This is a genomic window from Modestobacter sp. Leaf380, assembly GCF_001424485.1.
Lineage (GTDB): Bacteria > Actinomycetota > Actinomycetes > Mycobacteriales > Geodermatophilaceae > Klenkia.
Map to the genome: position 1 here is coordinate 57672 of NZ_LMQC01000025.1, position 57671 is coordinate 115342.

The 57671-nt window shown below is 74.3% G+C and carries 50 protein-coding genes (2 of these 50 cut by a window edge); 15 read left to right on the plus strand and 35 right to left on the minus strand.

Annotated features, from left to right (window positions below; all coding sequences use genetic code 11):
- On the plus strand, positions 1 to 416 hold the 3' portion of the coding sequence (locus ASG41_RS22180) for a glucose-6-phosphate dehydrogenase assembly protein OpcA (RefSeq protein ID WP_082557240.1). Its footprint begins 724 nt before the window's first position; 416 of the gene's 1140 nt are visible here — the last part of the coding sequence; its start codon lies off the left edge, out of view; the stop codon is at positions 414 to 416.
- Positions 413 to 1219 carry a 6-phosphogluconolactonase gene (pgl, locus tag ASG41_RS22185; RefSeq protein WP_082557241.1) on the plus strand — a complete coding sequence of 269 codons (807 nt, stop codon included), beginning with the start codon at positions 413 to 415 and terminating at the stop codon, positions 1217 to 1219. The genes ASG41_RS22180 and pgl overlap by 4 nt, the downstream gene beginning before the upstream one ends.
- A 53-nt stretch (positions 1220 to 1272) precedes the next feature.
- Here pgl and ASG41_RS22190 read toward each other — a convergent pair whose 3' ends face one another.
- The 13 genes from ASG41_RS22190 to ASG41_RS22250 form a co-directional block, all read right to left on the minus strand.
- Positions 1273 to 1614, minus strand: a complete 342-nt coding sequence (locus ASG41_RS22190) for an RNA polymerase-binding protein RbpA (protein WP_082557242.1) — start codon at positions 1612 to 1614, stop codon at positions 1273 to 1275.
- 196 nt (positions 1615 to 1810) lie between these two features.
- On the minus strand, positions 1811 to 2050 hold the full coding sequence (gene secG / locus ASG41_RS22195; RefSeq protein ID WP_235565013.1) for a preprotein translocase subunit SecG: 240 nt from the start codon (positions 2048 to 2050) through the stop codon (positions 1811 to 1813).
- 138 nt (positions 2051 to 2188) lie between these two features.
- Complete coding sequence (locus ASG41_RS22200; RefSeq protein WP_235565014.1) at positions 2189 to 4036, minus strand: ABC transporter substrate-binding protein; 1848 nt, start codon at positions 4034 to 4036, stop codon at positions 2189 to 2191.
- Positions 4037 to 4082: 46 nt separating this feature from the next.
- Positions 4083 to 4892: a triose-phosphate isomerase gene (gene tpiA, locus ASG41_RS22205; protein WP_056300938.1), complete on the minus strand. Its 810-nt coding sequence runs from the start codon at positions 4890 to 4892 to the stop codon at positions 4083 to 4085.
- Complete coding sequence (gene pgk / locus ASG41_RS22210; protein WP_056301235.1) at positions 4892 to 6103, minus strand: phosphoglycerate kinase; 1212 nt, start codon at positions 6101 to 6103, stop codon at positions 4892 to 4894. The genes tpiA and pgk overlap by 1 nt, the downstream gene beginning before the upstream one ends.
- 11 nt (positions 6104 to 6114) lie before the next feature.
- A complete protein-coding gene (gene gap, locus ASG41_RS22215; protein WP_056300941.1) occupies positions 6115 to 7116 on the minus strand; it encodes a type I glyceraldehyde-3-phosphate dehydrogenase in 1002 nt (333 codons plus the stop codon).
- 237 nt (positions 7117 to 7353) lie between these two features.
- Complete coding sequence (gene whiA, locus ASG41_RS22220) at positions 7354 to 8334, minus strand: DNA-binding protein WhiA (protein ID WP_056300945.1); 981 nt, start codon at positions 8332 to 8334, stop codon at positions 7354 to 7356.
- Between the two features lie 157 nt (positions 8335 to 8491).
- Positions 8492 to 9496, minus strand: a complete 1005-nt coding sequence (gene yvcK / locus ASG41_RS22225) for a uridine diphosphate-N-acetylglucosamine-binding protein YvcK (protein WP_056301238.1) — start codon at positions 9494 to 9496, stop codon at positions 8492 to 8494.
- A 165-nt stretch (positions 9497 to 9661) separates the two neighbouring features.
- Positions 9662 to 10612, minus strand: coding sequence for an RNase adapter RapZ (gene rapZ / locus ASG41_RS22230; protein WP_056300948.1), 951 nt, complete (start codon positions 10610 to 10612; stop codon positions 9662 to 9664).
- A complete protein-coding gene (uvrC, locus tag ASG41_RS22235) occupies positions 10609 to 12729 on the minus strand; it encodes an excinuclease ABC subunit UvrC (protein ID WP_082557243.1) in 2121 nt (706 codons plus the stop codon). The genes rapZ and uvrC overlap by 4 nt, the downstream gene beginning before the upstream one ends.
- Positions 12730 to 12779: 50 nt before the next feature.
- Complete coding sequence (locus ASG41_RS22240; protein WP_082557244.1) at positions 12780 to 13727, minus strand: alpha/beta fold hydrolase; 948 nt, start codon at positions 13725 to 13727, stop codon at positions 12780 to 12782.
- Positions 13728 to 13783: 56 nt separating this feature from the next.
- Positions 13784 to 16726, minus strand: a complete 2943-nt coding sequence (gene uvrA / locus ASG41_RS22245; protein ID WP_056300952.1) for an excinuclease ABC subunit UvrA — start codon at positions 16724 to 16726, stop codon at positions 13784 to 13786.
- A 98-nt stretch (positions 16727 to 16824) separates the two neighbouring features.
- Positions 16825 to 18291, minus strand: a complete 1467-nt coding sequence (locus ASG41_RS22250) for an amidase (protein ID WP_056300955.1) — start codon at positions 18289 to 18291, stop codon at positions 16825 to 16827.
- Between the two features lie 49 nt (positions 18292 to 18340).
- Here ASG41_RS22250 and ASG41_RS22255 point away from each other — a divergent pair, with 49 nt between their 5' ends.
- Positions 18341 to 19015, plus strand: a complete 675-nt coding sequence (locus tag ASG41_RS22255; RefSeq protein ID WP_056300956.1) for an MBL fold metallo-hydrolase — start codon at positions 18341 to 18343, stop codon at positions 19013 to 19015.
- 4 nt (positions 19016 to 19019) lie between these two features.
- Here the strand turns inward: ASG41_RS22255 and ASG41_RS22260 are convergent, their stop codons facing one another.
- The 9 genes from ASG41_RS22260 to ASG41_RS22300 all read right to left on the minus strand — a co-directional run bounded on the left by ASG41_RS22260 (position 19020) and on the right by ASG41_RS22300 (position 27860).
- Positions 19020 to 19919, minus strand: a complete 900-nt coding sequence (locus ASG41_RS22260; RefSeq protein ID WP_082557245.1) for a DUF4349 domain-containing protein — start codon at positions 19917 to 19919, stop codon at positions 19020 to 19022.
- Between the two features lie 100 nt (positions 19920 to 20019).
- Positions 20020 to 21696 (minus strand): glucose-6-phosphate isomerase, encoded by a 1677-nt coding sequence (pgi, locus tag ASG41_RS22265; protein ID WP_056300963.1) that lies wholly within the window; start codon positions 21694 to 21696, stop codon positions 20020 to 20022.
- A gap of 54 nt (positions 21697 to 21750) precedes the next feature.
- Positions 21751 to 22158 (minus strand): potassium channel family protein, encoded by a 408-nt coding sequence (locus ASG41_RS22270; RefSeq protein ID WP_056300966.1) that lies wholly within the window; start codon positions 22156 to 22158, stop codon positions 21751 to 21753.
- A 10-nt stretch (positions 22159 to 22168) separates the two neighbouring features.
- Positions 22169 to 23731, minus strand: coding sequence for a polyamine aminopropyltransferase (locus ASG41_RS22275; protein WP_056300969.1), 1563 nt, complete (start codon positions 23729 to 23731; stop codon positions 22169 to 22171).
- 4 nt (positions 23732 to 23735) lie between these two features.
- The gene (locus ASG41_RS22280; RefSeq protein ID WP_082557246.1) at positions 23736 to 24179 is read right to left on the minus strand and encodes a DUF350 domain-containing protein; all 444 of its coding nucleotides are present in this window, start codon (positions 24177 to 24179) and stop codon (positions 23736 to 23738) included.
- A 34-nt stretch (positions 24180 to 24213) separates the two neighbouring features.
- Entirely contained in the window at positions 24214 to 24615 is a 402-nt protein-coding gene (locus ASG41_RS22285) for a DUF4247 domain-containing protein (protein WP_056300972.1), read from the minus strand.
- The gene (locus ASG41_RS22290; RefSeq protein WP_056300975.1) at positions 24612 to 25121 is read right to left on the minus strand and encodes a DUF2617 family protein; all 510 of its coding nucleotides are present in this window, start codon (positions 25119 to 25121) and stop codon (positions 24612 to 24614) included. Before ASG41_RS22290 ends, ASG41_RS22285 begins: the two co-directional genes overlap by 4 nt.
- Positions 25118 to 25714, minus strand: coding sequence for a DUF4178 domain-containing protein (locus ASG41_RS22295; protein ID WP_056300978.1), 597 nt, complete (start codon positions 25712 to 25714; stop codon positions 25118 to 25120). Before ASG41_RS22295 ends, ASG41_RS22290 begins: the two co-directional genes overlap by 4 nt.
- Before the next feature lie 91 nt (positions 25715 to 25805).
- Positions 25806 to 27860 (minus strand): S9 family peptidase, encoded by a 2055-nt coding sequence (locus ASG41_RS22300; protein WP_056300981.1) that lies wholly within the window; start codon positions 27858 to 27860, stop codon positions 25806 to 25808.
- A gap of 62 nt (positions 27861 to 27922) precedes the next feature.
- On the opposite strand from ASG41_RS22300, the gene ASG41_RS22305 reads away from it, so the two are divergent.
- Positions 27923 to 29155, plus strand: coding sequence for an amidohydrolase family protein (locus tag ASG41_RS22305; RefSeq protein ID WP_056300984.1), 1233 nt, complete (start codon positions 27923 to 27925; stop codon positions 29153 to 29155).
- Between the two features lie 3 nt (positions 29156 to 29158).
- On the opposite strand, the gene ASG41_RS22310 is transcribed toward ASG41_RS22305, so the two are convergent.
- The 4 genes from ASG41_RS22310 to ASG41_RS22325 all read right to left on the minus strand — a co-directional run bounded on the left by ASG41_RS22310 (position 29159) and on the right by ASG41_RS22325 (position 33778).
- A complete protein-coding gene (locus ASG41_RS22310) occupies positions 29159 to 30241 on the minus strand; it encodes a TerC family protein (RefSeq protein WP_056301246.1) in 1083 nt (360 codons plus the stop codon).
- Positions 30242 to 30371: 130 nt separating this feature from the next.
- Positions 30372 to 31508 (minus strand): TerC family protein, encoded by a 1137-nt coding sequence (locus ASG41_RS22315; RefSeq protein WP_056300987.1) that lies wholly within the window; start codon positions 31506 to 31508, stop codon positions 30372 to 30374.
- A 234-nt stretch (positions 31509 to 31742) separates the two neighbouring features.
- Positions 31743 to 33104 carry a HAMP domain-containing sensor histidine kinase gene (locus ASG41_RS22320; RefSeq protein WP_200939186.1) on the minus strand — a complete coding sequence of 454 codons (1362 nt, stop codon included), beginning with the start codon at positions 33102 to 33104 and terminating at the stop codon, positions 31743 to 31745.
- A complete protein-coding gene (locus tag ASG41_RS22325; RefSeq protein WP_056300990.1) occupies positions 33101 to 33778 on the minus strand; it encodes a response regulator transcription factor in 678 nt (225 codons plus the stop codon). The genes ASG41_RS22320 and ASG41_RS22325 overlap by 4 nt, the downstream gene beginning before the upstream one ends.
- 147 nt (positions 33779 to 33925) lie before the next feature.
- Between ASG41_RS22325 and ASG41_RS22330 the strand changes: the two genes are divergently transcribed.
- Genes ASG41_RS22330 through ASG41_RS22340 form a run of 3 tightly spaced genes read left to right on the plus strand, consistent with a single transcriptional unit; the run spans position 33926 to position 35903 of the window.
- Complete coding sequence (locus ASG41_RS22330; RefSeq protein WP_056300998.1) at positions 33926 to 34816, plus strand: hypothetical protein; 891 nt, start codon at positions 33926 to 33928, stop codon at positions 34814 to 34816.
- Positions 34813 to 35379: a CvpA family protein gene (locus ASG41_RS22335; RefSeq protein ID WP_056301001.1), complete on the plus strand. Its 567-nt coding sequence runs from the start codon at positions 34813 to 34815 to the stop codon at positions 35377 to 35379. Before ASG41_RS22330 ends, ASG41_RS22335 begins: the two co-directional genes overlap by 4 nt.
- Positions 35376 to 35903, plus strand: a complete 528-nt coding sequence (locus tag ASG41_RS22340; protein WP_056301004.1) for a hypothetical protein — start codon at positions 35376 to 35378, stop codon at positions 35901 to 35903. Before ASG41_RS22335 ends, ASG41_RS22340 begins: the two co-directional genes overlap by 4 nt.
- Positions 35904 to 35924: 21 nt before the next feature.
- Here ASG41_RS22340 and uvrB read toward each other — a convergent pair whose 3' ends face one another.
- Positions 35925 to 38048, minus strand: coding sequence for an excinuclease ABC subunit UvrB (gene uvrB, locus ASG41_RS22345; RefSeq protein WP_056301008.1), 2124 nt, complete (start codon positions 38046 to 38048; stop codon positions 35925 to 35927).
- Positions 38049 to 38613: 565 nt separating this feature from the next.
- On the opposite strand from uvrB, the gene glgX reads away from it, so the two are divergent.
- Positions 38614 to 40725: a glycogen debranching protein GlgX gene (gene glgX / locus ASG41_RS22350; protein WP_056301010.1), complete on the plus strand. Its 2112-nt coding sequence runs from the start codon at positions 38614 to 38616 to the stop codon at positions 40723 to 40725.
- Entirely contained in the window at positions 40722 to 43022 is a 2301-nt protein-coding gene (gene treY, locus ASG41_RS22355) for a malto-oligosyltrehalose synthase (RefSeq protein ID WP_056301014.1), read from the plus strand. Before glgX ends, treY begins: the two co-directional genes overlap by 4 nt.
- Before the next feature lie 40 nt (positions 43023 to 43062).
- Here the strand turns inward: treY and ASG41_RS22360 are convergent, their stop codons facing one another.
- The 5 genes from ASG41_RS22360 to ASG41_RS22380 form a co-directional block, all read right to left on the minus strand.
- Positions 43063 to 44031: an ABC transporter substrate-binding protein gene (locus ASG41_RS22360; protein ID WP_056301018.1), complete on the minus strand. Its 969-nt coding sequence runs from the start codon at positions 44029 to 44031 to the stop codon at positions 43063 to 43065.
- Positions 44032 to 44077: 46 nt separating this feature from the next.
- On the minus strand, positions 44078 to 45292 hold the full coding sequence (locus ASG41_RS22365; protein WP_056301020.1) for an ABC transporter permease: 1215 nt from the start codon (positions 45290 to 45292) through the stop codon (positions 44078 to 44080).
- Positions 45289 to 46005, minus strand: a complete 717-nt coding sequence (locus ASG41_RS22370; RefSeq protein WP_056301023.1) for an ABC transporter ATP-binding protein — start codon at positions 46003 to 46005, stop codon at positions 45289 to 45291. Before ASG41_RS22370 ends, ASG41_RS22365 begins: the two co-directional genes overlap by 4 nt.
- The gene (locus ASG41_RS22375; protein ID WP_082557247.1) at positions 46002 to 47048 is read right to left on the minus strand and encodes a hypothetical protein; all 1047 of its coding nucleotides are present in this window, start codon (positions 47046 to 47048) and stop codon (positions 46002 to 46004) included. The genes ASG41_RS22370 and ASG41_RS22375 overlap by 4 nt, the downstream gene beginning before the upstream one ends.
- A gap of 98 nt (positions 47049 to 47146) precedes the next feature.
- Positions 47147 to 49291: a hypothetical protein gene (locus ASG41_RS22380; RefSeq protein ID WP_056301028.1), complete on the minus strand. Its 2145-nt coding sequence runs from the start codon at positions 49289 to 49291 to the stop codon at positions 47147 to 47149.
- Between the two features lie 107 nt (positions 49292 to 49398).
- Here ASG41_RS22380 and treZ point away from each other — a divergent pair, with 107 nt between their 5' ends.
- Positions 49399 to 51168 carry a malto-oligosyltrehalose trehalohydrolase gene (gene treZ / locus ASG41_RS22385; protein ID WP_056301031.1) on the plus strand — a complete coding sequence of 590 codons (1770 nt, stop codon included), beginning with the start codon at positions 49399 to 49401 and terminating at the stop codon, positions 51166 to 51168.
- A complete protein-coding gene (locus tag ASG41_RS22390) occupies positions 51168 to 51905 on the plus strand; it encodes a dihydrofolate reductase family protein (protein ID WP_056301034.1) in 738 nt (245 codons plus the stop codon). Before treZ ends, ASG41_RS22390 begins: the two co-directional genes overlap by 1 nt.
- 33 nt (positions 51906 to 51938) lie before the next feature.
- Here ASG41_RS22390 and ASG41_RS22395 read toward each other — a convergent pair whose 3' ends face one another.
- Entirely contained in the window at positions 51939 to 52586 is a 648-nt protein-coding gene (locus tag ASG41_RS22395) for a TasA family protein (RefSeq protein WP_157519669.1), read from the minus strand.
- Between the two features lie 369 nt (positions 52587 to 52955).
- On the opposite strand from ASG41_RS22395, the gene ASG41_RS22400 reads away from it, so the two are divergent.
- Together ASG41_RS22400 and ASG41_RS22405 are read left to right on the plus strand one after the other, a co-directional pair.
- Positions 52956 to 54341, plus strand: coding sequence for a HAMP domain-containing sensor histidine kinase (locus ASG41_RS22400; protein ID WP_162245594.1), 1386 nt, complete (start codon positions 52956 to 52958; stop codon positions 54339 to 54341).
- Entirely contained in the window at positions 54338 to 55009 is a 672-nt protein-coding gene (locus ASG41_RS22405) for a LuxR C-terminal-related transcriptional regulator (protein ID WP_056301044.1), read from the plus strand. The genes ASG41_RS22400 and ASG41_RS22405 overlap by 4 nt, the downstream gene beginning before the upstream one ends.
- A 17-nt stretch (positions 55010 to 55026) precedes the next feature.
- Here ASG41_RS22405 and ASG41_RS22410 read toward each other — a convergent pair whose 3' ends face one another.
- On the minus strand, positions 55027 to 55911 hold the full coding sequence (locus ASG41_RS22410; protein ID WP_056301046.1) for a hypothetical protein: 885 nt from the start codon (positions 55909 to 55911) through the stop codon (positions 55027 to 55029).
- Complete coding sequence (locus ASG41_RS22415; protein WP_056301049.1) at positions 55908 to 56870, minus strand: hypothetical protein; 963 nt, start codon at positions 56868 to 56870, stop codon at positions 55908 to 55910. Before ASG41_RS22415 ends, ASG41_RS22410 begins: the two co-directional genes overlap by 4 nt.
- A gap of 86 nt (positions 56871 to 56956) precedes the next feature.
- Between ASG41_RS22415 and ASG41_RS22420 the strand changes: the two genes are divergently transcribed.
- Both ASG41_RS22420 and ASG41_RS22425 read left to right on the plus strand, forming a co-directional pair.
- Positions 56957 to 57556 carry a signal peptidase I gene (locus ASG41_RS22420; RefSeq protein WP_056301053.1) on the plus strand — a complete coding sequence of 200 codons (600 nt, stop codon included), beginning with the start codon at positions 56957 to 56959 and terminating at the stop codon, positions 57554 to 57556.
- Between the two features lie 29 nt (positions 57557 to 57585).
- Positions 57586 to 57671, plus strand: the 5' portion of a protein-coding gene (locus tag ASG41_RS22425) for an ATP-dependent DNA ligase (protein ID WP_056301058.1). The gene runs 1000 nt beyond the window's last position; only the first 86 of its 1086 coding nucleotides appear in the window; it begins with the start codon at positions 57586 to 57588; the stop codon falls past the right edge of the window.

A 57671-nucleotide genomic window follows, 5' to 3' on the forward strand; every position in this document is an offset into this window, starting at 1 on the left:
TCGACACCATCGTGCTGCGGCTGGACCGCGACGAGGAGGTGCGGCTGCAGGACGACCGCAAGGGCGGCGTCGTCATCAGCCAGCCCTTCCGGCCGGACTCCACGGTGGCCCTGCCCAAGCGCAGTCTCGGCGAGCTCCTGGGTGAGGAGATGCGCCGGCTGGACACCGACGAGCCCTACCGCGAGGCACTCGAGGCGGCCACCGGCGTCACCGGCCTGGCCGACCGCCCGGCCACCCGGGAGCACCGGTGGTTCGACCCGATGCGGCCGGCCGGTCCGCCCGCCCCGCAGGTGCCCGACGACTCCACCGAGGACGACGAGGTCGCCCAGACCGGCACCACCGGCGACGACGACGGCGGCGACGACTCCCCGTCGGACGTCCCGGCCCCGGACGACACGGCGCAGGCGCAGTCGTGAGCCAGGAGTCCCCCGGCGAGCAGGTCGACGACGCCCTGGAGGCAGCCGGCCTGCCCACGCCCGACGTGGTCGTCGAGCCCGACGCCGACCGGCTGGCGCGTGCGGTCGCCTCGGCCCTGGTGGCCCGCTTGGCCGCCGCCCAGGCCGTGCACGGCAGCGCCTCGGTGGTGCTGACCGGTGGCGGCATCGGCACCGCGGTGCTCCGCGAGGTGGCCGCCCTGGCCGTCGAGCCCGAGGCCTCGGTCGTCGACTGGACGGCGGTCGACGTCTGGTGGGGCGACGAGCGCTGGGTGCCCGCCGACGACGACGAGCGCAACGAGAAGGGCGCCCGGGCGGCGCTGCTGGACGTCGTCGGGGTGCCTGCCGGGCGGGTGCACGCCATCCCGGCCTCCGACGCGGGCTTCGCCGAGCCGGAGGAGGCCGCTGCGGCCTACGCCGACGAGCTGGCCGCGTCCGGTGACGGCGGGCCGCCCCGTATCGACGTGCTGATGCTGGGCATGGGGCCTGAGGGCCACGTGGCCTCGATCTTCCCCGACTCCCCCGCGGCCACCGACAGCCGGACCGTCGTCGCCGTGCGGGACTGCCCGAAGCCGCCGCCGACCCGGGTCAGCCTGGGCTTCGCGGCGATCAACGCGGCCGAGGAGGTCTGGCTGCTGGTCTCCGGTGAGGGCAAGGCCGAGGCCGTCGGGCGTGCGCTCACCGGTGGTCTGAGCGGCGTGGAGCTCCCCGCGGCCGGGGTGCACGGCACCCGGGCCACCCGCTGGCTGCTGGACGCCGACGCCGCCTCCCAGCTGCCCCGCTGACACAGCACCGGCCCGGCACCCCCGAGGGGTGCCGGGCCGGTGGCGTCCGCGGCTCAGGCGCCGCGGCGGGCCCGGAGCCGGGTGAGCGCCTCCTCGAGGAGGGCGTCGCCGTCGGCGTCCGAGCGGCGTTCCCGCACGTAGGCCAGGTGCGTCTTGTAGGGCTCGTTGCGGGGGGCCGGCGGCGGGTTCGCCTCGTCCTGTCCGGCGGGGAGCCCACAGCGCGGGCAGTCCCAGGTCTCGGGGACCTCGACGTCGCACGCGAACGCGATGCGGGTGTCGTGCTTGTTCGCGCACCAGAAGACGACCCGGGTGCGTGGCGCGGACTCACCCCGCTCCGACTCGCCCATCGGACCCGCCCCGACCCGGCTGCCCCGGATCGCGTTTCCACCAGCCACGAACGCCCCCTGCCATCGAACCCGACACCGGACGGCGACCCCCGAGACCACCGTTGGGCCGCAGTCTAGGGCTCTCAGGCGACGCTCAGGTCACCGTCCGGTCACTGTTCCCGCTGGTCAGACGCGTGGTGTGCGACCGGATGGCAGGCGATGGGACGGATCCGTGCCGTTTCTGCAGGTGGGGCGGGTGGTGCACTCAGACCTTGAGCAGGATGCCCAGCGCGACGATGCAGACGGTCCACACGGCGCCGGTGAAGACGGTCAGCCGGTTGAGGTTCTTCTCCACCACGGAGGACCCCGACAGCGACGACGACGCGGCGCCACCGAACATCGAGGAGAGGCCGCCGCCCTTGCCGCGGTGCAGCAGGATCAGCACGATCAGCAGCAGGCTGGTGAGGGTGAGCAGCACGTTGAGCACGATCTCGATCACGGTCATCTCCTGTCCCGTTGCGCACGGGGTCCGTCTGTCACCCCGGGGTCGGGCGGGGAGTCGGGCTCGGGTCCGTCGGACGCCGGGCCACTCGACTCGTCAGCCTAACGGACGTCCGGCCCGCTCCCCTGCCGGCCGACGCGGTCAGTCGTCGCCGACGCCCACCGTCGCCACGTCGTATCCGCCGAAGGGCTGCATGACGACCCCGTTGCGCAGCCGCTGACCGGCCAGCAGCTGCACCCGGTTCTCCGCCAGCGGCACGTAGGCGGCGGTGGCCTGCGCGAGCTGCGCGACCTGACGCCAGGCATCGAGGGCGGCAGCCGGGTCCGGCGCCGCGACCGCGGCGTCGATGGCGGCGTTGACCCCGGGGTCGTCGAGCAGCGCGTAGTTGGCGTTGCCGGCGGTGGTCTGGATCGCCCGGCCGTCGACCAGCGGGCGCAGGAACGACGCCGGGGTCGGGAAGTCCGCACCGTAGATGGCCAGCACCAGGCCGTAGCCGGCGCCGCTGACCGCCGCGGGCAGCCCGATGCCGGTGGAGTAGTAGGTCGTCGGGTCCAGCGGGGCCAGGGTGACCACGATGCCGACCTCGGCGAGCGCGGTGACCAGGGAGTCGGCGACCGCCAGGCTCATCGGCACGTCGGCCACGGCCATCGTCACCGGGAAGCCGTCGGGCTGTCCGCACGCTGCCAGCGCGGTCCGGGCGGCGTCGGGGTCGGCGGCCGGGTCGGGGTCCTCCGGAGCGCCGGCGAGCACCCGGGGCCACAGCTGGGAGGTGCGGACGGCGCCACCGGACCCACCCAGCGCCTCCTGCACCGCGACCCGGTCGACGGCGGCGGCCACCGCTGCCCGGCAGGACGGGTCGGTCATCGGCGCCACCGTCGTCGGCATCGACAGGACCCGGATGGAGCCCGTGGTCAGGTCGTCGACCCGGTCGGTGAGCCCGTCGTCCCCCGTGCCGTCGCCGAACCGGGTGGTGGTCGCCTCCTGCACCCCGCTGCCGGACAGGTCTGCGTCCGCGGACCCGGCCAGCAGGGCCTGGTCCCGCTCGAGGCCGGTCATCCCGGTGCGCACCACGACCTGGTCGGGCAGGGCCGTGCGCACCGGGTCGCTGGCCTGGTCCCAGGCCGCGTTGCGGTCCAGCACGATGCCGGTCTGGGCGTCCACCGAGGTGAGGGCGTAGGGACCCGACGACACCGGGTCGTTGCCGTAGTCGGCCCCGGTGTCGGCCTCGATCGGCACCGGGCTGGAGGACGGCAGCGCCAGCACGAACGGGAAGTCCGGGTAGGGCCGGGACAGCGTGAAGACGATCGTGGCGTCGTCGGGGGTGGCGATGGAGGCCAGTCCCAGCTTGTCCGGCGTCTCGTCCTGGTAGGGGCCGGCGTACTGGCTGGTCGGGTCCAGCAGGTCCAGCACGTCGTTGGGTCCCCCGCTGACCACGTCCACGGCGAAGGACCGCTCGATGCCGTACTTGAGGTCGCGGCTGGTGATCGGCCGGCCGGTCTCGAAGGTGCTGCCCGGACGCAGGGTGAACGTCCAGGTCACCCCGCCGTCGGGGCTGCTGCCCAGGTCGGTGGCCAGGTCCGGGACCAGCTCGTCGGTGCGGCCGGGTTCGGAGGAGTACGTGACCAGGGTGCGGACGTAGAGCCGCATCAGGTTCCACACGCCCGGCACGTAGGAACGCTGGGGGTCCAGGCTGTCGACCTGGCTGGTCACCAGACGCAGCGTGCCGCCGCGCTCGTCGGAGGGTGCCCGGACCCCGTCGAGCCCGCCGTCGGCGGCCCCGCTCTGGGTGGGCACCGCCGCGTCCGGCTCACCGTCGGCGCTGCACCCGGCGACCAGGGCCAGCAGCAGCAGGACCGCGACCACCAGCCGGCCCGGCGCCGCACGACGACGGGGCGCCGCACCGGGGGTCCCGGTGCGACGCCCCGTCGGGGTGCCGTCCGACAGCCCCGTCCCGGGGCTGCGGTGCGTGCTGGTGGTGCGGGCTCTCACGGGTGACTCGGTCCTCCGGGTGGCTGGCCGGCCACCCGGCGACGGGTCAGCGGCTCTCGGCTGCGGTGCGGCAGATCGAGGAGAACTCGTCGGCGTCCAGGCTCGCGCCACCGACCAGTGCCCCGTCGACGTCCGGTCCGGCGAGGATGCCGGCGGTGTTGCCCGCCTTCACCGAACCCCCGTAGAGGATACGGACGACGTCCGCCGTCTCCCGGCCATGACGCTCGGCGAGCCGGGCCCGGATGGCCCCGCACACCTCCTGCGCGTCGTCGGGGGTCGCGACCTCGCCGGTGCCGATGGCCCACACGGGCTCGTAGGCGATGACGATGCCGGCGACCGTGGCCGCGTCCAGGCCCTCGAGCGCGGCGTCGACCTGGGCGGTGGTGTGCGGGACGTGCTCGCCGGCCTTGCGGACGTCGAGCCCCTCCCCCACGCACAGGATCGGCACCAGGCCGTGGTCCAGCGCCTTGCGGACCTTGCTCGCCACGACCTCGTCGGTCTCGGCGTGCAGGGCCCGGCGCTCGGAGTGCCCGACCACGACGTAGGTGCAGCCCAGCGCGGCCAGCTGGGAACCGCTGACCTCGCCGGTGTAGGCACCCGAGTCCTGGGTGGACAGGTCCTGGGCGCCGAAGCCGATCTCCAGCTTGTCGCCCTGCACGAGCGTCTGCACGCTGCGCAGCGCCGTGAACGGCGGGACGACGACGACCTCGGCGGCCTCGAGCTCGGGCTCCTTCAACGTGAAGGCGACCTTCTGCACCAGGCCGATGGCCTCCAGGTGGGTCAGGTGCATCTTCCAGTTGCCGGCGATGAGCGGGCGGCGCCCCTCGTAGACCTTCCCGGCTTTGGTGCGGGCCATCAGGCGCCCGCCCCGTCGGCCAGGACGGCCAGGCCCGGGAGCTCCCGGCCCTCCAGGAACTCCAGCGAGGCCCCGCCACCGGTGCTGATGTGGCCGTAGGACTCCTCGTCCAGACCCAGCTGCCGGACCGCGGCGGCGGAGTCGCCACCACCGACCACCGACAGCCCGTCGACGCCGGCGACCGCGGTCGCCACGCCCCGGGTGCCCGCGGTGAAGGGCGCCAGCTCGAACACGCCCATCGGGCCGTTCCAGAACACGGTGTGCGCGTCGGCCAGGTGGCCGGCGAACAGCTCGACGGTGCGGGGGCCCACGTCCAGGCCCTTGAGCCCGTCCGGGATGCCCTCCACGAGCGCCACCTTCACCTGGGCGTCGGCGACGAGCGCCTCGGCACAGACGACGTCGACCGGGAGCACGATCTTGTCCCCGGCGGACTCCAGCAGGCGCTTGCAGGTGTCGACCTGGTCGGCCTCCAGCAGCGAGTCGCCCACCCCGTGGCCCTGGGCGGCCAGGAAGGTGAAGCACATGCCGCCACCGACCAGGAGCTTGTCCACCTTGGGCAGCATGGCCTCGATGACGGCCAGCTTGTCGCTGACCTTGGACCCACCGAGCACCACGACGTAGGGGCGCTGCGGCTCCTCGGTCAGGCGGGTCAGCACCTCCAGCTCGCGGGCGACCAGCCGACCGGCCGCGTGCGGGAGCCGGGTCGCCACGTCGTACACCGACGCGTGCTTGCGGTGCACGGCGCCGAAGGCGTCGTCCACGTACAGCTCGGCCAGCGCGGCGAACCGGTCGGCCAGGGCACCCCGGGCGTCGTCGTCCTTGCTGGTCTCGCCCGCCTCGAAGCGGACGTTCTCCAGCAGGCAGACGTCACCGTCGGTCAGGGCCGCCGCAGCGGCCTCGGCGCCGGGACCGGCGGTGTCGGCCGCCAGCGGGACCGGGACGCCGAGCAGCTCGGAGAGCCGGGCCGCGACCGGCGCCAGGGAGTACCGGGGGTCCGGTGCGCCCTTCGGCCGGCCCAGGTGCGCCGCGACGACGACGCGGGCGCCGGCGTCGCGGAGCGCCTGCAGCGTGGGCAGGCTGGCCTGGATCCGACCGTCGTCGGTGATGACCGGGTCGCCCGTGGAGTCGTCGAGGGGGACGTTGAGGTCGGCGCGCAGGAAGACGCGCTTGCCCCGGACGCCCTCGGCGATCAACTCGTCGACGGTGCGCATGGGTGCGCCCATCAGAGCTTCGAGCCCACCAGCGCGGTCAGGTCCACGAGGCGGTTGGAGTAGCCCCACTCGTTGTCGTACCAGCCGACGACCTTGACCTGGTTGCCGAAGACCTTGGTCAGGCCCGAGTCGTAGATGCACGAGGCCGGGTCGGTGACGATGTCCGAGGACACGATCGGGGCGTCGGTGTAGACCAGGTACGGGGCCAGCGGGCCGTCGGCCGCGGCCTTGTAGGCGGCGTTGACCTCCTCGACGGTGACCTCGCGGGACAGCGTGACGGTGAGGTCGGTGGCCGAGCCGGTCGGGACCGGGACGCGCAGCGCGTAGCCGTCGAGCTTGCCCTTGAGCTCCGGGAGGACCAGGCCGATGGCCTTGGCCGCACCGGTGGAGGTCGGGACGATGTTCAGCGCGGCGGCGCGGGCGCGACGCAGGTCCTTGTGCGGGCCGTCCTGCAGGTTCTGGTCGGCGGTGTAGGCGTGGATCGTGGTCATCAGGCCACGCTCGATGCCGAAGGAGTCGTTGAGCACCTTGGCCAGCGGGGCCAGGCAGTTCGTGGTGCACGAGGCGTTGCTGATGATCGTCTGCGAGCCGTCGTACAGCTCGTGGTTCGCGCCCATGACGATGGTGATGTCGTCGTCGGTGGCGGGCGCGGAGATGATGACCTTCTTGGCGCCGGCCTCGACGTGCTTGCGCGCGTCGGCGGCCTTGGTGAAGAAGCCGGTGGACTCGATGACGACGTCCACGCCCAGGTCGCCCCAGGGCAGGTTGGCCGGGTCGCGCTCGGCCAGGGCCGTGATGGTCTTGCCACCGACGACGATGCCGTCGGCGGTCGAGGAGACCTCCTCGGGGAACTTGCCCAGGACCGAGTCGTACTTGAGCAGGTGCGCCAGCACGTCGTTGCTGGTCAGGTCGTTGACCGCCACGATCTCGACGTCCTGACCACTGGCTGCGACCGCCCGGTAGAAGTTGCGGCCGATCCGGCCGAAACCGTTGATGCCCACACGTACCGTCACTGCGACCTCCGAGGTGTCGATGACGAGTCCTCTGCGGACTCGACGGGGTGCTCTCGCGGGAGGCCGCGCGGGAGTGCGGCCTCGCTCACCGACGACCCTAGCGGGACCTGCCGACACCGCAGTGCGGCACCGCCCCACCGCAGGTCAGCGGGCCGGTGGACGTCCGAGACGTCTCCTGGGCCGGGGCCGCCGGGAGGTCACCCGCCGGCCACCGGCCGTCCATCGTGGGACGCGCGCTCAGGGACCGATCATGTCGTCGGTGACGACGGACTCGGTGTCCGGGATGCCGAGGTCCTTGGCCCGCTTGTCCGCCATCGCCAGCAGGCGGCGGATGCGGCCCGCGACGGCGTCCTTGGTCATCGGGGGGTCGGCCCGCTGGCCCAGCTCCTCCAGCGAGGCCTGGCCGTGCTCCAGCCGCAGCCGCCCGGCGACCAGCAGGTGCTCGGGGGCGTCGTCGGCCAGGATCTCCAGCGCGCGCTCCACCCGGGCGCTCGCGGCGACCGCGGCCCGCGCCGAGCGGCGCAGGTTGGCGTCGTCGAAGTTCGCCAGCCGGTTGGCCGTCGCCCGGACCTCGCGGCGCATCCGCCGCTCCTCCCAGGCCAGCACGGTCTCGTGCGCGCCCATCCGGGTCAGCAGCGCGCTGATCGCGTCGCCGTCCCGCACGACGACGCGGTCGGCCCCGCGGACCTCACGGGCCTTGGCGGCGATCCCCAGCCGGCGGGCGGCCCCCACCAGGGCCATGGCCGCCTCGGGACCGGGGCAGGTGACCTCCAGGGAGGACGAGCGGCCGGGCTCGGTGAGCGAGCCGTGCGCCAGGAAGGCCCCACGCCACGCTGCCTCGGCGTCGTTCAGACCACCGGAGACGACCGCCGGCGGCAGTCCGCGGACCGGACGCCCCCGCTGGTCCACCAGGCCGGTCTGCCGCGCCAGGCCCTCGCCGTGCTTGGCGATCCGCACCAGGTAGCGCACCCCGCGACGGATGTTGCCGCCGGCGAGCACGCTCACGCCGCTGGTGTAGCCGTAGACCTCGCTGATGTCGCGCCGCAGGCGGCGGGCCACCGACCCGGTGTCGAGCTCGGCCTCGATGACCACCCGTCCGCCCACGATGTGCAGGCCGCCGGAGAACCGCAGCAGCGCGGTGACCTCGGCCTTGCGCTCGGAGGTCTTCGTGCACTCCACCCGTGAGAGCTCGTCCTTGACCATCGCCGTCATCGCCATGTGCGACCCCTCTCCCCCTCGACCGCGGTCCCGTGCGTCCGGTGCACCCGGTGCGGTCGCACCCGGTCCCCGTCCAGCGAGCTCGTGCACACCGGTCCCCGGTGCCGCGCCGTCCCCCGATCCTGCCGCACGGGCCCGGAGGCCGCGTCGTCCGCCGTCACCGCGCCCCGGTACCGGCCGCGACGACCGAGGCGAACGCCTCGGACAACCGTGCCGGGTCGTGACGCGGCGCACCGTCCGGTGCGGCCACGGGTGTCAGGACCAGGTCGGCCCCGCACTCCCGTACTGCCGACAGCAGACCACGGCGGTCAACAACCGCGTCCGCATCGGCGATGACCGTGTGCAACGGCACGCCGTCCAGATGGGCCTGCAGGACCCGCAGGTGCTGCTCCGGGGAGAACCCGTCGGTCTCGCCGGCCTGGGGTTCCAGGTTCAGCACGACCACCACCCGGGCCCGGCTGGCCGCCAGCGCGGCCTTCAGGCGTGGCACCAGCAGGTGTGGCAGGACCGAGGTGTACCAGGACCCGGGTCCCAGGCTGACCACGTCGGCCCGGCCGATGGCCGCCACCACGTCCGGGTGCACCGGCGGGTCTGCGGGGGTGACCCGGATGGACCGCACCCGGTCCGGGCTCGAGGCGATGGCGACCTGGCCGCGGATGTGCCGGGAGCGCTGCGGGTCGTCGGGGTCGACGCTGTCGACGATCGCCACCAGGTCCAGCGGGACGTCGGCCATCGGCAGCACGCGGCCCCGGGCGCCCAGCAGCTGGCACAGGGTGTCCAGCGCCCGGACCGTGTCGCCGCCGTGCAGCTCCACCAGGCCGGTGAGCACCAGGTTGCCCACCGGGTGCCCGGCCAGCACGCCGGATCCACCCAGCCGGTGCTGGAGCAGCGAGGTCAGCTCCCGGGTGTGCGGGTCCTCGCCGGCCAGCGCCGCCAGCGCCATCCGCAGGTCCCCGGGCGGCAGCACCGGCATCTCCCGCCGGATCCGGCCAGAGGAGCCGCCGTCGTCGGCCACGGTCACCACGGCCGTCAGCTCACCGGCGACCGGCAGCCAGCCGGCCAGCGTGCTGGCCAGGCCGTGCCCGCCACCCAGGGCGACCACGGAGGGGCCGGCCGGGGCGGTGGCCGCGTGCCGGGAGCCGGTGCCGGGCGTCGCCGCCACCGGGGCGGGGGCACCCGCGTGCGCTGTGCCGGAGGGACGGGCGCGGCGGGCCTCGGCCCGGGTCAGCGCACGCGGCCGCTCAGGCCACCCCGGCGCTGTCGCGTCACCCTCGGCACCCGACCGGTCGACCGGCTCGGCGTCGTCCCCGGACCCGTGCCGGGGCACCTACTCCCGCCCCAGGTCGCGGTGCCGTGCGGCGGCGGTGACGCCCTCGCCGGACAGCCGGCGGGCGAACTCCTCGGCCATCGCCACGGAGCGGTGCTTGCCGCCGGTGCAGCCCACCGCCAGCGTCAGGTAGCGCTTGCCCTCGCGCTGGTAGCCGGGCACCAGCAGCCGGAGCACCTGCATGTAGCGCTCCAGGAAGTCCCCGGCGTCGGCCGAGCCCAGCACGTGGTCCCGGACCGGGGCGTCCCGGCCGGTGAGCGGGCGCAGCTCGGGGATCCAGTGCGGGTTGGGCAGGAAGCGGGCGTCGACGACCAGGTCCGCGTCCAGCGGCAGGCCGTACTTGAAGCCGAAGCTCAGCACGGTGGCGGTCAGCTCGGGAGCGGCGCCGTCCCGGACGAAGGCGGCCTCCAGGGTGGCCCGGAGCTGGTGCACGTTGAGGTCGGAGGTGTCCACCCAGAGGTCGGCGTCCCCGGCGATCCCGGTCAGCAGCGCGCGCTCGGCGGCGATCCCGTCGGACAGCCGCCCGGAGCCCTGGAGCGGGTGCTCGCGGCGGTTGGACTCGTAGCGCCGGACCAGCACCTCGTCGCGGGCGTGCACGTAGACCACCCGCGGGCGGTGCCCGGCATCGGTGAGCGCGCGGATGGACTCGGTGAGGTCGCTGGAGAACGCCCGGCTGCGGACGTCGACCACGGCGGCGAACCGGCGGACGTCCCCCCGCGAGCCCAGCTCCACCATGGGCGCCAGCAGGGCCGGTGGCAGGTTGTCCACGACGAAGAAGCCGAGGTCCTCGAGCACCCGGCCGGCCGAGTTCTTGCCCGCCCCGGACAGCCCGGTGACGACGACGACCTCGAGCGGGGCCGGCTCGGCGTCCGCCGGGACGGCCGGCTCCTGCGCGGCGGGGTCGAGCGGGTCGGCGGGCGTTGCGTCGGCGGGCGGTGCAGGGTGCGTCACGGGGCGGCTCCGGCGGTCTGCGGCGTGCTCTGCGGGGTGTCCGGCGGGCTGGTGGTCCCGGCGGTGGCCGGGTCATCATCCCGGTCGGGGAAGACGTCGGGGTCACCGCCGTCGGCGGCGAGCCCGGCCGCGGTGTCCTCGAGGGCGCCAGCGTCCACCGGGACGTCGGCCGCGGGACCCGGTGCCGGGGCGTCCGGCGCCGGGGCGTCCGGGTCCGCGACGGCGGCCAGCACGGCCTCCGCCGTCCGGCGGCCGATGCCCGGCACCGCGGTGAGCTGCTCGACGCTGGCCGCGCGCAGCCGCTTGAGCGAGCCGAACTCCTTCATCAGCGCCTTGCGCCGGGTGTCCCCCAGCCCGGGGACGTCGTCCAGCAGCGAGGTGAGCATGCCGACCGACCGCTTCTGCCGGTGGTAGGTGATCGCGAAGCGGTGCGCCTCGTCGCGGACCCGCTGCAGCAGGTACAGCGCCTCCGAGGTGCGCGGCAGGATGACCGGGTCGGGGTCGTCGGGCAACCAGACCTCCTCCATCCGCTTGGCCAGGCCGCAGACGGCGACGTCGGTGACGCCGAGCTCGGACATGGCGCGCGCGGCGGCGGCGACCTGCGGCTGGCCACCGTCGACGACCAGCAGGTTCGGCGGGTAGGCGAACCGGCGGGCCCGGCCCTCCTCGGCGGCGACGCCCTGCTCGTCCTTGCGGTCGGCCTCGTCCTTGAGGTGCCGGGCGAAGCGGCGGCGGACGACCTCGGCCATGGCGGCGGTGTCGTCGGTGCCCTGGGCGACCTGGAAGCGCCGGTAGTCCGACTTCTTGGCCAGCCCGTCCTCGAAGACGACCATGCTGGCCACGACGTTGGTGCCCTGCACGTGGCTGACGTCCATGCACTCGATGCGCAGCGGCGCCTCGGGCAGGTCCAGGGCCTCCTGGATCTCCGACAGCGCCATGGACCGGGCCGTGAGGTCCCCGGCGCGCTTCACCCGGTGCCGGGCGAAGGCCTCCTTGGCGTTGCGCTCGACGGTCTCCATGAGCGCCCGCTTGTCCCCGCGCTGGGGCACCCGCAACGACACCCGGGAGCCGCGCAGCTCGCTGAGCAGCTCGGCGTAGACGTCGGCCTCGGCGGGCAGCTCGGGGACCAGCACCTCGCGCGGCACGGCCTCCCCCGCCTCGCCGACACCGGTCTGCTCGTCGACGCCGCCGTAGACCTGGAGCAGGAACTGCTCGACCAGCTGGCCGGTGCCGACGTCCTCGACCTTGTCGATGATCCAGCCGCGCTGGCCGCGGACCCGCCCGCCGCGGACGTGAAAGACCTGCACTGCTGCCTCCAGCTCGTCCTGGGCGAAGGCGACGACGTCGGCGTCGGTCCCGTCGCCCAGCACGACGGCCTGCTTCTCCAGGGCGCGGCGCAGCGCACCGAGGTCGTCGCGCAGGCGCGCGGCGCGCTCGTACTCCATCTCCTCGGCGGCCGAGGCCATCTGCTTCTCCAGGCGGCGGGTGATCTGCTCGGTCCGCCCGCCCATGAAGTCGCAGAAGTCGTCGACGATGTCGCGGTGCTCCTCGGCGGAGACCTTGCCGACGCAGGGGGCGGCGCACTTGCCGATGTAGCCCAGCAGGCAGGGCCGGCCGATCTGGCCGTGCCGCTTGAAGACGCCGTTGGAGCAGGTCCGCGCCGGGAAGACCCGGGTCAGCGTGTCGAGGGTCTCCCGGATGGCCCAGGCGTGCGCGTAGGGGCCGAAGTAGCGGACGCCCTTGCGCTTGGGGCCGCGCATCACCTGCAGCCGCGGGAACTCCTCGTTGAGGGTCACGGCCAGCGAGGGGTAGCTCTTGTCGTCCCGGTAGCGGACGTTGAACCGGGGGTCGTACTCCTTGATCCAGTTGTACTCGAGCTGCAGCGCCTCGACCTCGGTGCCGACGACGGTCCACTCGACGCTGGCGGCGGTGGTCACCATCTGACGGGTGCGCGGGTGGAGCCCGGCGATGTCGGCGAAGTAGCTGTTCAGCCGCTGGCGGAGGCTCTTGGCCTTGCCGACGTAGATGACGCGGCTGTTCGGGTCCCGGAACTTGTAGACCCCCGGGGACTCCGGGATGCTGCCGACCGCGGGGCGGTACGTGGAGGGGTCGGGCATGCCTCCACAGTAGGTCGCGGGTCCGACACTCCTCCCGCCCCGCGGACCCCTCAGCCGGCGGTGCGGGCGTCCAGCCAGGTCAGCAGGTCGGCGACGACGTCGTCCCGGTTGGTCTCGTTGAAGACCTCGTGCCGGGCGTCGGGGTAGACGTGCTGCTCGACCGGCAGGCCGCGCCCGGTGAGGCGGTCGGCCAGGGCGGTGACCTGGCCGCTGTCCTCGCCCCCGACGGGGTCCCGGGACCCGGACAGCAGCAGCACGGGCAGCCCGTCGGGCAGCTGCGCCAGGCCCTCGGTGCCCGGGCCGGTGACCGCGGCGCCGAAGACCCCGGCGGCGTAGGCGTACGTCAGCGGCACCTCGTCGCCGGCCAGCGGGTCGGCGATGTAGGCGTCGACCTCGGCCTCGTCGCGGGACAGCCAGTCGAAGGGGGTGCGGGCCGGCTCGAAGGGCACGTTGAACGCCCCGAGCGCGTCCAGGGCCTGGTCCCCCATGCCGGCGGCGACGGCGGCCTCCAGCCCGGTGACCTGGTCGGCCAGCTGGGGTGCGACGCCGACCGGCCCGGACAGCGCGAGGCCGGCCAGGCCGGCGCCGTCCCGCTCGGCGGAGACCAGCGCGATGATCGAGCCCATCGAGTGGCCCAGAAGCAGCCGCGGCACCCCGGGCTGCTCGTCGTGGGCGAGGAGCTGCAGGGCGAGGACGTCGTCCAGGACGGACTGGACCCCTGCGCCGCCGCCGAACCGGCCCACCCCGGTGGACTCCGCGGTGTGGCCGTGCCCGCGCAGGTCCATCGCGTAGACGGCGTAGCCCCGCCCTGCCAGGGCGGTGCCCAGCCGCTCGTAGCGCCCGCTGTGCTCGGAGGCGCCGTGCACGACCTGCAGGGTGGCCCGGACGTCACCGGTGGGCAGCCACCGGCGGTAGCGGACCCGGGTGCCGTCGCCGCCCTGCAGGGCGGGCAGCTCGCTGGGCGTCGGCGGTGCGGCGGGGTCGGGCGAGGAGGTCATGGTCGAGGGGTACCGGCGCGGGGACCGGTGCGCAACCGGTCCCCGCGCCGCACCGGTCAGCCGACGACGGTGCCGGTGACCACCGCGGTGTCGACGGTCGCCGCGGGCAGGGCCGCGGCGACCTTCTTGCGGGGCTTCTTCTTGGCCGCGGCCTCGACCCGGGCGGGGTCCAGGATGTCGGCGAGGAAGCGCCCGGTGTGGCTCTCCGGGATGCCGGCGATCAGCTCCGGGGTGCCCTCCCCCACGACCGTGCCGCCCCGGAACCCGCCCTCGGGACCCATGTCGATCAGCCAGTCGGCGCTCTTGATGACGTCCAGGTTGTGCTCGATGACGATCACCGAGTTGCCCTTGTCGACCAGGCCCTGGATGACCAGCAGCAGCTTGCGGATGTCCTCGAAGTGCAGCCCGGTGGTGGGCTCGTCCAGGACGTAGATCGTGCGGCCGTTGGACCGCTTCTGCAGCTCGCTGGCGAGCTTGACCCGCTGTGCCTCACCACCGGACAGCGTGGTGGCGGGCTGGCCGAGACGCACGTAGCCCAGACCGACCTCGGTGAGCGTGGTCAGGTAGCGGGCGATGCTGTTGATCGGGGCGAAGAACTCGGCGGCCTCCTCGATCGGCATGTCCAGGACCTCGGCGACCGTCTTGCCCTTGTAGCGGACCTCGAGGGTCTCCCGGTTGAACCGGGCGCCCTTGCAGACCTCGCAGGGCACGTAGACGTCGGGGAGGAAGTTCATCTCGATCTTCAGCGTCCCGTCGCCGGAGCACGCCTCGCAGCGCCCGCCCTTGACGTTGAAGCTGAACCGGCCGGGCTGGTAGCCGCGGACCTTGGCCTCCTCGGTGGAGGCGAACAGCTTGCGGATCGCGTCCCAGACGCCGGTGTAGGTGGCCGGGTTGGACCGCGGGGTGCGGCCGATCGGCGACTGGTCGACGCCGACGACCTTGTCCAGCTGGTCCAGGCCCGTGATGGTGCGGTGACGACCCGGCACCATCCGGGCACGGTTGAGCTGGTTGGCCAGCACCGTGTAGAGGATGTCGTTGACCAGGCTGGACTTGCCCGACCCGGACACCCCGGTGACGGCGACGAGCATGCCCAGCGGGAAGGTCACGTCGACGCCGCGCAGGTTGTGCTCGCGGGCGCCCTTGACCACGAGCTCACGGCCCGGGGTCCGCGACCGCCGTTCCGCGGGGATGGTGATCTCCTTGCGGCCGGACAGGTACTGGCCGGTCAGCGAGCGCTCGCTGGCCAGCAGGTCCTCGTAGGTGCCCGACACGACGACCTCGCCGCCGTGCTCACCGGCGCCCGGGCCGATGTCGACGATCCAGTCGGCCTGCTTGATGGTGTCCTCGTCGTGCTCGACGACGATGAGGGTGTTCCCCATGTCGCGGAGCCGGACGAGGGTCTCGATCAGCCGGACGTTGTCCCGCTGGTGCAGCCCGATGGAGGGCTCGTCGAGGACGTAGAGGACGCCGACCAGGCCGGAGCCGATCTGGGTGGCCAGCCGGATGCGCTGGGCCTCGCCGCCGGCCAGTGTCGCCGCCGGCCGGTCCAGGGACAGGTAGTCCAGCCCGACGGAGACCAGGAACGACAGGCGGGCCTGGATCTCCTTGAGCACCCGGTCGGCGATGGCCCGCTCGCGCTCGCCCAGGGTGAGCGCGTCCAGCCACTCCGAGGCGTCCCCGATGGACAGACCGGTGACCTCGGCGATGGACCGGCCGTCGAGCTTGACGGCGAGGATCTCGGGCTTGAGCCGGGTGCCGTGGCAGACCGGGCAGGGCACGTCGCGCATGTAGCCCTCGTACTTGTCCCGCATGAACTCCGAGTCGGTGTCCTCGTGCCGGCGCTCCAGGAACGGCAGCACGCCCTCGAAGGCGGCGTAGTAGCTGCGCTCGCGGCCGTAGCGGTTCTTGTAGCGGACGTGCACCTGGTCCGGGGAGCCGTGCAGCACGGCCTTCTGGATCTTGGCCGGGAGCTCCTCCCAAGGCGTCTTCATCGAGAAGCCGAGCATGTCCGAGAGGCCGGTGAGCAGGCGGGTGAAGTACTCGTTGCTCATCGAGCCGGCCCAGGGGGCGATCGCGCCGTCGCCCAGGCTCTTCTCCGGGTCGGGGACGACGAGCTCGGGGTCGACCTCCTTGCGGGTGCCGATGCCGGTGCACTCGGCGCAGGCGCCGAACGGGGAGTTGAAGGAGAACGAGCGGGGCTCGAGCGCCTCGAAGCTCAGCCCGTCGTCGATGCAGGCCAGGTGCTCGGAGAAGGTGCGCTCGCGCTCGGGGTCGTCCTCGGCCAGGTCGACGAAGTCCAGCAGGACCAGCCCGCCGGCCAGCCCCAGCGCGGTCTCGACCGAGTCGGTGAGCCGGCGCTTGGCGCTCTCCTTGACGGTGAGCCGGTCGACGATCACCTCGATCGTGTGCTTCTCCTGCTTCTTGAGCTTGGGCGGCTCGGTCAGCGAGTGGATGGTGCCGTCGACCCGGACCCGGGAGAAGCCCTGGGTCTGCAGCGAGCTGAACAGGTCGACGTACTCGCCCTTGCGGGCCCGGACGACGGGGGCGAGCACCTGGAAGCGGGTGCCCTCGGTCATCTCCAGCACCTGGTCGACGATCTGCTGCGGGGTCTGCCGGGCGATCGGCTTGCCGCAGTTGGGGCAGTGCGGCTGGCCGGCGCGGGCGTACAGCAGGCGGAGGTAGTCGTAGACCTCGGTGATGGTGCCGACGGTCGACCGGGGGTTCCGGTTGGTCGACTTCTGGTCGATGGACACCGCGGGCGACAGGCCCTCGATGAAGTCGACGTCGGGCTTGTCCATCTGGCCGAGGAACTGCCGGGCGTAGGCCGACAGGGACTCGACGTAGCGGCGCTGTCCCTCGGCGAAGATCGTGTCGAAGGCCAGGCTCGACTTGCCCGAGCCGGAGAGCCCGGTGAACACGATCATCGCGTCCCGGGGGAGGTCGAGGTGGACGTCCTTGAGGTTGTGCTCGCGGGCGCCGCGGACGACGAGCCGGTCCATGTGGGTCCCTGTCGTTCGGTGGTGCGTGGGGTGGCGTCGGTGCTGGTGCGGGAGTCGGGCGGGGCGGCGTGCCGGCCGCGCTGCCCGGCCCCGCGGACTCAGCCGGGAGCTGTCGGGCGGGCGGGGGCGTCGGCGGGGCCGGCGGGGTCGAACACGGGGGCGTGCCTGCGCCAGGGCTGCTGGCGCTCCAGCTCCGCAGCGAGCCAGAGTAGTCGCGTCTCGGCTCCCGGGGGGCCGACGAACTGGACCGCGGTGGGCAGCCCACCGGCCCGTCGGCCGGCAGGGAGGACCAACGCGGGGAGGCCCGCGCTGTTCCACGCCGACGTCCACGGCGCCCACCGCGCGTTGGCCGACACGTTGGCCAGGAAGCTCCGCTCGTGCCACGGCCGGGCGGCCAGCGGCGGGCCGGTGACGACGGGGGTGAGCAACAGGTCGACCGGCCGGTCCCGGGCGTCCGCGGAGCCGGTGAACCACGAGGTCATCCGCTCGCGGAACCCGTCCGAGGCGGCCGGGCGGACCAGCCCGGCCCGGCGGGCGAGCCGGCCCAGCCGGGCGTGCGTGCGGCTGCGCGGCTCCATCGCGTGCCGGTCCAGCCCGAGCAGCTCGGCGTCGGCGTCGGCCCCGCCCAGCCAGCGGGCGATCGTGCCCAACGCCACACCGAGGGGCACCGGCGGGTCCTTCCGCACGACGGTGTGCCCGAGCTCGCGCAGCCCCGCGACGACCGCCTCCAGGGCGGCCCGGCCCTCGGCGTCGAGCCGGACGCCGGGGACCGGTGAGCGGGTGGAGACCGCGACGGTGAGCGGTGTGGAGTCGCCGTCCAGCGGCTCGGCCGGGACGCCGTCGGCGAGCACCGCGTGGGCGACCGCGAGGTCGGCGACCGTGGTCGCCAGGGCACCGTTCTCGGCCATGCCCGACCAGTCGTCGGCGCCCAGGCCCGCGGGGACGACCCCGCGCCCGGGCTTGAGGGTCACGAGGCCGCAGGCGGCCGCGGGGAGCCGCAGCGAGCCCATGCCGTCGTTGCCGTGCGCGAGCGGGACACCGCCGGAGGCGACCGCCGCGGCGCTGCCGCCGGAGGACCCGGCGGGCGACCTGGCGGTGTCCCAGGGGTTGCGGCTGACCGTCCCGGGGCCGTCGGTGGCGGCGTAGAGGGACAGCTCGGGCACCCGGGTGATGCCGACGACGACCGCACCGGCGGCCCGCAGCCGGGCCACCACCGGGTGGTCCGTCGGCTGCGGGGCGGGTGTGTGGGCGCGGGAGCCGTCGGTGAGGGTCTCCCCCGCGACGGCGACGTTGTCCTTGACCGCCACCGGCACGCCGGCCAGGGGCAGCCGCGCCCGGTCGGGGTGGGCGTCGACGGCGGCCGCCTCGGCCAGCGCGGCCTCGGTGCGGACCACCCGGAACGCGCCCACCCGGGCCTCGACGGAGGCGATGTGCGCGAGGTGCGCGCGCACCACGTCGACCGCGCTCAGCTCCCCGCTGCGGACCCGGGCCGCCAGCTCCGTGGCGGGTAGCCCGACCAGCTGCGCCGGGCCGCCGGCGGGCTCCGTGGCTAGGTTGGCGTCCATGCGGTCGAACCTATCCGGGGGGACCGACAGTCTCAGATCGGAGCGGTCCATGAGCACGGACACCAGCGACTACACCGGTGACGTCGAGGTCGGCGGGCCGCCCGCGACCCGGGTGCTGCCCGGTCTGACGATCAGCAAGCTGGCGGTCAGCGAGATGGCCAACAACGCCTACCTGCTCACCGACGCGGCCACCGGGGACGCCCTGCTCGTCGACGCCGCGGCCGACCCGGAGGCGCTGCAGGCGTTCATCGGGGACACCCGGGTCACCACCGTCGTCACCACGCACGGGCACTGGGACCACCACCGGGCACTGCCCGAGGTGGTGGCCGCCAGCGGCGCCGTCACCGTCGCGCACCCCGCGGACGCCGCCGACCTGCCGGTCCCGGTGTCGCACCCGGTCGAGCACGGCGACACCGTGGCCGTCGGCGACCAGGTGCTGGAGGTCGTCCACCTGCGCGGGCACACCCCGGGCTCGGTCGCGCTGGTCTGGCGCGGCGGCGAGGGCGCCGGCACGCACGTGTTCACCGGCGACAGCCTGTTCCCCGGCGGGGTCGGCAACACCCAGCAGGACCCCGAGCGGTTCGCCCAGCTGGTCGACGACGTCGAGCAGCGGCTGTTCGGCACCCTGCCCGACGACACCTGGGTCTACCCGGGGCACGGCGCGGACACCACGATCGGCGCCGAGCGCCCGCACCTGGCGGAGTGGCGCGAGCGCGGCTGGTGAGGTCCTAAGGGGCGCGCTCGACGTCGGCGCCCTCTGCGGCCTCTCCGGCCTCTGCGGCCTCTGCGGCCCCAGGGTGCGGCCTGCGCTCGCGGACCTGCCGTGCCACCGCCCAGGCCGCCCCGGCGACGACGGCGCCCAGCAGGAGCCAGGGCAGCAGCACGCCCAGGACCAGGACGCCGATGCCGAGCGCGGACACCAGCGCCGACCAGCCGGTGGCGAGCCCGTCGAGGAACCCACCGCGTTCCTCGACGGGCTCGACGACGGGCGCCGAGCCCAGGTGGACGCTGAGCGTGGACAGCTGCACCTCGTCGGCCAGCAGCGCGCGCCGGGACTGCAGCGACTCGACCTCGGCCTGTCGCTCGGACAGCGCCCGCTCGGCGTCCAGCAGCGCTTCGGTGGTGGCGGCTCCCGCGAGGAGGGCCTGCAGCCGCTCCACCGACGTCTGCAACGCGGAGATCCGCGCGTCCAGGTCGACGGCGTCGCTGGTCCGGTCGGTCCGGGTGACCGCGCGTTCGGTCACCTCACCGAGGTCGTCGAGGCCCGCGAGCACCCCGGTCAGCTCGTCGGCCGGCACCCGGACGACCAGGTCGGCGACCGCGTCCCGGCCTTCGTCCGTCGCGCTCTGCTCGGTGCGCTCCTCGACCCGTCCGCCGACGTCCTCGACGGACTGGCTGAGCTGCTGGGCGGCCTCGGCCGGCTCGCCGACGACGACGGATGCCGAAGCGGTGGTGACCACCTGGCGGTCGGGTTCGGTCTCCGCAGCCGGGTCGCCGGCGTCGGCCGGAGCGGCCGGCAGCGCCACGTCGGACTCCATGCTCATGGCCCCGCTGGAGTCCGCGCCGGAACAACCGGCCAGCAGGACGGCGGCGAGCACCGCAGTGACCAAGCCCGGAGGACGCCGCATGGGCAGGACCCTAGGACCGCCCCCACGTCTCTGAGCAGCACCGATGCCCGATCGTGACGTCGACCGCGGCGGGGGGCACCCCCCGCCGCGGCCCGAACGGTCAGCTGCGGTGCTGCTGGTACCAGCCGATGAGCGCCTTCGTCGACGGGTCCTGGGCCTGCAGCGCCTCGTCGTCCCCGGTCAGGGCGGGGGCGATCTGCAGGGCCAGCTGCTTGCCCAGCTCCACGCCCCACTGGTCGAAGCTGTCGATGCCCCAGACGGCGCCCTGCGTGAAGGTGACGTGCTCGTAGAGGGCGATCAGCTGCCCCAGCACCGAGGGGGTCAACGCCGCCGCCATGATCGACGTGGTCGGCCGGTTGCCGGAGAAGACCCGGGCCGCGACGACGTCCTCGGCGGTGCCCTCGGCCCGCACCTCCTCGGCGGTCTTGCCGAACGCCAGCGCCTTGGTCTGGGCGAAGAAGTTCGCCATGAGGAGCGCGTGCACGTCGACGTCGCCGTCGACGAGGGCGTGCTGCGGGGTCGCGAAGGCCAGGAAGTCGGCCGGGATGAGCCGGGTGCCCTGGTGGATCAGCTGGTAGAACGCGTGCTGGCCGTTGGTGCCGGGCTCGCCCCAGAACACCTCGCCGGTGTCGGTGGTGACCGCCTCGCCGTCCCAGCGCACGGACTTGCCGTTGGACTCCATGGTGAGCTGCTGCAGGTAGGCCGGGAACCGGTGCAGGTACTGGCTGTAGGGCAGCACGGCGTGGGTCTGTGCGCCCAGGAAGTTCACGTACCAGACGTTGAGCAGGCCCATCAGCAGCGGGACGTTGCGCTCCAACGGCGTCGTCCGCACGTGCTCGTCGACGGCGTGGAAGCCGGCCAGGAACTCGGCGAACCGCTCCGGGCCGACGGCGACCGCGAGCGACGTGCCGATGGCGGAGTCGACCGAGTAGCGCCCGCCGACCCAGTCCCAGAAGCCGAAGGCGTTGGCCGGGTCGATGCCGAAGTCGGCGACCTTGCCCAGCGCGGTGGAGACGGCCACGAAGTGCTTCGCCACGGCACCGCGGCGGGCCTCGTCGGTGTCCGTGAGCGCCTGGCCGAGACCGTCCCAGAGCCACTGGCGGGCCAGTCGGGCGTTGGTCAGCGTCTCCAGGGTGCCGAAGGTCTTCGACGCCACGATGAACAGCGTCGTCTCCGGGTCGAGGTCCTCGGTGGTCTCGGCCAGGTCGGTGGGGTCGATGTTGGACACGAACCGGCAGCTCAGGCCGTCCTGCACGTACGCCCGCAGCGCCTCGTAGGCCATCACCGGGCCCAGGTCCGAGCCGCCGATCCCGATGTTGACGACGGTGGCGATCCGCTTGCCGGTGACCCCGGTCCACTCCCCCGAGCGCACCTGCTCGGCGAACGCGTAGACCTTGGCCAGCTCGGCGTGCACGTCGGCGTCCACGTCCTGGCCGTCGACCACGAGCGGGGGCTGCATGCCCTCGGGGCGGCGGAGCGCGGTGTGCAGCACCGCCCGGTCCTCGGTGACGTTCACGTGCTCGCCGGCGAACATGGCCTGCAACCTGTTGGTGACCCCGGTCTGCTCGGCGAGCTGGCGGAGCAGGTCCAGCGTCTCGTCGGTGACCAGGTTCTTGGACAGGTCGACGTGCAGGTCCGCGACGTCCAGGGTGAGCCGCTCGGCGCGGCCCGGGTCGGCGTCGAACCAGCCGCGGAGGTCGGCCTGCTGGGCCTCGGCGTGGGCCTGCAGCGCGGACCAGGCAGCGGTCGTGGTGGGGTCGTGCGAGGCGGCAGCCACGTCAGCTCTCCAAGGTGTCGGGATCGTCGCCGACGACGCTAGGGCAGCCCCGGGTCAGGCGCGCGGGCGGCCGGTGGCCTTGCCCAGGTCGCGCTGGATCTGGCGCAGCAGCCGCAGCTGCTCGTCCGAGTCCTGGGACAGGTCGACCTGTTCCTCGTGCGTGAAGTCGTCGTGGGTGCGGATCACCACGGCGGCGATCCGGCCGACGATCACCCCGATCCCGATGATGCCGGCGAACATCGTCAGCACGCCGATCACCCGCCCGGGGACCGTGAGCGGCGACAGGTCCCCGTACCCGGTGGTCGTGGTGGTGACGAAGGCCCACCACACCGACTCCCCGAAGCCCCAGCCCTCCAGCACGCTCACGCCGACGGCGGCCGCCAGCACGGCCCCCAGGTACAGCCCGATGGCCAGCGGGGTCCGGTTGGCGCAGGCGATCAGCCCGGCGACGATCCTGCTCACGACGTCTCCCTCATCCCTGGTAGCCCTGGCGCATGTCCTCGACGATCAGCGGCCGGTCCAGCGTGCTGGGGGTGAGCTGCTGCGGGGCCCGGTCGTGCGGGAACACCCCGGCCGCGGTGAGCACGTCGGCGTCCAGGAAGCGGGTGACCGGTCGCTGCGGTGACAGCACCAGCGGCGGCGGGGTGTCCCCGGCCTGGGCGAGCACGAAGCCCCAGTCACCGAAGCTGGGCACGTCGACGTGGAACGGCGTCCCGGCGAGGCCTGCGCTGTCCACGGTGCTCACCGTGCGCCAGAAGGCGTCCGGAGTCGAGTACGGGCTGCCGGCCTGCACCGTCACCAGGGCGCCGGGAGCCAGCACGCTGCCCACCAGGCCGTAGAACTCGGTCGAGTACAGCCGCCCGAGCGCCGGGGTGTCCGGGTCGGGCATGTCCACCACGACGGCGTCGAACGGGTCACCGGGCGGGTCGCGCAGCCAGGTGAACGCGTCCTGGACCACGACCTGCACCCGCGGGTCGTCCAGAGCGCCGTCGTTGAGCGGGGCGAGCCGGGTGCGGGCCAGCTCGAGCACCGCGGGGTCCAGCTCCACCTGCACCACCTGCTCGACGGAGGGGTGCCGGAGCACCTCGCGGGCGGCCAGCCCGTCACCGCCGCCGAGCACCAGCACCCGACGGGGGTCCCGGGCCAGCACCGGGTGCACCAGCGACTCGGTGTAGCGGTGCTCGTCGACGCTGGAGAACTGCAGGTCACCGTCCAGGTACAGCCGGACGTCGTCCCCGCGCTGGGTGACGACGACGTCCTGGTAGTCCGAGCGCTCCGCGGACACGACCGGGTCGTCGTAGAGCCGCTGGCGCGCGCCGACCTCGATGTCCTCGGCCCGGACCAGGAGCACCCCCAGCAGGGCGGCCGCGGCGAGCAGTGCCCCGGTCGCCGTCCGGCGGGCCCGCGGGGTGAGCTGGCTGCGCAGCAGCACCCCGGCGACGACGGCGGCCGCGACCAGGTTGACCAGCCCGGTCAGCGCGGCGCCACGGACCTGGCCGGCCAGCGGCAGCAGCAGGAACGGCCAGGCCAGCCCGCCGAGCAGGGCGCCGGCGTAGTCAGCGGCGTTGAGGTCGGCGAGCAACCGGCCGCTGCCCTCGGCGTCCACCCCGGCGGCACCGCCCTGCAGCAGGGTCATCAGCAGCGGCACCTCGGCGCCGACCAGGATGCCGATCAGCGCCGTCCCCAGGACGAGGACCGCACCGCTGGCGCCGTAGAAGCTGAACGTCACGTAGAGGGTGACGGCTGACAGGCCGCCGACCACGCCCAGCAGGATCTCCACCGCCACGAAGGTGGCGGCGGCGTGGCCCAGGAACGGCTTGACCAGCAGCGCACCGACCCCGAGGGCGGCGACGAAGCCGGCCACGATGAGCGAGGTCTGGGTGATCCCACCGCCGGCCAGGCTGGCCGACAGGGTCAGCAGCACCAGCTCGTAGACCAGTCCGCACGCGGCGCAGACGGCGACGGCGGCCAGCAGCAGCGGCCGGTACCAGCGGACCCGCCGGACCGGCCGCTCCTGCGCGACCGTCGCCGTCACGGGGTCAGCTCAGCGCCGCGGCGTTGACCACGCCGATCGCGAACAGGCTCGCCGCCACCGCCCAGGCGGCGCCGCTCATCCGCTCCTCGTCCACGATGGCGCGCAGGTGACCGGGCACCACGGCGTCGAGCACCCGCAGTGCGACCGCCTGCAGCACGACGCCGAGCACGCCGTAGACGGCGGAGTCCACCAGGCCCTGCAGCAGCGAATCGGCGCTGGTCATGATCGAGGTGACGACGATGACGGCCAGGGCCAGGTGGTTGGCGCCCAGCAGGATCGCCGCGTTGGGCTTGCGGTCGGTGTAGACCTGCTTGCGCAGGTTGCCGGGCGTGAGCAGGTCCAGGGCCAGGAAGCCCAGGCCGAGCACGCCGACACCGACGACGAAGAACAGCAGCGTGGCGACGACGCCCTCGCCGAGGTCGCTGCCGTCCAGGGTTCCGAAGGTCACGGGGTGCTCCAGCGCTCGAGGGTGGGGTGGGTGGTCACTTGCCGTCTCCCGGGCCGCCGTCGCCGCCGCCGGAGGCGGGGGAACCGGGCCGGAAGCCGCTGCCGAGGAACGCGTAGTAGCCGCTGCTGTAGCGGCCGTCGACGTCCTCGACACGGACGGTGCTGCCCGAGGAGGCGGCCGTGACGATGACGATGTCGTCGTCGTAGCGCAGGTACTCGGCACCGCCGTCGCTCTGCCGGGCGGCCGGCTCGGCCGCGGCGGCGATGTCGCCGGTGGTGGTGCCGACCGGGTCCGGGGAGCTGAAGGACTCGCCGTCGCCGTCGGAGCCGGTGGAGGTGTAGGTGTCCCGGATGAAGTCCGTGGGGCTGCCCTGGCCGCAGCCGGTCAGCAGCAGCAGGGCGGCGAGGACGGCGGGGACGAGGCGTCGGGCGGTCATGCCGGGCTCCAGTCGCTGTGGGTGGTGACGACGTCCCCGACGCCGGCCCCGGGGTACAGGTGCCAGGTGCGCCAGGTCCACCCGGTGGGGGTCTCGGCGCCGGTGACCGCGGTGAGCGCGGCGTCGTGGCCGGGGAAGGCGGCGCAGAGCCGGTCGGCGTGGCCGGTGGCCCAGGCGCGCAGCTCGTCGGCCCGCCGGTCCAGCTCGGCGGCGGGCACCTGCTCCACGGTGGCGGTGAACCGGTAGCCGGGGCGGTCGGCCCGGGCCGGCAGCGGGTCCCCGCCGGCACCGACGGCGTCGCAGGACACCTGCTCGGTCCGGGTCTGCCCCGCCGCGGTGGCCGTCACGACGTGCGAGGCGCCCAGGACCCCGAGCACCAGGACGCCGCCGTGCTCGCCGTGCAGCGTGGCCGAGGCCAGCGCCGGCGGGGCGGGGGCGTCGAGCACCAGCCCCAGGGCGGCCGCGGCCACGTCCCGGGTGGGGACGGCGAGGTCGAGCGCGGTCACGTGCCGGGCTGGGCGTGGTAGACGGTGAGCTCCGCGGTGGTGACGCGGCGCCCGGTGGAGACCTCCCAGGACTGGGTGGGCGCCCACTTCTCGAAGGCCAGCAGACCGGTCTTGTCCCGGCTGGCGTAGTCGGCGTACTCCATGGTTCCGGTGGGCGGTGTGCCCGTCGTCCCCTCGGAGCGGAACTGGGCCCGGCCGCGCTCGAGCTGCCGGTGCACGACGTCGTTGACCACGACCTCGCCGTCCGGGGTGAGGTCGGTGCCCTCGACGCGCTGCCAGAGCGTCAGCTCCAGATCGCCCTCGTCGTCCTCGACGGTCAGCCAGCGGCGGCCGGTCGAGCCGTCGAGCAGGTGCTCGTACCAGCTCATCCCGCCCTCGCTCAGGGTGATGGTGCCGCGCACCACGTGGTCGATGCCGGCGTAGGTGATCACGTCGGCGGGCCCGATCTTCAGTGGGTCCCACGTGTCGGGCTGGTCGGCCAGCGGGTCGACCCGGCCCGGGGTGGGGCGCCGGGTCTTCCGGTTGCGCAGGACGAGGTAGACGATCACCCCCGCCGCGACGAGCAGCAGGAGGACGAGCAGGGACTCGGTCACCGGGGGTGGCCTCCGGACCTCGGGGACGGGACGGCGACGACCGTAACGAACCCGCACGGAACCGTCTCGGTCGCCACACGGGTGGGGGTGCTCAGCCCACCCGCGCGGCCTCCACGGCCAGCGGCTCCGCGGGGTCCGTCGGGGCCGCCGAGGCGGTCGCCCCGGCGGGCAGGGCCGCGGCGGAGGTGTTCGCCGAGGTGGGCAGCCAGCGCCCCCACCAGCGGAGCACGTGCTCGAGCCTGGCCAGCCGGTGCGCGGGGCGCCCGGAACGGGACAGCTCGTGCCCCTCCCCGGGGAAGAGCAGCAGCTCGCTGGGCACACCGCGCCGCTTGAGCTCGACGAAGAGCCGGGTGCCCTGCTCGAGCGGGCAGCGCCAGTCCTCCTCCGAGTGGACGACGAGGGTGGGCGTGGTGATCCGGTGCGCGCCGGCCATCGGCGACTGGGCGGCGATCCGCTCGGGGTCGGTGCCCACGTACTGGTCGGCGAAGAAGAACCCGATGTCGGAGGACCCGACGAAGCTGACCGGGTCGTTGAACCCGCGCTCGCTGACCGCGGCGGCGAAGCGCTGGGTGCGGCCGATGAGCAGCGTGGTCATGTACCCGCCGTAGGACCCGCCCATGACGCCGACCCGCGCGTCGTCCAGGTCGGGCTCCTGCAGGGCCTCGTCCAGGAACGCGACGACGTCGTCGGCGTCCAACTCGCCCATCCGCTCCTTGACCGCGCGCCCGTGCTCCTGGCCGTAGCCCGAGGAGCCACGCGGGTTGCACTGCAGGACGGCGTACCCCGCCTCGACGTAGGTCTGGGTCTCGTCGAACAGGGTCCAGCCGTACTGGCTGAAGGGCCCGCCGTGCACGGTGAGCAGCACCGGGTGCGGGCCGGGCCCGGGCGGGGTGGTGATCCAGCCGTGCACCGGGTAGCCGTCCGGCGCGGTCGCGGTCTTCTCCCGCATCCGGTGCAGCCGGCCGGTGGCCTGCAGCTGCGCCCCGAACGCGGTGAGCAGCCGCCGTCGCCCCGGGGTGACGGCGATCAGCTCCCCGGCGGACCGGTCGTGCGCCACGGTGCCGACGACGACGCCACCGCCCACCGCGATCCCGGTGGTCGTGTACGGCCCGTCGACCAGCGGCTCGGGGTCTGCGCCGTCCAGCGGCACCCGGACCAGCTCCACGGCCCCCTGCCGCTGCACGGCGACGAAGGCGGACCCGTCGGCGACGACGACCCGGCCGAAGTCGTGGCCCAGGTCGTGCCACTCGGGGTCCAGCAGCGGCTGGGGGTTGCCGCCGCCCGCGCTCACCCGGCACAGGGTCGTGTTGCGGCCCACGAAGTCCAGGCCCTCGGGACCCAGGTCGGGCTGGGCGGCGAGGTAGAGCAGCCGGCCCTCGGGGTCGGCCGGGTCGTAGGTGGGTGCCGAGCAGGCCGAGCGGCTCTCGGTGACCCGGCGCAGGTGGCTGCCGTCGGGCCGACAGGCGTAGACGTCGGTGACCAGGTCGCGGTCGGCGCGGGCGTGCCGGGCGGAGACGAAGACCAGCTCGGTGCCGGCCGGGTGCCAGGCGACGTCGGAGTCGTCGTGGTCCCCGGAGGTGACCTGGACCGGCTCGGGGGTCAGCAGCGCGTCGTCGTCGGACTCGCCGGGCAGGTCCAGCACGAAGACGTGCGCGCGGCGGTCGGTGGTGAAGCCCAGGTCGTCGGCCCGGTACTTCAGCGTGGTGATGAGCCGGGGCGGCTCGGCGGCGGCGTCGACGCCCTCGGCGGTGCCGTAGCGGCCTTCCTCGGGCACCCGGGCGGTGTAGGCCAGGCGGCGCGAGTCCGGAGCCCAGACCGGCGCGCCGGCGCCGAGCGGGTGGTCGGTGAGCCGGCGGGCCTCACCACCGCCGGTGGGGAGCAGGTGCAGTTGCGGGCGGCCACCGCTCTCGGCACCCAGGAAGGCCAGCCAGCGACCGTCCGGGGAGAAGACGGGGGCCGAGTCGCGGTGCCCGTGCGTCAGCGGCCGGGCCGCCGAGGACCCGTCGGTGGGCACAGCCCACAGCTGACTGCGGTACTCGTCGGTCTCCAGGTCCAGGCGGGTGACCGCCACGACCGCGGTCGCACCGTCCGGGGAGACAGTGGCGGTGCCGGGCGTGCGGAGCAGGGCGAGATCGGACGGCCGCATGACGGCAGACGCTAGCCCAGCCGTCGGGTCCTTAGCCGGGCTGAGGGTCCTAGGCTGCCCGCATGACGCGACGGGTGTTCACCGGTGGGCTGGTCCTCGACGGCACGGGCGCCCCGGCGGCGGCGGCCGACGTCGCCGTGCAGGACGGCCGGGTCGTCGACGTCGGCCCCGGTCTGGACGGCGACGAGGCCGTCGACTGCACCGGTGCCACCGTCCTGCCGGGGCTCTTCGACTGCCACGTCCACGTGCTGATGAGCGGCGTGGACACCCTGCACCAGCTGCAGACCCCCTACAGCCAGGTCTACTTCGAGGCGGTCCGGAACCTGCGCCGCACCCTGGCGCTGGGCATCACCTCCGTGCGGGACGCCGCCGGCGCCGACCTCGGCGTCGCCGAGGCGGTCCGCTCCGGGCTGGTCCGCGGCCCCCGCATGCAGATCTCGCTGGCCATGATCAGCCAGACCGGCGGGCACGCCGACGACTGGCACGTCTGCGGTGCCGAGACCCCGCTGCTGCCGGTCACCCCGGGGCGGCCCAGCGGCATCTGCGACGGCCCCGACGAGGTGCGCCGCACGGTGCGCGCCCTGGTCCGGGCCGGCGCCGACGTGCTGAAGGTGGCCACAAGCGGCGGCGTGCTCTCCCCCCGCGACGACCCGCGGCACGCGCACTTCCGGCCGGCCGAGCTCGCCGTCCTGGTCGAGGAGGCCACCGCGGCCGGACTGGCGGTGATGGCGCACGCCCAGGGCGCGGACGGGATCAAGAACGCCGTCCGCGCCGGGATCCGGTCCATCGAGCACGGCATCTTCCTCGACGACGAGGCGATCGCGCTGATGCTGGAGCACGGCACCTGGCTGGTGCCCACGCTGTCCGCGCCGCGGGCGGTGCTCGCGGCCGTCGCCGCCGGCGCCGCACTCCCCCGGGCCGTGGTGGACAAGGCGATCGCCGTCCAGGCGCAGCACGACGAGTCGGTCTCCCGGGCCCACGAGGCCGGCGTGCGCATCGCGATGGGCACCGACTCCGGCGTCGGCCCGCACGGGGAGAACCTCGGGGAGCTGCAGCTGATGGCCGACCGCGGCATGTCGGTGGAGGAGGTCTGGCACGCCACCACGCTCTCGGCGGCCCGGCTGCTGCGGGTGGACGGCGAGCTGGGCTCGCTGGAGCCGGGCAAGCGGGCCGACGTCGTGGTGCTCGAGGGGGACGCCGCCGACCTGTCCGGGCTGGCCGGACGGGTCCGCGAGGTGTGGGTGGACGGCGAGCAGGTGGCCCTCGGCGGCCGGGTCGCCGACCCGGCCGCCTGAGGCTCAGTCCTCCCTGCGGGCGCGGGTGGCGCGGTCCTCGGACTCGACGGCGGCGTCGGGCTCGCCGGGCTCGCCGGTGGGCTGCTCCTGCGGGTCCACCGCGGTGCCCTCGGCCGGGGTCAGCTGACCGCGGGTCTTGAGCAGGGAGGCCACGGTGGCGATGACCAGCACCCCGAGGATGACCGCCAGCGACAGCCAGATCGGGATCTCCGGGACCGACTCGATCGGCTCGCGGTCGCTGAGGAACGGGTACTGGTTCTCGTGCACGGCCTCCAGGATCAGCTTGACGCCGATGAAGGCCAGGATGACCGCCAGGCCGTAGGACAGGTACACCAGGCGCTTGAGCAGCCCACCCAGCAGGAAGTACAGCTGGCGCAGCCCCATGAGGGCGAAGACGTTGGCGGTGAAGACGATGAAGGACTCCTGGGTGAGCCCGAAGATGGCCGGGATCGAGTCCAGCGCGAAGAGCAGGTCCGTCGTCCCCAGGGCCAAGAAGACCACGATCATCGGGGTGAAGAGCTTCTTGCCGCCCTGGGAGACCCGGATCTTGTTGCCGTGGAAGTCCGCCGTCATCGGCAGGACCTTCTTCATCCGGCGGATGAGGGCGTTCTCCTCGTAGTCCTCGTCCTCGCCGTGACCGCGGACCAGGTTGATGGCGGTGTAGACCAGGAACGCGCCGAAGAGGAAGAAGACCCACACGAAGCGCTCGATCACCGCGGCGCCGAGCAGGATGAAGATGCCGCGCAGGACCAGCGCGATGATGATCCCGACCATCAGGACCTCTTGCTGCAGCTTCCTGGGCACCTTGAAGCGGGCCATGATGATCACGAAGACGAACAGGTTGTCCACCGACAGCGAGTACTCGGTGAGCCAGCCCGCGTAGAACTGCGTGGCGTACTCGCCGTTGGTGACCACCAGCAGCACCAGCCCGAACACCAGGGCCAGCGCGATGTAGAAGGTCACCCAGATGCTTGCCTCGCGCACCGAGGGCTCATGCGGTCGCCGCGTGATGAGGGCCAGGTCGGCCAGCAGCAGGACCGTGAGTGCGATGAACGTGCCGACTTCGAACCAGACCGGGAGCTCCACGTCGCGCCACACTACGGGGCTCGCTGTGGATCACCTGGGCGCCACGGTGGTGTCTACGACCACAACCCCCGGGACGCCGAGAGGCCCACCGGACGGTGTCCGGTGGGCCTCTCGTGCGTGGTGCGGGCGGTCAGTCCTCGCGGGAGGAGTCGACCGCCGCGGTGCGTCCGGTGACCGGTGCGTCGCCGCGGGCGCCCGCCGGGCTGCCGTCCCGGTCGCCGGGGCCCTGGGCGTGCAGGCCGTCGCGGCCGGCGCCCTTGTCCTCGAGACCGGTCGGGCTGGTGTGCCCGGCGGCCGCGTCCTTCTTGTTCTTGCGGAGGCTGAGGACCGTGGTCACGATCAGCGTCAGCAGGATGACCAGCAGGGACAGCCAGGTCGGGATCTCCGGGATGAGCGTGATGTGCTCACCGCCGTTGACGAAGGGCAGCTCGTTGGTGTGCAGGGCGTGGATGACCAGCTTGATGCCGATGAAGCCCAGGATCACGGCCAGGCCGTAGGCCAGGTACACCAGGCGGTCCAGCAGACCGTCGATGAGGAAGAACAGCTGACGCAGGCCCAGCAGCGAGAACGCGTTGGCCGCGAAGACCAGGTAGGTCTCCTGGGTCAGGCCGAAGATGGCCGGGATCGAGTCGACGGCGAAGATGATGTCGGCGGTGCCGATGGCGATCAGCGCGATCATCAGCGGGGTGATGTAGCGCTTCCCGTCGATCTTCGTCGTCATCTTGTCGGAGTGGTACTCCTCGGTCGTCGGCACGGCCTTGCGGACGAGCTTGAGGATCCCGTTCTCCTTGAACTCCTCCTCCTCGTCGTGGCCGCCACTGCGGGCCTGCACGACCGCGGTGTAGATGAGGATCGCGCCGAAGACGTAGAAGACCCAGCTGTAGTTCTCGATGGCCGCGGCGCCGATGAAGATGAACACGGTGCGCAGGACCAGCGCGAAGGCGATGCCGAACAGCAGCACCTTCTGCTGCAGTTCACGGGGCACGCCGAAGCTGGCCATGATCAGCACGAAGACGAACAGGTTGTCGACGGACAACGCCTTCTCGGTGACGTAACCGGCGAAGTACTCACCGCCGAACGTGCCGCCGGCGAAGACGAGCACGCCGAGGCCGAACAGGATGGCGATGCCGACGTAGACCGCCGACCAGGTCGCCGACTCCTTGAGCGAGGGGGCGTGCGGGGTGCGCACGTGGCCGACGAAGTCGAACACGATCATGGCGAGGATCGCGGCGACGGTCACGGCCCACACCCAGATGGGGACGTCCAACAGTGGTTCCTCCGGTGTCTCTGAACGGTTGCACCGGAGGTCTCTCCCACCGACCCGGGGGTCGGCCGACAGTGCCGGAGGTCGATGGCGACCTCGTGTTGACGACAACTGCCGCGGGGGATACTCCCCTCCACGCGAATCCGTTGTGCGCCACAGGGTGTGTTTGCAAACAGCAACCACCCGCAGCAGCGGACTCGGACACCCCAACGAGCGGTACCGCCCCGGGGTTCCCCGTCAGGCCGTGGGGAGCGTCACCCGGAAGTGCCCGCCCGACACGGCGTCCCGGCAGGTCACGTCGCCGCCGTGCGCCCGGGCGAGCGCCCGGGCGATCGGCAGCCCGAGCCCCGCTCCCCCGTCCCGGCCCCGCGCCGCGTCCAGCCGGACCAGCCGGTCGAAGACCCGCTCGCGCTGGTCGACCGGCACGCCGGGTCCGTCGTCGGTGACGTCGACGGACGCCGTGCCGTCTCGCTCGCCGACCGCCACCAGCACCCGGCCCGCCGGCCCCGCCGCCCGGACGGCGTTGCGCAGCAGGTTGTCCAGCACCTGCCCGACCCGGTCGGCGTCCACCACCGCGGTCGCCCCGCCCGTCACCGTCACCGCTCCCCCGACCCGGGCGGCGCTCGCCACGGCCAGCGTGCCCAGGTCGACCGGCCGGCGGTGCAGCTCCGGTGCCTGACCGCTGTCCAGCCGGGCGACGTCGAGCAGGTCGGCCACCAGCCGCCCGGAGCGGCGCAGCTCGCGGACGGCGCCGGCCAGCAGCTCCTCCCGTCGTCCCCGGTCGGGGTCGGTCCGCAGCACGGTCTCCACCGACGCCTGGACGGCGGCCAGCGGGGTACGCAGCTCGTGCGCGGCGTCCCCGAGCAGGTCGCGCATGCCCGACTCGGCCCGCCGGGCCTGCCGCTCGGCGCCCTCCAGCTCGTCGAGCATGCCGTCGAAGGCGGCCGCGGTGCTGCCCAGCTCGGTGTGCGGGCGGTCCGGGCGCAGCCGGCGGCCGCGGTCGCCGTCGGTGATCTGCCGGGCCAGCGCCGTCATCCGGCCCAGCGGCCGCAGACCCACGCCGACGGTGACGCTGACCAGCGCGGCCGCCAGCAGCAGCACCACGGCCGCGGCCACCACGAGCACCCAGCGCAGCTGGGTCACCGCGTCGGTGATCGGGCCCTGGTCGGCCAGCAGGGTGATCCGGGCGCCGTCCGGGAGGTCGGTCTGCAGGACGTAGGCGTCCCCGGTGTCCACGACGGCACCCGGGTCCGGCGGCGGGCCGCCCGGGGCGGGCGGGCCGCCGCCGGGGCCGACGGGTGGGTCCGGCAGCTGACCGACCTGCCCACCGTCCGCGGTCTCCAGCAGCGCCTGGACGGTGTCGCCCTCGACGGCCCGGACCACCTCCTCGTCGGAGCGGCCCTGCTGCACGAGGGCGGCGGCGATCTCGGCCCGGTCCACCAGCCGGTCCCGCAGGTCCCCGCGCAGCTGGGCCCCCAGGGCGAGGTCCACGCTGAACCCCAGGACGACGAGCAGCAGCGTCATCAGGCCGAGCACCAGCACGCTCACCCGGCGGCGCAGGCTCGCGGTGTGCAGCGGCGCGGGCGCGGGGCCGGTCACGCCCGGACCGTGTAGCCCAGGCCCCGCACGGTGTGCACCAGACGGGGGCCGTGCACCTCGAGCTTGCGGCGCAGCGCGCTGACGTGCACCTCCACGAGGTTGGGGTCGTAGTCCTCGTACCCCCACACCTGGGTCAGGATCTGGGTCTTGCTCACGGTGCGGCCGCGGTTGCCGACCAGGTAGCCCAGCAGCCGCAGCTCGGTGGCGGTCAGCTCCAGGGCGGCGCCGGCCCGGGTGGCGGACCCGGCCGGCTCGTCGACGACCAGGTCGCCCACCTCGACGGCGCCGGGCCACCGGCCCCGGCGGTTCAGCACCGCCCGCACCCGGGCCACCAGCTCGGCCATCGCGAAGGGCTTGACCAGGTAGTCGTCGGCGCCGGCCCCGAACCCGGCCAGCCGGTCGGGCACGGCGTCCCGGGCCGTGAGGACGACGATGCCGGCGTCCCCGGCCCGGCGCACGTCCCCGGCCAGGGCGAGGCCGTCGCGGCCGGGGAGCATCACGTCCAGCACGACGAGGTCGGGTCGGAACCCGGTGAGGTCGGCGCCGAGCGTGCTGCCGTCGGCGCGGCCCTCCACGACGCAGCCCTCGTCGGACAGGGCCGTCACCACGCCGTCCCGGATGGCGCTCTCGTCCTCGACGACGAGGACACGGGGTCGGGCCTGCTTGTCTCGCACCTGCTGATGGTGCCCTGCCCAGCCTGAAGAGCAGCTGAAGACCGGGGCCACGGGCGGCTGCTTCAGGGTGGCTTCAGGACCGGCCCACACGGTGGGGACACGAGCCACACCGCAGACCGCGGTGGGCCGCCGTCCCCTGGAGGACCCGTGAACCGCTCCGCACTCCCCCGCTCCCGCCGCTGGACCGCTGCCGTCGTCGGTGGCTCGATCGCCGGCGCCGCCCTCCTGGGCGGTGGCGTCGCCCTGGCCGACGGGTCCGGCTCCGACGAGCCGGCGTCAGGCAGCGTCCCGGCGCCGGGCGACCGCGGGGACCGGCTCGTCGGCACCGTGACCGCGGTGTCCGAGGACTCGCTGACCCTCACCGACGACGCCGGCGCCAGCCACCAGGTGGCACTGACCGACGACACCCGCGTGGGTGGCCCCGGTGCCGGCGGCCCGGGTGCTGACGGCCCGGCTGCTGACGGCCCGGGTGCCGGCGGCCCGGGTGCCGGCGGCCCGGGTGCTGGTCGTCCCGCTGACGCGGCTGACGGCGACGCACCGGCCGCGCCGGCCCCGGTCGGGGAGACCCCCACGGGTGACGCTCCCGAGCCCCCGCAGGCACCCGAGGCGCCGACCGGTGCCCCGGCGACGGACCCGCCCGCCGACGCCCCGGCCGCCGACGCCCCGGCCTCGGACGCCCCTGCCCCGGGCGCCCCTGCTGCTGGCGCCGACGTCCCCGCGGCCCCCGGGGCCGACGGTGAGGTCGCCGCGCCGCCCGCACCCGAGGGGTCGGGCACCGAGGACATCGCGGTCGGCGACCGGGTCGAGGTCCGGGTGTCCGACGGCGCCGCCACGGAGGTGCGCGAAGTCCGGGCGCACGTCGACGGCGTGGTGGTGTCGGTGGACGGCACCGACCTGACCGTCGTCACCACGCCCGGGCTGCGGGTCGAGGTGGACGCCGCCGCACTGGACGCCCTGCCCGCCGTCGGCGACGACGTGCACCTGAGCGGCACGGTCACCGACGGCACCACGGTCGTCGCCACCGACGGGGTGCGATGACCACCACGCTCTGGGTCGACCTCGTCCTGCTGCTCCTGCTGGTGGGCGGCGCGGCCGCCGGCTGGCGGCGCGGCGGGCTGCGGCTGGCCGGCTCGGTGGCCGGGCTGGTGGCCGGGCTGGGTGTCGGGCTCGCCCTGGTCCCGCAGCTCACCGGGCCGCCCACCGGGACGACCGGCTGGCTGGTCACCCTGCTGGCCGTGCTGGTGCTGGCCTTCCTCGGTGCCGGCGCCGGCCGCTGGGCGGGCGGTCTGCTGGCGCGGCTGGTGGCGCGGCTGCACCTGACGGTGCTGGACCGGGTGGCCGGCGCGGTCGGCGGGCTCCTGCTGGCCTTCGTCCTGGGGGGCGCCGGGCTGGTGGGGGCCGGGCTGGTGGGGGCCGGGCTGGTGGGGGCCGGGCTGGCGCCGCTCACCGGCGGGCCCGGTGCCACCGGCGACTGGCTGGCGACCGTCCGCAGCTCGCAGCTCGGCTCCGCGGCGACCGCGGCGGCCGACCAGGCGCTGCACCTGGTCGGGGTACAGGTGGCCGTGCTGGGCGGCGTCCGGCTGCCGGGCGGTGTCCGGTGACGGGTCGCGACCGGCAGCACGGCACCACGGAGTCCCCGGCCGTGGACGCCGCGGGCCGGCCCCGCTTGCCGGGCGACCGCGTGGCCACCCACGTGGTCGGGCCGTGGGTCCTGGGCACCCGGGACGTGCGCGACGAGGCAGACCTGGCCGGAGCCCACCCGGGACCCGCGACCGGCCGCGGTGTCCCCCGGCGACTGCTCGTCCGCGTCGCGGTGGGAGCCGGCGCGCTGGTCGTGGTCGTCGCGCTCGCCGCGGCGGCGGGCAGCGCGATCACCCCGGGGGTCAGCACCACCGGTGCCCCGACGGTGGGCAGCCCCGCCACCTCGACGGGCGCCGAGGAGGCCACGGCCGGTGCCGGCGGCGGGACCACGGCCGTGCCCCCGGTCGCCGACGAGGAGGCGGCACCTCCCCCGCCCGGCGGCCCCGGCGCCGACAGCCCGGCAGGCGCGCCTGGCGTGCCTCCGGGCGTGAGCCCGCCGGGGCTGAGCGGCCCCGCCGGGACTGGCCCCGCCGGGCCGGGCTGAGGCGGGTGGCTCAGCCGGGGGTCAGGCGTGCGCCGCGTCGAACTGGCGCAGCTCCCGCTTGAGCTCGTTGAGCTCGTCACGGAGCCGGGCGGCGACCTCGAACTGCAGCTCCCGGGCCGCGGACAGCATCTGCTCGTTCATCGTGGTGATCATGTCGGCCAGGGCCGCACGGGGCAGGCCCTCCACGTCGATCGAGCCGGCCTTGGCCTTGCCCTTCGCCTTGGACGACAACCCGGGCACGGGTGCCTTGCCGCGGGACTGCTGCCGGCCGGAGCCGCCGAACTCCTCGGTGGCCTTCTCGGCGTCCTCGCTGGCCTTGTAGATGCCGTCGAGGATGTCCACGATCTTCTTCCGCAGCGGCTGCGGGTCGACGCCGTGCTCCAGGTTGTAGGCGACCTGCTTCTCCCGGCGCCGCGAGGTCTCGTCGATGGCCTGGGCCATCGACGGGGTGATCTTGTCGGCGTACATGTGCACCTGGCCCGACACGTTGCGTGCCGCGCGCCCGATCGTCTGGATCAGCGAGGTGCCCGACCGGAGGAAGCCCTCCTTGTCGGCGTCCAGGATCGCGACCAGTGACACCTCGGGCAGGTCCAGGCCCTCCCGCAGCAGGTTGATCCCGACCAGCACGTCGTACTCGCCCTGCCGCAGCTCCCGCAGCAGCTCGACCCGGCGCAGGGTGTCCACCTCGGAGTGCAGGTAGCGGACCTTGATGCCGAGCTCGAGCAGGTAGTCGGTGAGGTCCTCGCTCATCTTCTTGGTCAGCGTGGTGACCAGGATGCGCTCGTCCTTCTCGGTCCGGACGCGGATCTCGTGCACCAGGTCGTCGATCTGGCCCTTGGTCGGCTTGACCACGATCTCGGGGTCGACCAGGCCGGTGGGCCGGATGACCTGCTCGACGAACTCGCCCTGCGTGCGGCCCAGCTCGTACTTGCCCGGGGTCGCCGACAGGTAGACGGCCTGCCCGATCCGGTCGGTGAACTCCTCCCACTTCAGCGGGCGGTTGTCCATCGCCGACGGGAGCCGGAACCCGTGGTCGACCAGGGTGCGCTTGCGGCTCATGTCGCCCTCGAACATGCCGCCGATCTGCGGCACGGTCACGTGCGACTCGTCGATGACGAGCAGGAAGTCGTCGGGGAAGTAGTCGATGAGGCAGGCACCGGCCGAGCCGGGAGCCCGGCCGTCGATGTGCCGGGAGTAGTTCTCGATGCCCGAGCAGAAGCCGACCTGGCGCATCATCTCGATGTCGTAGGTGGTCCTCATCCGCAGCCGCTGGGACTCCAGCAGCTTGCCCTGCTTGTCCAGCTCCGCCAGGCGCCCCTCGAGCTCGGACTCGATGGCCCCGATCGCCCGCTCCATGCGCTCGGGCCCGGCGACGTAGTGGGTGGCCGGGAAGACGAAGAGCTCCTCGACCTCCCGCACGACCTCACCGGTCAACGGGTGCAGGTAGTAGAGCCGCTCGACCTCGTCACCGAACATCTCGATCCGGACCGCGAGCTCCTCGTACACCGGGAAGACCTCGATCGTGTCCCCCCGCACCCGGAAGGTGCCACGGGTGAAGGCGAGGTCGTTGCGGGTGTACTGCTCGGTCACCAGGGTGCGCAGCAGCTCGTCGCGGTCCCGCTCCTGGCCCAGCGAGATCTTCAGCGCCCTGTCGACGTACTCCTGCGGCGTCCCCAGGCCGTAGATGCAGGACACCGTCGAGACCACGATGACGTCGCGGCGGGTGAGCAGGCTCTGGGTGGTCGAGTGCCGCAGCCGCTCCACCTCCTCGTTGATCGAGGAGTCCTTCTCGATGTAGGTGTCCGTCTGCGGGACGTAGGCCTCGGGCTGGTAGTAGTCGTAGTAGGAGACGAAGTACTCGACAGCGTTGTTGGGCAGCAGTTCCTTGAACTCGTTGGCCAGCTGGGCGGCCAGCGTCTTGTTCGGGGCCATCACCAGGGTGGGCCGCTGCACCTGCTCGATCAGCCAGGCCGTCGTCGCCGACTTGCCGGTGCCGGTGGCACCGAGCAGCACGGTGTCCTTCTGGCCGGCCCGCACCGCCGTCGCCAGCTCGGCGATCGCCGTCGGCTGGTCGCCCGAGGGCTGGAACTCGCTGATGACCTCGAAGGTGCCGGTGGTCGGCCGGAGACTCGTCTGCGCGCTCACGCCCCGAAGGTACGACGGGGGTACGACAGAAACCGGGTGAGCGGGTCACGACCTGTGGCGCGTGACGCGCGGGACGTAATGACACTCGTGTGATTCACCCCCTTGTGACGGGGCGTTCCGGCACCTAACGTGACTGGCGCAGGACAGCGGGAGACCACGCGCTGGACCGGACGGCCTGGGGAGACCCGGGTACCGCGGTCCGCCGGAGGGACCCCGGTACCACCCGGGAGCCCCCGGGCACGGCCGGTCCCCGTCCTGCGAGAGACGCGACGGGCCGTGGGGAAGCGGCTGACGTCGTCACGAAGCCCCTCCCGGCCGCGCCGGGAGGGGCTTCGTCGTGTCCGCGGGTGGCCCACCCCACCGGGGTGACGGCGCGCGGAGCGGCCTGGGACCCGGCAGACTCAGCCGGGCCGTGACCCGAACGTCACCGCCGACGCGGTTGGTCGCCACGCGACCGGGGCAACGACGCCCCGACCCGGTCACGGCGGCTCCCCAGGAGCCCGCACGAGCACGACCCGCAGGTCCCGAGTCCCGGGACCGCCCAGCGCAGGAGGAACGCCACCACATGACCACCCAGGTCTGGCCCGGTACCGCCTACCCCCTCGGGGCGACGTACGACGGCACCGGCACGAACTTCGCGATCTTCAGCGAGGTGGCCGAGAAGGTCGAGCTGTGCCTGTTCGACGCCGACGGCACCGAGGAGCGCATCCGGCTGCCCGAGATGGACGCCTTCGTCTGGCACGCGTTCCTGCCCGGCGTCCAGCCCGGCCAGCGCTACGGCTTCCGCGTGCACGGCCCGTACGACCCCGAGCAGGGCCAGCGCTGCAACCCGAACAAGCTGCTGATGGACCCCTACGCGAAGGCCGTCGACGGCGGCATCGACTGGGACCCCTCGGTGTTCGGCTACGACTTCGAGACCAAGGAGCGCAACGACGACGACTCCGCACCGCACATGCCGAAGTCCGTGGTCATCAACCCCTACTTCGACTGGGGCAGCGACCGGCTCCCCCGCACGCCGTACCACAAGTCGGTCATCTACGAGGCCCACGTCAAGGGCCTGACGATGACCCACCCGCGGGTCCCCGAGGAGCTGCGCGGCACCTACGCCGGCATCGCGCACCCGGCGGTCATCGAGCACCTCACCGAGCTGGGCATCACCGCCATCGAGCTCATGCCGGTGCACGAGTTCGTGCAGGACGACACCCTGCAGCAGAAGGGCCTGCGCAACTACTGGGGCTACAACTCGATCGGCTTCTTCGCCCCGCACCACGAGTACGCCAGCAACCAGGACCCCGGCATGGCCGTGCAGGAGTTCAAGGGCATGGTCCGGGCCCTGCACGACGCAGGCATCGAGGTCATCCTCGACGTGGTCTACAACCACACCGCCGAGGGCAACCACAACGGCCCGACGCTGTCGTTCAAGGGCATCGACAACCAGGCCTACTACCGCCTGGTGGCCGACGACAAGCAGTTCTACATGGACACCACCGGCACCGGGAACTCGCTGAACGTCGCGAACCCGCAGTCGCTGCAGCTGATCATGGACTCGCTGCGCTACTGGGTCACCGAGATGCACGTCGACGGCTTCCGCTTCGACCTGGCCTCCACGCTGGCCCGCCAGTTCCACGAGGTCGACCGGCTGTCGGCGTTCTTCGACCTGGTGCACCAGGACCCGGTCGTCAGCCAGGTCAAGCTCATCGCCGAGCCGTGGGACATCGGCGACGGCGGCTACCAGGTCGGCAACTTCCCGTCGCTGTGGACCGAGTGGAACGGCAAGTACCGCGACACCGTCCGCGACTTCTGGCGGGGCGAGGACGCCACCGTCGGGGAGTTCGCCAGCCGGATCACCGGCTCGGCCGACCTCTACCAGCACTCGGGCCGACGCCCGGTCGCCAGCATCAACTTCGTCACCGCCCACGACGGCTTCACGATCAACGACCTCGTCTCCTACAACGACAAGCACAACGAGGCCAACGGCGAGGACAACAACGACGGCGAGAGCCACAACCGCAGCTGGAACTGCGGGGTCGAGGGCGAGACCGACGACGCCGAGATCCTGGCCCTGCGCGCCCAGCAGCGACGCAACTTCATCGCCACGCTGATGCTCTCCCAGGGCGTGCCGATGCTGCTGCACGGCGATGAGCTCGGCCGCACCCAGGGCGGCAACAACAACGGGTACTGCCAGGACTCCGAGATCACCTGGATCGACTGGTCCGACGTCGACGAGGGCCTGGTCGAGTTCACCAAGCTGGTCACCCACCTGCGCCACGACCACCCGACATTCCGCCGTCGCCGGTTCTTCCACGGCCGCCCGGTCGGTCGCGGCGAGGGCGAGCCGGTCCCGGACATCGCCTGGCTGACCCCGGCCGGTGAGCTGATGAGCGAGGACGACTGGGACGCCCACTACGCCAAGAGCGTCGCGGTCTACCTCAACGGCAACGGCATCCGCTCGACCGACGAGCGCGGCGAGGCCGTGGTGGACGACTGCTTCATCCTGGCGTTCAACGCCTGGCACGAGGACATCGAGTTCACCCTGCCGAACTCGGAGTACGCCGAGACCTGGTCGGTCGTCGTCGACACCGCCGAGTTCGGGCCGGTCGACCCCAACGAGAGCAAGGCCGGGGACGTCGTCACCGTCAAGGGGCGCGCCATGGTCGTGCTGCGCAGCGTCTCGTGACCGGGGGCGTCCCCTCGGGCACGTACCGGCTGCAGTTCCACGCCGACTTCACCCTCGACGACGGCGTCGGGCTGGCCGGCTACCTGGCCGACCTGGGTGTGAGCCACGCGTACTCCTCGCCGCTGCTGCGCTCGGCCGAGGGCTCCAACCACGGCTACGACACCACCGACCACGCGCACGTCGACGAGGCGCGCGGTGGTCGGGAGGCCTTGGACCGGTTCGTGGCCGCGCTGCACGAGCACGGCCTGGGCCTGGTGCTGGACCTGGTGCCCAACCACATGGGCGTGGAGGACGCGCACGCCTCGCAGTGGTGGTGGTCGCTGCTGGAGCTCGGCCAGGGCAGCCCGCACGCGCACGCCTTCGACGTCGACTGGGCGGCCGGCGGCGGCCGGGTGCGGGTCCCGGTGCTGGGCAGCGCCGAGGACGTCGCCCAGCTCGAGGTCACCGACGGCGAGCTGCGCTACTACGAGCACCGCTTCCCGATCGCCCCCGGGACCGGTGACGGCACCCCGCAGCAGGTGCACGACCGACAGCACTACGAGCTGGTCGACTGGCGCCGGGCCGACGGCGACCTGAACTACCGCCGGTTCTTCGCCATCAACACCCTGGCCGGCCTGCGGGTCGAGGACGAGCGGGTCTTCGACGCCACCCACGCCCTGGTGCGCGAGCTGCTGGCCGCCGGGCACGTCGACGGCCTGCGGATCGACCACCCGGACGGGCTGGCGGACCCGAAGGGCTACCTGGACCGGCTCGCCGAGCTCAGCGACCACCGCTGGACCGTGGTGGAGAAGATCCTCGAGCCCGGGGAGGACCTCCCGGGTGACTGGGCCACCGCGGGGACGACGGGCTACGACGCGCTGGCCGAGGTCGACGGCGTGCTCGTCGACCCGGCCGGCGAGGCCGCGTTCACCGCGCTGGACACCGAGGTGGCCGGCCGCGAGGTGGACTACGACGAGCTGGTGCACGACGCCAAGCGCGAGGTCACCGACGGCATCCTGGGCTCCGAGGTCGCTCGGCTGGCCCGGCTCGTCGGGGACCTCCCCGGCGTGCCGGCCGAGCAGGTCACCGAGGCACTCGCCGAGCTGCTGGCCGGCTTCGACGTGTACCGGACGTACCTGCCCGAGGGCCGGGCGCACCTGGACGCGACGGTCGGCGCGGTGCGCGAGCGCCGTCCGGACCTGACGGCGGCGGTGGACGGCCTGCACCCGTTGCTGGCCACCCCGCACACGGAGCTGGCCACCCGGTTCGAGCAGACCTCGGGCCCGGTCATGGCCAAGGGCGTCGAGGACAGCGCCTACTACCGGTGGTCGCGCTTCGTGGCGCTCAACGAGGTCGGCGGTGACCCGACCCGGTTCGGGCTGCCGGTGGCCGACTTCCACGCCGCGCAGGAGCGCCGGGGCGCCACCCGGGCCGTCTCCATGACCACGCTGTCCACGCACGACACCAAGCGCAGCGAGGACGTGCGGGCCCGGCTGGCCGTGCTGGCCGAGCTCCCCGAGGAGTGGGCGGGCCTGGTCCGCGGCTGGCTGGGCCGGCACCCGCTGGCCGACCGGCCGCTGGCCCACCAGGTCTGGCAGAACCTGGTCGGCGCGTGGCCGCTGACACCCGAGCGGGCGCACGCCTACGCGGAGAAGGCCGCCCGCGAGGCGGGCACGTCGACCACGTACACCGCGGTGGACGAGGAGTTCGAGGCCTCGCTGCACGCGATGGTCGACGCCGCCTTCGAGGACCCGGCCACGCGCGCCGAGATCGACGGCCTGGTGGCCCGGATCGCGCCGGCGGGCTGGTCCAACTCGCTGACGCAGAAGCTCCTGCAGCTCACCGTGGCCGGCGTCCCCGACGTCTACCAGGGCACCGAGCTGTGGGACTTCTCGCTGGTCGACCCGGACAACCGCCGTCCGGTCGACTACCCGCTGCGGCGGCGGCTGCTCGCCGACCTCGACGCGGGCACGGTGCCCGCGGTCGAGGAGACCGGTGCGGCCAAGCTGCTGGTGGTGTCCCGGGTGCTGCGGCACCGTCGCGACACCCCGGGGGCGTTCGTCGGCTACACCCCCGTCGAGGCCACCGGCCCGGCCGCGGACCACGTGGTGGCCTTCGACCGTGGCGGTGTCGTCGCCGTCGGGACCCGGCTCCCGGTGGGGCTGGCCGCGACCGGCTGGGCCGACACCGCACTGCAGCTGCCGCACGGCGGCTGGCGGGACCTGCTCACCGGCGCCCGCGTGGTGTCCGACCTGCACGGCGCCCCGCTCGCCGAGGTGCTGGCCGCCCTTCCGGTGGCCCTGCTGGTCCGCGACTGACGGCGCGCCCCCTCGCCCGCACCGGGCGAGGGGGCGCACCTCAGGCGGTGAGCGCCACTGTCATCCGCTCGGCGATCGCCGTGGCGGTGAGGGCCAGGCCGTTGTTCAGCACCGGGTCCAGCGTCGTGGCCCGGCCGGCGACGACGGCGGGCAGCGCGTCCCAGGTGGGGACGCCGACCACCGGCGCCGGCTCCGGCGTCTGGTGGAAGAGGAACTCCGCCTCCGACACCATCCCGATCTCCTCCAGGCTCAGCGTCCGGTCGCCCTGCACATCGGCCGGGTCCAGGCCGAGCACGGCGAACCCCAGGTCGGCCGCGACCGTGGTGGCCAGCTTGTTCGTGTACCAGCGGACCGACCCGGTCTCGGCCATCTGGGTGGCCAGCACGGCGGCGGTCGGTGTGCGGCCCAGGGCTGCCAGGGCGACCCGGCCCGCGAGCACCGCGGCGTCGTAGTCGGCCAGGGCGTCGTCGGCCCGGGCCGTGAGGTCGAACTGGGCGAGCTGAGCGGTCATGTCCTCCCGGAACCCGGGCCGGTTGACCTCCACGGGCAGCACCGGGGCGACCTGGGCCAGCACGTCGTTGCCGAAGGCGTCCATCCGCCAGTTGTTGGCCCGCACCAGGATGAGGTCCGGCGCCAGCGCGGCGATCTCCTCGACGTCGGGGGCGTCCTCGGCGCTGTCCAGCAGCGGGACGGCGTCGTCGACGAGGCCGGCGTACTGACCCGAGGGCCGCTCCCCCGGTGCGCTGGTGTTCCGGACGCCGACCAGCGTCCAGCCGGCCAGCAGCGCGAACTCCAGGTCGCCCCGGCCCTCCATGACCACCACCCGCCGCGGCCGGGCCGGCACGGTGACCGCGACGTCCTCGTAGGCGAAGTCCACGGTCCCCGGGGTGGTCGGCCCGGGCTCGGCGGTCGAGCTCCCTGCGCCGGTCCCGCAGCCGGCCACCGCGAGCCCGAGGAGTCCCCCGCCCAGGAGGAGGGACCGGCGGCTGACCTGCAGGGACGAGAACATGAGGGCACCCTAAGTCGATCATGGTGCCGGTGGGGCGGGGACGGGCTCAGAACCGGATGGCGTCGATCACCTTCACCCGGACGGCGAGGACCGCGGGCAGCAGCCCGGCCAGCGCCCCGACCCCGGCGGCTGCGACCAGGCCCTCGACCGCGGCCTGGACCGGGAAGCCGGGCTCGTCGGCGATCGGGACGCCGTTGTTGAACCACTCCTCGATGGGCAGGTTGGCCACCACGAGGACCGCGAGGGCCACGGCGGCGACCCCGGCGAGCAGGGTGGCCACGACGGACTCCAGCATGATCGCCGAGAACACCCGGCCCGACGTGGCACCGAAGCTGCGCCGGATGCCGATCTCCCGGACCCGCTGGCGGACGGCCATCATGCCGACGTTGAACACGCCCAGGCCACCCAGCAGCAGCACCACCCCGCCGGCGCCCCGCACGGCCAGCCGCAGGGTGTCCAGGCTGCCGGCCAGGCCCGGTGAGTCCATCCGGTAGGCCTGGACCTGGATGCCTCCGGGCAGCAGCAGTGGGAGGTCGCTGCTGACGGCCGCGACCACGTCGTCGGCCTGGGCGGCCGGCACCCAGAGCTCGAGCTGGTCGGGCCCGAACAGGTAGGGGTCCCGCGGGGCGGTCGCGGCCTCCAGCACGGAGCGGTCGATCCGGTAGACCTGCGGGTACTCGCCCCCGTCGTTCTCCAGCACCCCGACGACGGTCGCCGTCACCGGCCGGGGACCCCCCAGGACGATGCTGCGCGGGCCGGTGAAGGGACCGCCACCCATCTGGTCCAGCACGAACTCGTTGACGACCAACGCCGGGGACAGCGACTCGCGGTCGCGGTCGGTGAACCACCGGCCGGCGATGGGCTCGATCCGGTGCAGGTCCCCGTAGGAGGGGGACACGTCGGTGGTCTGCACCTCCTGGGTGCCCGCGGGGAGCCGGAGGAGTGCCGAGCCGTACCCCACGGTGGCGTACTCGGTGACGCCGTAGCGGTCGAGCAGCTCCTGGCTGGCGGCGTCCCAGGCGTCCGGGGACGGCGGCAGGCCGGTGGCCGGGTCGAACCCGGACACGCTGATCGTGGCCGCCCGCCCCTGGTAGCGCTCGGCCTGCTCCTGCTGCACCTGGGCGACGATCAGCCCGAGCCCGGTCACCGCGGTCATGGCGAAGACCGCCAAGAAGACCCCGACCAGGGACAGCACGACGCGCACCCGGTGCACCCGGACCTCACCCCAGGCCTCGGCGAGGACACCGAGCACGCCGGTCACGAGGTCGCCGCCACGGTCTCGGCGACGGTCATCGGGGTGAGCCGTCCAACGTCCAGGCGCAGCTGCCGGTCGGCGAGCGCTGCCACCGACAGGTCGTGGGTGATGGTGACGAGCGCGGCGCCCCGCTCGGCGGTGGCCTCGGCCAGCAGCGCCATCACGGCCCGGCCGGTGTCGACGTCCAGGGCGCCGGTCGGCTCGTCGGCCAGCACCACCCGGGGACGGCGGACCAGTGCCCGGGCGATCGCCACCCGCTGCTGCTCACCGCCCGACAGCCGCTCGGGCACCTGGTCGGCCCGGTCTCCCAGCCCGACCCGGTCGAGCACGTCGCGGGCGGTGCGGCCCCGGGTGAGGAACTCCCGTCCACGCGCGTAGAGCAGCGGTGCCGCGACGTTCTCGGCCGCGGTCCGCCGGGGCAGCAGGTTGAACTGCTGGAAGACGAAGCCGAAGCACTCCCCGCGCAGCCTGGCCCGGCGGCGCCCGCGCAACCGGCCGGTGTCCTGCCCGTCCAGCAGGTACTCCCCCGAGGTGGGGCTGTCCAGCAGGCCCAGCACGTTGAGCAGCGTCGACTTCCCCGACCCGGACCGCCCGACGATGGACACGTGCTCGCCGGCGGCGACGGTGAGGTCGACGTCGGTGAGGATCGGCAGCAGCCCGCCGTCGGGCAGCCGCACCTCGCGGCCGACCCCGGTGAGCCGGAGCTGGACGTCGCTCACCCGCCGAACCCGCCGCCCATGCCGCCGTCGACCGGAGTGTCGTCGGCGACCGGCACGAACTCGAGCACCTGCTGGCCCTCGGTGAGCCCGCCGGTGACCTCCACGAGCAGGCCGTCGGTCAGGCCCAGGGTCACCGGTGTCTGCACCGGCTCGGCGCCGTCGTCCCCGACGACCCAGACGTTGCCGGCCTGGACCGAGCCCTGGACGGCCGTGACGGGCAGGGTCAGCACGTCCGTGGCGGTGCCCGCCTGCACCGCGACGGAGGCGAGCATGCCCGGGAACACCGGGGTGCCCGCGGGAACCGCGCAGCGCGCCTCGGTGCCAATGGTGGCGGCACCACCGGGCTGCCCGCCCGCCGGGTCGGTGCCCGTGGAGCCGCTGCCGCTGCCCGCGGACGGCGGGGCACCCAGCGTGAGCCCGGAGCAGACGAACGGCGCCGGCCCGCCCTGGACGGTGACGTCGGCACTGGCCGGCGCGGTGAGCAGCCGGAACTGGTCGTCCTGGGTCAGCGGGGCGGTCACCGACAGGGTGCCCGGGCTGATGGACCCGACGACGTCCCCGACGGCCACGAGCTGGTCGACGAGCACGTCCAGCGTGGTGACGGTGCCCGCGGCCGGGGCCGGCACCGTCGTGGTGGTGATGAGCGGCGGCCGCTCGGTGACCACCGGGTTGCCCTCGGCGTCGGTGGTCGTGACCGGGTCGCGCTCGGTGGTGACGGTGATCTGCAGCAGGCCGTCCCCGGCGGCGACGACCGCCCCGGGGGCGACCAGCAGCTTCCTCACCGTGCCGACGGCGGTGGCCTTGACCGGCACGGCGGCGTCGGCGACGACCGTCCTGGTGACCGTGACGGTGTTCTGCACCGTGCCGAGCGCGGCCGGGACCACGGGGCTCTCCAGCTCCACCGGGGGTGGCGACCCGGCGGCGCTGGACGCGGTGTCGCCGCCGCCGGAGCCGCGGAACGCCAGCACGACCAGGGCCACGGCGATCACCACCCAGACCAGGAGACGGAGTCCGGGGAAGACCACGGAACGGAGGACCCTCATGGCAGCTCGTCTCGTCGGCGGGGGGTGCTGCGGAGCAAGCTAGCGCGCCCGACCCGGTATGTGGCCCTCCCGAGGGTCGATACGGAGCCGTGTCGACGTCATCCCCCGGGTGGGCGTCCCCAGACGCTGACCAGGGCCGACGGGTACACCGGGTCCTCGGTGTGGTCGGTGTGACCGCGCCGGCCGGGCCAGGGTCGACGCTGCGGGTCCACCAGGGCGGGGTCGGGCAACCGCCACTCCGGGCCGCAGCGCCGCTCCCCCCGGGGTCCGACGACGTCCGGGCCGGTCTCCTCGCCCGTGGCGGTCAGCCGGGTGGACGTGAGCCGGGTCGAGGTGAGCGGGCCGTCGTCCGGGCTGCGGTCCCAGCTGAGCACTGCGCCGCCGAAGGGGTCGGTGTCCCGGAACAGGGACCGCCACCGGCCGGGCAGTTCCCGCAGCGCCCACCGCAGCAGCTCCACCGGAACGGCCCGGGGGAAGGTGCGGGCGTAGGCCAGCTGCAGCTGGGAGGCGTGCGTGAGCAGCGCGACCCGGGGGCGCAGCTCGGGCGGCAGGTGCAGGACGGCGGCCAGGCAGATCAGGCTGCCCTGGCTGTAGCCGACCAGCGTCACCCGCGCGGCCCCGCCGTGGGTCAGCAGCCAGACCACCCGGCCGGCGACGTCGGTGACGGCCCGCTGGGAGTACGGCGGGGGGACGACCGGGTGCACCTCACGGGGCCAGAAGGCGACGACGTCCCACAGCACGTTGACCCCGCGGCGCACGCCGGGGTGCAGCACCGCGCCCCGGCCGGCCAGCAGCAGGCCGACGGCGAAGCCGACCAGCGCCACGGTGCCGACGGCGACCAGCGCTGCGCCCAGAGCCTCGGGGACCGGGAGGCGCAGGCCGAGCGACCCGGCCAGCAGCACCAGCGCGGCCAGCTGGCCCAGGACGGCGGCCCCCACCAGCAGGCCCGGCACCCGCCGGCGCAGCCCGGCCGTCCAGAGCCCGGCGGCGGCCGAGCGCACCACCCCGGCGTCGGTGCCGGCGGGGTACCCGGCGGCCGCCCGGGCGCGCAGCCGCGGCAGGAGGCGCACCCCGCCCAGGAGCGCCACGACGAACGCAGCGGCGAGCAGCGCCGTGGCGACACCCCAGCCGGCCGCGACGGCGCGGTAGACCCCGGAGACGTCGCCGCCCAGCACCCGGCGGGTCGCCCAGACCAGCCCGGCGGTGAAGCCCAGCCCGAGCGCGGCGCCCACCGAGGCCACCACCCAGGCGACCAGCCCGCCGGCCAGCGGCCGGAAGGCCCGGGGGACGACGCCGGTGCCCGAGCGGCCCACCGCCACGGCGACCAGCAGCACGCCCAGCGTCGCGGTCCCCGTCCAGACCAGCAGCTCCAGGACGCCGGTCAGCGCGGGCAGCGCGCCCGGCACGCCACGCACCAGCAAAGCCGTCCAGCTGCCGGCCAGCAGCGCCGCCGCACCCCCGAGGACGACCCAGGCCAGGGCGCCCGCGGCCCGCCGGCCCTGCTCGGGTGCCCGACCGCGGCGCCACCAGCGGGCAGGCGCGCGGGGGTCCCCGAGGGCCAGCAGCAGGCCGGCCAGCCCTGCCGCACCGGCCAGCGGGACCCACCCCAGCCCGATCGCGACCGCCGCCGGGGCAGCCGGGACCAGCAGCCCGGTGGCCGCGTGCAGCCGGCGGAGGACGGGGACGTCCGGGTCACCGGTGTAGAACGCCGGGTCGGCCAGGACCGTCCGCGGTGGGTCCACCGGCGGGGGCGCGCGCTCACCCGGTGGGGCCGCCGGCACCCGGCCCCGGCCCAGCAGGGCCACGACCGTCAGACCGGTCAGCACCGCGACCAGCCCGGTCAGCACGGCCCAGGGCCCGCCCCCGCGCTGCACCGCGGCCAGGTCCACCAGCACGGTGGTGAGCCCGAGGGCGAAGGTGGCCGTCAGCACGGCGCCCAGCAGCCGCAGGGCGGCCAGCGCGAGCGTCCGGGCCGGCCCGGACCGGCCGGCCGGGAGTGCCTGGGCCGCCAGGTTGACCAGGCCGAAGGGCAGCAGCAGGAACCACAGGCCCTGCCGCCAGCTGCCGGAGGTGAACAGCCCCCAGTGGTAGCCCTCGAGCCCGCCGTCGACCGCGTCGGCGGGCCGGAAGAACCTGCCCAGGGAGTCCCCCGCGACCTGGACGACCGCCGGGACGCCGAGCACCGACTCGGGCGGGCTGCCGCTGACCCCGTGCACCCGCAGCTCGACGGTGCCTCCGGTCACCTCACCGTCGGAGGGGGGTTCAGCAGGGTGCACACGGGCATGATCGACCCGCCCACCGACAGAACCGTCGCCACCCGCTCGACACCCCGCCCCAGGAGGCACCCCGCATGTCGGACCAGCCCACCGAGTTCGCCGTCTGGGCGCCCGTCCCCGAGCGGGTGCGCCTCCAGCTGGGTGCCGGTGACGCCGCGCAGGTGTTCGACATGACCCGCGACGACGAGGGCTGGTGGCGGGCCACCGTGCCCGCGCCGGCCGAGGCCGACTACGGCTTCCTGCTCGACGACACCACCCCGGCCCGCCCGGACCCCCGCGCCCGCCGCCAGCCCGACGGCGTGCACGGGCTGTCCCGCCGCTTCGACCCCACCGCGTACCGCTGGGTCGACCGGAACTGGACCGGGCGCCCCCTGGCCGGTGGCGTCGTCTACGAGCTGCACGTGGGCACCTTCACCGCGGAAGGCACCTTCGACGCGGCGATCACCCGGCTGGACCACCTCGTGGAGCTGGGCGTCAGCTTCGTCGAGCTGCTCCCGGTCAACGGCTTCAACGGCACGCACAACTGGGGTTACGACGGCGTCGCCTGGTACGCGGTCCAGGAGACCTACGGCGGCCCGGCCGGCTACCAGCGCTTCGTCGACGCCTGCCACCAGCGGGGCCTGGCCGTCATCCAGGACGTCGTCTACAACCACCTGGGGCCCTCGGGGAACTACCTGCCCGAGTTCTTCCCGGTCTTCAGCGAGGGCGGGGCGAACACCTGGGGCGAGTCGGTCAACCTGTCCGGCCCGGACTCCGACGGCGTCCGCCGCTACGTCCTGGACAACGTGCTGATGTGGCTGCGCGACATGCACGTCGACGGGCTCCGCCTGGACGCCGTCCACGCGCTGGTCGACGAGCGGGCCACCCACCTGCTGGAGGAGATGGCCGCCGAGGTCGACGCGCTCAGCGTCGCCGAGGGCCGCCCGCTGACCCTCATCGCGGAGAGCGACCTCAACGACCCGCGGATGGTCACCCCCCGGGTCGCCGGCGGCACCGGGCTCACCGCCCAGTGGTCCGACGACTTCCACCACTCGCTGCACGCGGTGCTCACCGGTGAGGGCCAGGGCTACTACCGGGACTTCGCCGAGGGCGGCCTGGCCGGGCTGGCCAAGGTGCTCACCGGCGCGTTCTTCCACGACGGCACCTGGTCCTCCTTCCGCCGCCGGCACCACGGCCGCCCGGTCGACACCCAGGCGCTGCCGGGCTGGAAGTTCCTGGCCTACCTGCAGGACCACGACCAGATCGGCAACCGCGCCGTCGGTGACCGCATCTCCGCGTCGCTGTCCCCCGGCCTGCTCGCCGTGGGCGCCACCATCACGCTGACCAGCCCGTTCACCCCGATGCTCTTCATGGGCGAGGAGTGGGGTGCGACCACGCCGTGGCAGTTCTTCACCAGCCACCCCGAGCCCGAGCTGGGCAGGGCCACGGCCGAGGGCCGGATCGGGGAGTTCGCCGAGCACGGCTGGGACGCCGAGGTCGTGCCCGACCCGCAGGAGCACGACACGTTCCTGCGCTCCAAGCTGGACTGGTCGCAGCTGGAGCAGGGTCCGCACGCCGACCTGCTGGCGGTGCACACCGCGCTGCTGGCGCTGCGCTCCGCGCACCCGGACCTGGTCGACCCCGACCTCACCCGGGTCGCGGTCAGCTGGGACGACGCCGACCGCTGGATGGTCGTGCACCGCGGCTCGCTACGGGTCGTGGTGAACCTGGCCGACTCCCCGCGGGAGATCGACCTGGACGTCGAGGCCGCCCAGGTGCTCTTCGCGACCGGCGAGCTGCCCACCCTGGACGGCGAGACCGTCACCCTGCCGCCGGAGTCCGCGGCCGTGCTGGCCACCCGCTGATGCGCGGGCTGCTGCCCCCGACGGAGTCCTGGCTGGACGACCAGGGCCTCGCCGAGGCCTACCGCCCCCCGGCCGGGCGGCACGTGCGGGCCAACTTCGTCGCGGCGCTGGACGGTGCCACCAGCGTCGACGGGAAGTCCGCGGGGCTGGGCTCGGACGGTGACAAGCGGGTGTTCCGGGTGCTGCGCGCCTGGGCCGACGTTGTGCTCGTCGGCCACGGGACGTCCTCGGCGGAGGGCTACAAGCCGCTGACCGCCGACTCCCCCGTCGGTCGCATCCGGGCCGAGCTGGGCCGCCCGCCGACCGCACCGGTGGTCGTGGTCAGCAAGCGGGCCTCCCTCGCGCTGGACGACCCGCTGGTCACCGACCCCGTCTCCCCCACGTACCTGGTGACCTGCGGGTCAGCCGACGTCGGCCGCCGCGAGGAGCTCGCGGCGGCCGGGGTGCGGGTGCTGGTGTGCGGGGACGACGACGTCGACCTGCCGGCCGCCCTGGACCGGCTGGCCCAGGACGGCCTGGAGCACGTCCTCTGTGAGGGCGGGCCCTCGCTGTTCCGCGCCGCCGTCGCCGCCGGCGTGGTGGACGAGCTGTGCTTGACCATCGCCCCCGTGCTGGCCGGCGGCGCGCCGGGCGTGCTCGGGGACGCCGGGCTGGACGACCCCGCCTCCGCCCAGCTGGTGCAGCTGCTGGAGGAGGACGGGGTGCTGTTCAGCCGGTACAGACTCAGCACGGGCTGACGCGAGTCCGTCAGACTGAGGACCTCGCTCAGGTCAGCTCTCGTCGTCGGTGTCCGGGAACTGCTGGATGGTGAAGTCCACCGAGAACGAGACGTTGTCGCTCTGGACGAGGTTGTTGTCCGGGCGGTCCTCCAGAGTGAGGACGATGAGGAAGCAGGCACCCTCGCCCGCCTGCAGAGCGGTGGACCCCGCGCTCGCCGGCGCAGCGATGGGGGCGCTCAGCTGGCCGAGGGGGTAGCTGCCCGTCGTCGGGACCGCGGTGATGTCCTGGCAGTCGTCTGCGTTGTCGGGGAGAGCCCGGAAGTACTGGGCCGAGACCTGACGACTGAGTTCCCCGGCGTCCTCGCCGTTCCGGCACGGGTCGAAGGCGGCCCGCTCCGGGTCGGTGCAGCCGTCCTCGGAGTCGACGACGTTCGTGATGACGCCTCCGAGGTTGCCGCTCACGCCCTTGCCCACGTTCTGGATGAAGAACGGGTACACCGCAGAGTCACCCGGCGCCAGGTCCTGGGCCTCCACCGGGGCACTCACGGTTCCATCGACGCTGAGGAGCAGCGTGCCGGCGGAGGCCTCTTGGCCAGCAACGACCTCCTGGTCGCTGAACGCGGCGAACGTGCCACTGGCACCGAAGGCGAGCAGCGCGGCGCCACCCATGGCGGCCGAGGCGAGGACGATCTTCTTCACGGTGTGTCTCCTGACGTGTTCGTCGCTCCGCGACGCTCTCTCGCCGGGCCCCTGCTCGGCGAACGACACGAGGTTCGCCGTCCGCACAGGCACCGCACATCGTCAGTTCTGTTGAACGTCCGACCACCCCGTCGCAAGCCGTCACGGAACGGTCCGGTTCCGTGACTCTGGGGTCATGGACTGTCCCCCGATCGTGTGATGTCGTCGTCCTCGACCACGGGGGGTCGATCGATGCGGGGAAGTCGGGGGACGCGCACCGGAGCGGGTCCGGGACGGTCGTCAGCGCGGCGCAGGTGGCTGTCCGAGCGCGGCGGGCGGCTGCTGTCCGGGCCGGGCGGGGCGTTGCTGGCACTCGCCGCGGTGGTCCTGGTGGTGGCCCCGCCGGGTGACCGGCACCAGCTGCTGGTGGTCGCCACCGCGATCGCCTTCCTGGCCGCCGGCGCGGCCCACCTGCTCCGCGGGCGGCTGACCGGCAGCTCCGGCAGCAGCCAGATCGGCCTGGCCCTGGCTGCCCTGGGGCTGCACCTGCCGGCCGGGTTCGCCGTCCGGGTGCTGCTGGACGAGGACGGCGCGGTCCTGGCCCAGGCGGCGGAGACCGCCGTCATCGCCGCGGCCGCGGTCTGGGCGCTGCGGGCCCTGGTCCCCCGGGTCCCCCGCCCGGTCCGGCACGCCCTGGTCGGCGGTGTCACGGCCGTGGCCGTCGTGCTGACCGGGCTGCTCGCCTCGGCCGACCCCGCGACGGTCACCCGGTCGCTGGCCGCCGGCTCGCTCGGTGCGGCGCTGCTGTGGACCGCCGTCGCGGTCGCCGCCGGTCGGGTGGACCCCCTCGGCGACAGCGGCCGCGCCTCCTCCCAGGCCATCGCCGTCGTGGTGGCCGTGGGCACCGCCGGCACCGGGGTGTCGGCCCTGGTGACCACCGGGCCCGTCGTCGCCGGGCTGGTGGACCTGCTCCTGCTGAGCGCAGCACTGGTGGCCGCGACCGGCGCGGTCCGCCGGATCACCGACTCCCTGGACGGCCAGGAGCGCTACGTGGCCGCGCTGATCGAGCAGCTGGCCCACCACGAGCTGCTGCTGCAGCAGACCCGCGGCTGCCTGCACGACGCCCGCGCGGCGCTCGCCGGCATCCAGGCCGGCACCTCCGCCTCGCACCACCCCGCGGTCCGCTCGGACCCCCGCCGTCGTCAGCAGCTGGAGCGGGCCACGGCCACCGAGATGAGCCGGCTGCAGCGCCTGCTGCGGATGCCCGAGCGCACCCCCACGGTCACCGAGGTCGACCTCGACGTCCTGCTGGACAGCCTGGTCGCCGTGCACCACGAGCGGGGCCTCCGCGTCCGCTGGGCCGGCACCGGCGGTGCGCCCGTCCGGGCCGACGGGGACGCCGTCGCGGTCATCGTGGGCAACCTGCTGGGCAACGCCCTCGTGCACGCGCCCGGGGCGCTCGTCGAGGTGCAGGCGGTGGTCGGGACGGACCTGGTGATCACCGTCCGCGACGACGGTCCCGGGCTCACCGACCTGCAGCGGCTGGGTGTCTTCGAGGCCGGCGCCCGCCGCGACGGCAGCCCCGGGGAGGGCATCGGGCTGGCCCTGTCCCGCGACCTGGCCCGCCGGCACGGCGGTGACCTGGTGGCCCGGCCGGCCACCACGGGTGCCGTCTTCCGGCTGACCCTCCCGCTGCACCCGACCGCCGCCCCCGTCGACCAGCTCCCGGGCACAGGCGTCCTCGACGGGCTGCCCGGACTGCGGCTCGCCGGGTGAGCCGGCCGGTCCTCGTGGTCGACGACCACGTGCTCTTCGCCCAGTCCATCGCCCTCGCGCTCGAGGCGCTCGGCTCCCGCGTCGTCCTGGTGGCCCCGGACTCGGCCGGTGCGGTCCTGGACGCCTGCCGGGACGCCGCGCCCGCCACCGTCCTGCTCGACCTGCGGCTGGGGCCGGCCGTCGACGGGACCGCCCTGCACGGGCTGGACCTCGTCGCCGACGTCGTGGCCACCGGGTGCCGCGTCGTCGTCCTCACCGGCGAGCAGGGGGACGACGTGTGGGGCACCGCGGTCGAACGCGGCGCCACCGCCGTCCTGCCCAAGGACGTCGACCTGACCGTGCTCGCCGAGACCGTCCGCCGGGTCCAGGCCGGCGAGGACGTCCTGGACGTCGGGCGCCGGCACGAGCTCCTGGCCGCAGCCCGGCGGGCCCGCGGGGAGCGGACGGCACGGCTGGCGGCCTTCGAGCAGCTCAGCCCGCGGGAGTCCCAGGTGCTGCGACTGCTCGCCTCGGGGCTGGCGGCCTCCGGGATCGCGACGGCGGCGCACGTCAGCGAGGCGACGGTGCGCACCCAGATCCGGGCCGTGCTGAGCAAGCTGGGGGTGCAGTCGCAGCTGCAGGCCGTGGCGCTGGCCCGCCGGGCCGGCTGGCTGGACCTGGTGGACTGACCGGCCCGTCGGGGGGTTCAGGCCCCGGCGTCGGGCTGGCTGGGCCCGGGCGCCGGGTCGGCGTCCGGCAGGGGCGCGGCGGGCTCGGGCGCAGCGGGCTCGGACTCCCCGGTCGGCGGCTCCAGCACGGGGGTGGGGACGCTCCCCGACCCGGGCGCCGGCGGTGCGGGCGTCACCGCCGGGGACGTCGTGCTGCCCGACGGCGTCGCGGCGGGACCGCTGCCCGCCGACGTCGACGGAGCCGCCGCGGACGGGACTGTCGCTGCGACGCCCGGGGTCGCTCGCTCCGCCGCCGGCGCGCCCTCGGCGGGCGCCTCGGACACCGCCTCGACGGGGGCGGCGTCCGCCGCGGGGCCCTCCAGCCGCAGCGGGACGTCCACCTGGTCGCTGAACCCGCCGTCGACCTGCTGCAGCGTGAGGCGCAGCGTGCCCGCCCACGGTGTGGTCACCTCGCCGTGCCGCCAGCGGAGCCCGACCCCCAGGCCCGTCACCGGGGTGGTCCCGGTGGCGACCTCCTGGTCGCCGCCGCACACCTCGAGGAACTGCTGGCCGGTGGTGCCGGCCTCCAGCGAGAGCTCCTGGCCGTCCTCCCCGCACTCCACCTGCGCGCCGTCGGCGTCCAGCACCTGGGCGTCGAGCACCCACGGAAGCGCCCCGGCGGTGCTCACCGTGAGCAGCGCCGTCGACCGGCGGGTCAGCGTCACACCGTCCGGCGACGCCGGCGGGGTCACGGTCAGGGACAGCGAGCCGGCACCGGCCGTCGCGGTGACGCTCGTCCGGTCGCTGAGCAGGGCGAAGGTGGCGTTCGGCTGGTCGATCGGGGTGAGGAGCAGCCCGCCGACGAGCCCGGCGGCCACCAGCAGCCCCACCGTGACGCCGGTCCGGGTCCGGGTCCGGGTCATGCCGGCTCCTCCCGACGGCGACGGCGGAGCAGGACGAGGAGGACCCACAGGAGCAGGGTGAGTCCGAGCAGCAGCGCCCCCAGGGCGAAGGGGTCCTCCAGCAGGGTCTGGGCCGACTCGGCCTCGACCGACGCACCGTCGGCGCCGACCTCGACGTCCGCGGTCGCGGACCCGACCGCCACGCCGTCCGCGACCGCGGTGGCGACGCGCTCCCCCGCCCCGACCGGCCCGTCCACGGCACCGGCCGCGCCCCGACCCGCCGTCGCCTGCCCCGTGGACCCCGGGCCCACCGCCCCCGCCCCGTCCCGACCGGCACCCGACGGTCCCCCGGCCGGCGGGACGACCCCACCGACGACGGTCCCTCCCACGACCCCGCCGCCACCGGTCACCCCGCCGGCAGCAGCCCCACCGGAGGCCGCACCGCCACCCGGGTCACCCGCCCCCACGTCCGCACCGGAGCCGGCCGCGACGAGGGACAGGCCGACCCCGAGCGTGTCGGACTGGGCGACGTCGTCGTCGGCGCCGTCGGGGAAGTCGAACGTGAGCACCAGGCACTGTGGGCCGGCCAGCGCGAGCCGGGTGACGGCCCCGCCGGTCAGCGCGAGGGCGGCGGGCGCGGTGGCGGCCACGCAGGTGCCGTCGTCGTAGCGGCCGGCGGCGATCGAGGCGGACACCTGACCGGCCAGGTCACCCTCGTCGGCAGCACAGGTCTGGTCGCCGGCCCGCACCTCCGGGCGCAGACAGTCGTTCTCCTGCTGGTCCAGCGTCACCACCGAGACGCCCAGCCGGTCAGCCTGGTCGGCCCACGCGTCGGGCAGGTCGACCGGGGTGGACCAGGTGGCGCCGGGCAGCAGCTGGGTGCCGGCCCACGCGGTCCCGGCCGGGGCCAGGACCGCCAGCACGACGCCGGCCAGCGCGGCCACGGCGACCGGGCGGCGGTGGGGACGGGGGTGTGGCACCCGGCCATCCTGGGACGGCGGGGGCGGGCCCGGCATCGTCTGTCTTGATGATGCGCCGCGCGTGCGGGCCCGCCCACGATCGTCCCGTGCACCCCGCGACGCGCGTCCTCCGTCACCTGCTGACGTGGCTGCTCGGCCTGCTGCTGCTGGGCGCGACGGCGGCCGCGCTCACCGTCGCGCTGTACCCGCGGGTCACCGACGGCCAGGCGCTGGCGGTGCTCAGCGGCAGCATGGAGCCACGCATGGCGGTGGGCGCGATGGTCTTCACCCGGCCCGTCGACCCGGCCGAGGTCGCCGTGGGCGAGGTGATCACCTTCGTGCGTCCCGGCGGACAGGGCGAGCTGGTCACCCACCGGGTCGTCGGCGTCGACGCCACCGGACCGGTGCCGGCCTTCACCACCCAGGGGGACGCGAACGACGTCGCCGACCTCGACCCGGTCCCCGCCGCTGCGGTCGTGGGCGCACCGCAGTGGGTCGTGCCCGAGCTGGGCCGCTGGGCGGCGGTGCTGCACAGCCCCAAGGGGCTCGGTGCCCTGGTGCTGCTGGCCTGCGCGGTGATCGCCCTGGCGCCGGGGAGGCCCATCGGCGAGGGCAGCGAGACCGGCACCGACGCCGACGACGTCGAGGACACCGGGGCACCCCGACCCGGCGGCACCACCACCCTGGACCGGCTGCGCCTCGTCTGAGCCCGGCGCACGCTGCCAGACTCCCCCGCATGGACCTGCCCGTGATGCCCCCGGTGAAGCCGATGCTGGCCAAGGCGACCAAGGACGTGCCGACCGGCGAGGGCTGGTTCTACGA

Excerpts from the sequence above, each read along its gene's own strand:
- uvrA (WP_056300952.1), bottom strand. The coding sequence starts at position 16,726 with ATGGACCGGCTCGTCGTCCGCGGCGCCCGCGAGCACAACCTCAAGGAC.
- pgk (WP_056301235.1), bottom strand. The coding sequence starts at position 6,103 with ATGCGCACCGTCGACGAGTTGATCGCCGAGGGCGTCCGGGGCAAGCGC.
- ASG41_RS22410 (WP_056301046.1), bottom strand. The coding sequence starts at position 55,911 with ATGACCCGGACCCGGACCCGGACCGGCGTCACGGTGGGGCTGCTGGTG.
- treZ (WP_056301031.1), top strand. The coding sequence starts at position 49,399 with ATGTCGGACCAGCCCACCGAGTTCGCCGTCTGGGCGCCCGTCCCCGAG.
- ASG41_RS22335 (WP_056301001.1), top strand. The coding sequence starts at position 34,813 with ATGACCACCACGCTCTGGGTCGACCTCGTCCTGCTGCTCCTGCTGGTG.
- ASG41_RS22255 (WP_056300956.1), top strand. The coding sequence starts at position 18,341 with ATGAGCACGGACACCAGCGACTACACCGGTGACGTCGAGGTCGGCGGG.
- ASG41_RS22260 (WP_082557245.1), bottom strand. The coding sequence starts at position 19,919 with ATGCGGCGTCCTCCGGGCTTGGTCACTGCGGTGCTCGCCGCCGTCCTG.
- ASG41_RS22300 (WP_056300981.1), bottom strand. The coding sequence starts at position 27,860 with ATGCGGCCGTCCGATCTCGCCCTGCTCCGCACGCCCGGCACCGCCACT.
- ASG41_RS22305 (WP_056300984.1), top strand. The coding sequence starts at position 27,923 with ATGACGCGACGGGTGTTCACCGGTGGGCTGGTCCTCGACGGCACGGGC.
- whiA (WP_056300945.1), bottom strand. The coding sequence starts at position 8,334 with ATGGCGATGACGGCGATGGTCAAGGACGAGCTCTCACGGGTGGAGTGC.
- ASG41_RS22285 (WP_056300972.1), bottom strand. The coding sequence starts at position 24,615 with ATGACCGCCCGACGCCTCGTCCCCGCCGTCCTCGCCGCCCTGCTGCTG.
- ASG41_RS22250 (WP_056300955.1), bottom strand. The coding sequence starts at position 18,291 with ATGGACGCCAACCTAGCCACGGAGCCCGCCGGCGGCCCGGCGCAGCTG.
- tpiA (WP_056300938.1), bottom strand. The coding sequence starts at position 4,892 with ATGGCCCGCACCAAAGCCGGGAAGGTCTACGAGGGGCGCCGCCCGCTC.
- ASG41_RS22375 (WP_082557247.1), bottom strand. The coding sequence starts at position 47,048 with ATGAGGGTCCTCCGTTCCGTGGTCTTCCCCGGACTCCGTCTCCTGGTC.
- ASG41_RS22240 (WP_082557244.1), bottom strand. The coding sequence starts at position 13,727 with ATGACCTCCTCGCCCGACCCCGCCGCACCGCCGACGCCCAGCGAGCTG.
- ASG41_RS22390 (WP_056301034.1), top strand. The coding sequence starts at position 51,168 with ATGCGCGGGCTGCTGCCCCCGACGGAGTCCTGGCTGGACGACCAGGGC.
- ASG41_RS22360 (WP_056301018.1), bottom strand. The coding sequence starts at position 44,031 with ATGTTCTCGTCCCTGCAGGTCAGCCGCCGGTCCCTCCTCCTGGGCGGG.
- glgX (WP_056301010.1), top strand. The coding sequence starts at position 38,614 with ATGACCACCCAGGTCTGGCCCGGTACCGCCTACCCCCTCGGGGCGACG.
- uvrC (WP_082557243.1), bottom strand. The coding sequence starts at position 12,729 with ATGCCCGACCCCTCCACGTACCGCCCCGCGGTCGGCAGCATCCCGGAG.
- secG (WP_235565013.1), bottom strand. The coding sequence starts at position 2,050 with ATGACCGTGATCGAGATCGTGCTCAACGTGCTGCTCACCCTCACCAGC.